Below are 57,671 nucleotides of genomic sequence, written 5' to 3'. Positions count from 1 at the left end.
CGTGGGCTCGCCGAGGAGCCGGATCGGCTGCGACTGCTCTCCGCGTTATGCCCCGTGTCGCCGGGGCACAACGCAGCCGTGTGGAGTGAGCACGATTGGCAGCGCATCGTGGAGCGCTTGCAGAAGGACGTCGGCCCGGTCGCCGTCGGCCCGATCGCGCGCCTGCGCCGACACTTGCCCGGCGCCGACCAAGCCGTACAGGCGCTCGTCCAGGGCGCGCCGCCCGTGCCCGCGCTCGCGCGGCCGCTGCCCCTCGGATCGAGCGGCGTCCTCGTGCTGCGGTACCTCGACAAACGGCGCGATTTCGCGGCGTTCTTGCGCTTCGCCGACTGCGTGCCGTGCTGCTTCAACAGCACGAGCTCCATGTATGCGTACGGGCGTGATGTGAGCACCCAGCGCATGGTGCTCTCGCTCTGGAAGGACCCGCTCTCCTTCTGCTTTCAGGTCGTGCGCGCGCCCCGCGCGGGCGTCGCGGAGGCGCAGGGGTTCGTGTTTGGCGGCTTCGGGCTCTGCGAGGATGGGCCCGCGGTCCTCTTGAACGGACTCTATTTGCGAAGACAGATGCCGTGGTTGCGCTTCGCGATCGTCGAGGCCATCGAGCAAGCGCTCTGCCGGCCGCTCGGGATTCGCCTCGTCGCGATTGCCACGCGGTACGGCGGCTTGGGCCCGCTGCCGCCCGACTATACGACGCAGCCACGACGCGTCGTACACCGGCTGCGGGCGCTCTGCGAGCCGAACGGCGTCCTCATGACGCGCGTGTACGACGACCTTTCGTCGCGGATCAACGGCGACGTCACCTCGCTTTACGGCATCTACTGGAGAAAAATCGCGTGACCTCGGGAGATCCCGGTTTCTCAGGCAGGCAGCGCGTACACGCCGACGTCGCCGTGCTCGGTGCCGACCACGAGCGTCTTGCCGCGGAAGGCGCAGAAGGCGCGCTCGCCATGGACGCTCCGGCGGCCGAAGATCGGGCCCGTCCATGCGGCGATCGTGCCCTCGCGATCGCAGACGACGACACCAAGCGCGTGGCTCTTCGTCTTCGCGGTCACGGCGAGCCAGCGGCCGTCGTGGCTCACGGCCACGCTGCGCAAGGGGCCGTCGGAGAACTTCGGATCGGTCTTCGCGCCCCCGATGCCGTTCTCGAGCGCGTTGAGCCGCTCGCAGTTGCCGGCCGCGTCCCAGCGGAAGATGCGGCACCTCGCGAGCGCGTAGACCTCGCTCCCGTGGACGACGAGCTCCGAGGGCCACGTGTAGCCCTTGAGCTTCTTCGGGACCGGGAGCGTGCGCAAAACCGCGCCGCTTGCGTCGCGCTCGACAAGCGTCGCGTCGGTGCCGACGAAGAAGCGGCCCGCGCCGTCGCTGCCGAGGCAAGCGGAGCCCGGGAGGTCACCGAGCGCCGTGATCACGCCGGTCGTCACGTCGAGCACGCGCAGACCGGTGGAGCCGTGGACGGCGAGCCGATCCCCGTCGATCCACGCGACGGTCGCGGCAGGCTCGATCCGCCGCACTTCGCGGCCCTCGGCGAGATCGAGGATCACCACCGGGAAGCCGTCATGGCCGCAGCGCACCGCCGCCCAGCGGCCTCCGGGCGAGATCCGGAGCCCATCGAGGACGGGCTCGACGGTCGGCGTGACCGGGATGGGCGCGCCGCCGTCGACGCGGACACCGTCTTCATGGAGGGTGACGACACGCTCGCCGGCGAGCGCGAGGCCGAGCAGCGCCACGGGCCCGTCGCCGATCGGGCGCCCCGTGCGCAGGTCGACGAGGAAGAGGCCGAAGCGCGATCCGATCGCCAGGTGGTCGTCGAGGAGCGCCCAGATCCCCGAGCCGCGCAGCGTATGCTGGGGCGGCACCACGGGCAGCTCCTCCGGCTCGAGGCGCTCCGCGTCGAAGAGCGTGTTCTTGCCGACATAGCGGCCGAGGATGAAGCGACCGTCGACGCTCGCGAGCATCGGGTTACGCGCGCGCCAGGCGTCCGCGCGTCGCCAGACCTGAAACGCCTCGGGCACCGGGATCTCCGTGCCGTCGCGGCCGCGGCGTTGCGTGGCGCCGGGTTGCTCGACGTCATGACCGAGGTGGAGCGTGCCACGTCCGACGCGGAGCACATGGCCGGGGCTCTGGCCGCCATCGATCGGGGTGAAGGCACCGCCCTCGCGCGCGTACCAGCCGTCGTAGAGCAGGACATCGCCGGTCGCTGGATCGACCTGCGGCGGGAGGCCTCCGCTGTTGCCGATGCGGAGCGTGTCGACGAGGGTGTTCGTGCTCGTGTCGTGCGTCTCGATCACCTCACCGCCGTCGCGGTACACGATGAGGCGCAGCCGCTCGGGCGTGATGGGATCGAAGAAGAACCACGCGCCGGGCGCCTCGATCTTCGACGCGCTTCCGCCGGGTCGGACGACGTGGATCGTGCTCCCCACGGCGAAGGCGACGACGCCGGCATCCGACACCGCCGCCTTCCCGAGCCGGGCGTCCCCGAAGCGGTAGCCGATGCGCGCCGGGGTGTGGTCGAGGACCTCGGTGAAGGTGCGCCCGTCATGCGAGAAGACGCGGACCCGGAGCGCGTCCTTGTCGTCGCGCTCGTTCTCGCCATCGGGCGGGAGGGCATCGAAGACCGCGACGTACTGGCCGCGAGGCGCGACCACGATGGTCTCGTCGACTGCCGCCGGTCGACCGGAAAGCGGCGGAGACAGATCGGATACACGAGACAGAACGGGCCAATTTGTCGACTTTGCCATGATCTCTCCAGCAGAGCGCGGTTTCATACACAGGCTCACGCGCGTGGTCCCAGTCGCAAGCACGATTTTCACGCTGCCGTTTGGAGAGACGCCTTACGCGTACTCCGTCGTCAAACGCGCTGACGTGAACATCCCGATGATCTCCGCCCCATCCCCCGACACGGTGACGCACGTGGCCTCGTCCCCGAGCAACCCACGCTCCCGCGCGAGCGTTCGCACGGCGACCGTTGCATTCTGGAGCTGTAGCCCCACCGCCCCACCGCCAATCCGCACCGGCATCCCCCGCTTCAGCTCGATCACGTACGCCCGCCGCTGCACCCGCCGCGGGTTCGACATGTCGACGGCCAGGAAATCGCCACAAAAGGCGCGCTGGTTCGCGCGGAAGAGCCAGAGCTCGGTACGGCGGGAGAGAAGCTCGCGGGCGAATGCATGCTCGTCCGCCTTGAACGCGAATGCATGAAACGCGAAGGCCGCCTCGGCCTGGGAAGGTTTCGTGATTTTCTGAACGAGCTCGCAGAAGAGGTCACGCCGCGCGACGGCGCGGCGGGTGAGCTTGATGGCAAGCGGAAGACAGGGCGCCATGAGGTCCTCGGGGGGCGAAGGTCGAACGCAGGCCGGCTCGCTCGCGCAATGTGAGCGCGGGACGAACGGCGACGAAGCGCGCCGGCATGAGCAACGCGGGCGGCGGGGGGACCCGCCCGGCGAGAGAACCGCGTTGCTACCGGAAGACCTTCATGGCGCCACCTGAATGTGAAAACCCTACACCAGGCGGTGGATCGAGTCAACGCCCGGGTCGCATGACGAGCGGCCCATCACGACAGCCATTGCTCGTAATCTCCAATGGAATGGATGTCGTAGGTGCACTCCTCGGACTCGATGAGCGCGCCGTGCAGCCGATTGCGACGGATCACCGTCCCCTCCCCCGCGTGCAGCAGCACCGACCGCTCGTGGCCGGTCACGAACCGCAGGATGCCGGACTGGATGAAGCAGAGCGCGTCGCCGTCGTGCACGTGGGTCACCGAGAGCTCGCCGCGTGGCTCGATGAACCGCTGCACCTTCGGCTTCTCCCGGCTATGCTCGATGTTTCGGTGGATCGCCGGGGCCAGCAGTTTCCAGTGGGCGCTGCTGTCGGACCAGGCGACCTGATCGAGGTAGTCCTGCTTCGCGATCCCGGCGAGGAGCTTGCCCTCCTCGAAGCCGCGCACGATGTCCGGGATGATCCCCTCCCCGAACATCTCCACGGCCGGCAGGATCATCCTGTCGAAGACCATCCGGCTGCGATGCTGATTGATATGGGCGTGCTCCTGGAAGTAACGGACATCGACGCCCGGGCCGAAGACCTTGCGCAGCGTGTCGGCCATGCGGCGGCACATCTCGATGAAGGTGGTCTCGGCCTGGAAGAGAGCCCCGATGTAGCGGAAAAACCGGCCGTGATTGCGGCACACATAATTGTAATAGTTGTTCAGGAGGAGCGACGACGTCAGGTAAAACTGCCAGTAGGTGTGCGGCGTCGAGGCGAGGCCGACGCTCTCCATGGTGCCCTCGTAGAGCGAGCTGTGCCGGGTCCGATGGACACCATAGCCGAGCTCGTCGATGAGGATCTTGAACATCTCCGACTGGAGCGGCCCGTAGCTGCCGCCCACGTTCCGCCCCATCGCGGACGATTCGAGGAGAAAATCGCTCGCGAGCTGGACGAGGCACGTCCGGGCCGCATGCTGCGGGTACTCCGAGGTGAGGATGGCAGTGGCCATCGAGCCATCGGACCGCCGCCGCTCCTCGGCGATGAAGCTCTCGAAATACTCGCTCATGGAGGAGAGCGTCCAGCGGCCGGAGGTCGAGATCGCGTCATCGAGGAAGCCGAACAGATACGACTCCAGCCACGGGCGCACGATGGCGCCGAGGACCTGCGCGCGCCGCCCGTAGAATTCGTCCATATCGGCGCGCTTCGACGCGAGGTCGCGTCGCGGGAGCAGGACGAAGTCGCTCTCGTAAATGGTGAGCAGCGTGCGACACGCGGTCAGGCTGGCGGAGGTGAGCAGCTCCTCACGGGCGAGCGGCTTCTGGAAGTTCAGGTCCTTGAACACGTGCGGCCGCAGCGGGCGCCGGTACGGGTTGTCCTCGATGCGCCAGGTCTCGATGTCGGCGTAGAGGTCGCTCTCGCCGTACGCCTGCAGGCACCGAGCGAAAAAATCGTAATCGTCGACGGCCGGGTTCCTCGAGCGCTCGTCCGAGAGGGAGCGTTTCTTGTGCTGCATCGTCATTCCGTGGGGGATCGGTGGTGGATCAGGCGAGCGAGAAGCGGATGCTCGTGTCGTCGTGCTTGCACGTGACGGTCACGACCTGGTTGCGCTCGACGTCGAGCGGCGTCTCGAAGCACTGGACGGCCTGCATCCAGTGGCTCTGGTGGTTTGTCGGGGCGTTCGTCAGCACGACCCCGCCGCCGAGATCGAGCTCGAACCAGAACGCGATGCCGTGGACGCGGCCGCGCTGCTTCGTCGTGACGGATACGGTGCATGTGCGCGGATCCAGGGGGCCTCGCTCGAAGTCGAATTCGAACGCCTCCGCGGCAGGGCTCAGGAAGGCATGCGGGTGCGCGCGCAGGCGCACCGGAAAATATGTCTTCGTCGAGACCTGATTGAACAGGCTCACGTCGAAGCCGCCCACCTCGAAGGCGAAGTTGTTGCGGTGGACGGCGTCGCTCTCGAGGAGCTGGAAGCAGACCTTCGCCCGCCCCGGGATGACCTTCGCCTCCGGTCGCAGGAGTTTTTCCCGCGCGTGGCGGACGATGGGCAAGATCCCTTCGCCGAGCAGACCGCAATCGAAGGTCTCGGTCACCAGCAAATCGGCCCGCCGGGGGATGTCCCGGCCGGCAACGAGGTCGGTCGACACCCTGGGGATGACCGAGATTTGATGGTCGAGCTTGTTCTCCGCGATGATCCGCCGCGCCAATCGCGCGATCGCCACGACCGACTCGCAGGTGAACACGGCCCCGGCCCCCGCGCGGGCCGCCATCATGGCGAGCAGCCCCGTCCCGGAGCCCACGTCGAGCACCGTGCACGGCGAGCCTCCAATGGCGATCTCGAGCGCGCGCTCGAAAGCCTGGTTTCGCTCGTGATCGTTCAGCATCGCGAAATACCAGCGTGGAACGAGCTTGCGCAGGAGCCCGTTCATCGTCAGAACGATGGCCTCGTTGTCGGCGTCGAGCGTCGAGGCCTCCTCGAATCGCTCGAGGGCCCGCTCCAGTTGAAAGCTCGCGGCGAGGCGATGGCCCTCCTCGACGAGGGCGCGTGCGCGCGCCCGATCGGCCACCACGCGTAGCTTCGCGCGGGGGGCTCGCCGGTGCTCCGGGCTCGATTGCAGACCCGTATCGGACGCGGGCGTAGGGTCCTCTGCGCTCATTCCGTCATACAACTTCACGAGGTGTCTCCTTAGGGCGGTGTGCCGAGAGCCCCCTCACAGCATTTCGTATGCCAGACACGATTCGCGGCTTTCAGGGCTGCCCGCGCCGCCATCGCCCGCGCCGCCACCCCGCGCGCCTGCCGAGCCCGAGCATTCCATCGTTTTGCGTGGCCTTGCAGGAACTTGCTCGATCATGCAAGCAGGCGGGGTTCGTTCGGCCGATCATGGATCGACAAACGTGCCGGATCGTGGCCCGAACGGGGAGCGGGGCCCGGTGGCACGACGCTTGAGTACGCGGGCGCCGAGGGGCCAGACTCCAACGAGAAAACAAGGAGATCACGATGCTCGAGGCCCATCCGAATGCCGACCCGAGCGGCCGGCCCACCGTCCTCCTCGTGAGCAGCGGGTATCACCTTTACCGCGAATATCTCTTGCGGATGATCTCGCAGGCCGCGCGGGTGGTTCTCTTCCTCGACCGGGAGCCCTCCTGGGAACGGTCGTACATCACCGATTCCAAGATTGTCGACACGCTCGACGCGGAGGCCATGATCACCGCCGCCCGCGCGGTCGCGGCCATGGTCCCGATCGACGGCGTCATCTGCTGGGACGAGATCCGCATGGTGCACGCGGCCCGCGTCGCCGAGGCGCTCGGCGTGCCGGGCACCGACCCGGTCGCGGTCGCCCGGTGCCGCGACAAACACCAGACCCGCAGCGCATTGGCCGCGGCCTCCGTGCCGCAAGCGATCTCCAAGCTGGTTTCCTCCGTCGAGGAGGCGACCGCGACGGCCTTTCGGATTGGGTATCCGGTCGTGGTCAAGCCGCGCGCGCTCGGCGCGAGCATCGGCGTGAGCCGCGTCGAGGGCCCGGACGAACTCGCCGCGGCCTATCACCATGCCCGGACGTCGACCGAGGACGGCGTACCCCATGACGATGCGAGCGTGCTCGTCGAGGAATACCTCGAAGGGCCGGAGATCAGCGTGGACGCCGCGTGGGTGAACGGCCGGCCGATCCCGCTCTTCGTGGCGCGCAAGATCCTCGGCTTCCCTCCGCATTTCGAGGAAATCGGGCATGTCGTGAACGCGGCCGATCCGCTGCTCCTCGACCCGGCCTTGCTCGGTGTGCTCGACGCGGCACACCGGGCCGTCGGCTTCCGGACCGGGATTACGCATACCGAGCTCCGCCTGACCGACGCCGGCCCCAAGGTGATCGAAATCAACGCCCGCCTGGGCGACGACCTCATTCCCTACGTCGGCTGGGTCGCGTCCGGCATCGACCCGGGGCAGGTCGCGGTGGACGTGGCTTGTGGCCGCCCGCCGCGCGCCATGCCGATCCGGCTGCGGGTCGCGTCCGTGCATTTCCTCTATCCGGCAGAGGACACGGTCGTAGGCGCCGTGGACATGGACAAGGCCGCGCTGCCGGCCTCCGTGAACGTCGCAGCCGCCCTCGCGGCGCCCGGGCAGCGCCTCGAATTGCCGCCGGCCGGGCACGTCACCAGCCGATACGCGTACGTCGTTACGGCCGGAAAAACAACGGCGGAGTGCGCCGCCGGCGCCGAGGTAGCCGCGCGCGCGATCAAGCTGCGCCCGGAGGAGTCCCCGAAAGCCGCGGGAGGCAGGCAATAGCAATCGCACGAATACGCAGGCCAAGGACACCTGCCTCGCCCCCCGCACTTGCCCTGCTCCGCTGCGGCATTCGCGATGGCCCGGTTCAGCGCTGGGCCACCGCGCGTCGCCGCGTCCTCTCCCCCCTGCCCTTCGACCCCCACCGGCGCTCCGAGCGCCCCCGAGGAGGATTGAATGCCTCTCGCCGCTGGCCTCCAAACCTTCATCGACCGATACAACCGGGCCATGCCCCCCGATTTCTACACGCGCCCCCTCGCGGAGCAGCGTGCCCTCTATCTCGGGCTCACCCTCGAGTTCCCGTACGAGCTGCCGCCGGACGTGATCATCACCGACGACGTGGTCGCCCACGGGCGGCGGCGCCTGTCGATTCGCGTGTATCGCCCGCGCTCCCCGGTGGGACGCGGCCTGCTCGTCTACATTCGCGGCGGCGGGTTCGTCGTCGGCTCGCTGGAGACGCACAACACCGTCGTCGCCGAGCTCGCCTGCCGATCGGGGCTCGTCACCATTGCGCCCGATTTTCGCCTGGCACCCGAGCACCCCTTCCCGGCGGCCCTCGAGGACTGCTACGGCGCCCTTTGCGGCATCGTCGTCGAGGCCGCGCGGCTCGGCATCGATCCCGACCGGATCGTCATTGCCGGCGACAGCTCGGGCGCGAACATGGCCGTCGCCGTGGCCTTGATGGCCCGCGACCGTGGCGGCCCCAAACTGTGCGGCCAGGCCCTCATCAGCCCGGTCCTCGACCTCACCCGCTGGCGCCGCGGCGCCGACGTCCAGTTGCTCACGGGCCGCGAAAATGAGTACTACACGGCCTGCTACGCGCCCGATCCCTGGCAGGTCGCGCATCCGTACGTGTCCCCGCTTCTTCGCGGGACCTTCGACGGCCTGCCGCCTGCATATCTGATGGGCGCGGAGCTCGATTCGCTACGCGTGGACGCGGAAGCCTACGCCCGCTGCCTCCGCGAGCACCGCATCGACGTCGACCTCGTGATCGAACCCGGCCTCGTGCATTCCGCCGTCCGCGCGCGAGGGCTCTGTCCGCAGGTCGAGGACGCGTGGGCCAGATACTGCAGCCGGGCGGCCCGGCTCGCCTGCGTGAAGGAGAACCATGCCTCGAAGTAACCCGAATGGGCCGGCCGTGATCGTCGACCCCTATTCCTCGGGCGCCCTCTTTGCGCCTGCATTCGCGGCGGCCGGCGTCCCGGTCGTGGCGGTCGTCTCCAGCCCCTCGCCGCCGGCCGCTTACGCCGCCTCCTACAGACCGGAGCATTTCGAGACGATCCTCACCGCGACCGAGGACCTCGAGCCCTTGGTGGAGCGTCTGCGTGCCTTGCGCCCCCGGTGCGTGCTGCCGGGCTCCGAATCGGGCGTGGAACTCGCGGACGCGCTCGCGCCCCGGGTGGTCCCGGACGTGGCCAACGACCCCGAGAAGGCGAGCGCGCGCCGCCACAAAGGCGACATGGCCGCGGCCGTGGCCCGGGCCGGCTTGCCCATCATCCGCCAGCTCTGCACGAGCGACGCCGACGAGGTCGAGGCATGGCTCTGCCGCTCGAACCTCGCCGGCCGGGACCTCGTGATCAAGCCGCCGAAGAGCGCCAGCAGGGACGACGTGACCCGCGTCCCTCGCGGCGAAGACTGGCGGGAGGTGTTTCATTCGATGCTCGGTCGTCCGAACCGCCTCGGCATCGTCAATGATCGGCTCGTCGTGCAGGAACACGTGAACGGCACCGAATACGTGGTGGACACGTTCACCTACGAGGGCAAACACACCGTCACCGACGTGTGCCGCTACCACAAGGTGGACAACGGCCCGCACATGGCGGTGCACGAGCGCATGGAATGGTTGTCCCCTAAAACCCCGGGGATCGAGCGCTTGATCGGCTACACGCGTGGCGTCCTCGACGCGGTCGGGATCCGGTTCGGCGCGGCGCATGTGGAGCTGATGCTCACCCGCGAGGGACCGCGGCTCATCGAGATCGGCGCGCGCCCGCACGGCGGCGGCCAGCCGAGGTTTTGCCGCGTCGCGACCGGCGACAGCCAGGTGGACCGGACCGTGCGATATTTCGCCCGACTCGGGCACGTCCGCGAAGGCTTCGGCCTGCAATCGCACGTCCTCGTGGTGTTCCTGATCGTCCGGACGCCGGGGATCGTGCGGAATGCGGAGATCTTCGCCGACGTCGAGGCGCTTCCGAGCCATTATTTCTCGGTGATCCGCTTCCGGAACGGCGATCGATTGCAGCCCACGAGGGATCTCTTCGGCAGCCTGGACCCCGGCTTCGTGGTCCTCGCGCACGCGGACCGCGCCCAGGTGCTGTCCGATTATCACAAGATCCGCGACAAAGAGCGGCAGCTGGAGCTCGACGATTCACGAGGAGCGCCATCATGAGCACGGAAAAGGCCGCCGCGGCCGCGGAGCCTCGGGCGCTCCATCCCGCCCTTCCGCGCCACTTCCTGGCGTTCGCACCCTCGGCCGAATTTCACGTGCTCGAGCGCAGCGGCTCGTTCGGGCACGTCGAGGTGCCCCGGATCCTGCGGGACTTCTGGGCCCGCACGTCGGCTCTCCGCCTTGCCTGATCGCGCAAGGCTCGGCACCCCTCTCCCCGTCCCTCCCCCAACACCAGCCGAACCGTAGCATCACGGGATCGGCGCTGATCCGCGTTTTTTTCTGCGATGGTAAACGCGCTGCGGCCGCCGGGGCGCTCGGCGGCGCGCGCGTGGCCTCACGGTTGCACCTTCGGCGCGAGGCGTGGGGGTAAAGGTATGAATGATCGAACGAGCGGCGATCACAACGAGGTCTACCGGCGCGTTCCGGACGAAGACCGCGCCCGGTGTGACCTCGTGATGAAGGGCGGCATCACCAGCGGCGTGGTGTATCCATCAGCGGTCCTCCGTCTCGCCAAGAAGCGTCGTTTTCGTTGCATTGGCGGCGCCTCGGCCGGCGCCATCGCGGCCGCGGCCGCCGCTGCGGCCGAGTATGGCCGAGCCGATGGTGGTGGCTTCGCTCGGTTCGAGCGCATGCAAGAGGACCTCGACCGGCAGGGTTTTTTGATGGGCCTTTTCCAGCCGACACCGCAGGCTCGCCCCATCTTCGAAATGCTCCTCCTCACGAAACGGCTGCGTGATCAAAAACGGCAGAACGGAGAGGAAAGACGCTCGCCCCACCCCGCTCGGCGCCTGTTCACCGAGGTGCGCAAGTCGGGTATCGATTCCGTCTGCGCGGCCTGCCCCGGCCAAGGCTACACGCGGGGTCGGCGGTGCGGCGCTCGCATGGGCGCCCTCGTCTCCCTCGCGGTCGTGGTCCCGTCCGCGGCGCTCTTCACGATGGCGGTCGCGAACGAGCTCTCGTGGCTCCCCCTGCTCCTCGGGTTGTCCCTCTGCGGGGTCTTCCTCGTCTCTTTCGCCTATCTCGGTGGAATCGTGGGGACGCTCCTCGCGTGCCTCCGGCACGTCCACGACGACGAGGGCACGAGCCTGTTCGGCTTATGCACGGGCTCGATCGACGACGGCTCGCGCCATGACCAGGTCCCCCTCACCGAATGGATGCACGAGGGCCTCCAGGAGATGGCCGGCCTGCCCTACGATCGCCCCCTCACCGTGGGAATGCTTCATGCGAGAGGCATTCATTTCAAGGTGGTCACCTCCGACCTCAACGTCCGGCAGCCGCGCGCGGTGCCCGAGGAGGAGCTCGACGGCACGCTCAAGAAAGACCGCTCGTTCGTCTTCGAGGAAAACGAGATGCGGCGCCTCTTCCCCGAAAGCGTGGTCCGCTTCCTGGTGAGCGTCGCGCCTCCGCACGAGAGCGCCGCGCTCCCGCCGGGCTATCACGTCTTCCCGATGGACGAGCACATGCCCGTGCTCGTGGCGATGCGGATGAGCCTCAGTTTTCCTGTGCTGCTTTGCGCGGTGCCGCTGTATACCGTCGAGGAATCGGGGGAGCTCCGGCGCCACTGGTTCAGCGACGGTGGTATTGGGATCAACTTCCCGATCCACTTCTTCGATAGCTGGTTCCCCCGCTTTCCGACCTTCGGAATCAACCTGCGGGAGAAGGCGCCGCGTGCGAAGGAGGGCTACCACGCGCCGGGGGACGACGTCTCCTTGCCCGAGCCGCGCGACGGACACTCGTCGAGCCCCACGTTCCGCGAGATCACCGACATGAAGGATTTTTTATGGGCGGTCTTCGAGCTGGCGCAGAGCTTTCGGGACGATAGCCAGGCCGCGCTGCCCGGCTACCGCGAGCGAGTCGCCCAGGTCTACCTCGAAAAACACGAAGGAGGGCTCAACCTGGACATGAACGTCGAGACCATCGACAAGCTCGTCGAAAAAGGCGACACCGCGGCGCGGCTCTTCCTCGAACGATTCGACTTCCCGCAGCATCGATGGGTACGCACGGTGCTTTTGATGTCCCGCATGGAAATCGAGCTGGGGCGCCTCTGCAAGAGTTTTACCACGAACGGCCTGAGGCAGGCGCTCCACGATCTCCTCGAACAGGAGCAAGAAGCCTATCGCAGCGACAAACCCTGGTACGGCTCCGTGAGCCCCGCCGAGGACGAATGGTTTCACCACGCCAAGGCGCGGATGGACGCGCTCGTCGATCTGATGGCCCGATGGTCCGAGCTTCAGGAGACGTGGCAAAAGCACCACCCGACCGACGAGTTCTTCTTCGCCGAGCGCAAGCTCAGCCCGGCGGGGAAGCTGCGGTTCACGCCCGAGGTGTGAGTTTCCGCGACGATCTGCCCGTACGAACAAGGAGACATCATGCGTGAATTGGAATCCATTGCTCCGGCGACGCGTGTGCGATCGCTCCTGCTGATCACGCCGATCCTGCAGGGATTCGTGCCTTCGCTCCCCGCGCTCCGGTACGTCGATCGCCTCCAGGTGGTCCTCGACGGGTCCTCGGACGGCAAGGACACGGGGCCGAGCGTGCTCGACCTCATCGATTCCGTGCATTTCGGCCAGTGGTCCATCATCGACGGCGGCCGGCGGCTCCTGTTCGTCTCGATGTTCGTGGGCGAGCTCGAGCCGTACCTCAAAGACTTCTCGGTCCGCATGGCCTGGGGCCTCGACCTCATCTGGATGCATTGTGAGGGATACCCTGGAGCCGCGCAGTTCGAGCCGTTCGTCGCGTGGGTGAAGCAGCACATGGTGCAGGCCGACCGGTTTTACGAGGCGAACCCGGGCGTCACCGTCGTCGACATCCGGTGGTGGAAGGCGCTCCACGCGCAATTCGAAGAATTTCGGCGCAAGGCTCGCTGCGGCGGCGACATCGTCTCGCTGTTCGCCGAGCTCGAGCGTGGGATCGCACGGCTCTCCGGCATCGACGAGGTAGCGGAGAGCCGCTTCCTCCGGTCGATCGCGGGCAGCGTTCGCGCGAACATCCAGGACCTCAAGGACCAGAGGCTCTTCGCTCCGGCCGAGATCGAGCCCATCGAGCGTAATTTCGAACAAGTCATGGCGACATTGCAGGGGGAGAAATCATGAGCACGAACAAAGCTTCCATGATCGAGTTCGAGGACGTGCAGGGCCACCTCCTGCTCTCCTACGGCAAAACATTCAACATGCGCCACGCGCGCTTCCTGTTCCTGCATTTCGAGGACGTCCCTGCCGGGCGCCGCTTCATCGCCACGAAGATCCCGGAAGTCACGACGGCCCGCACCAGGCCGCCGGGGCCGCCTTCCACGCTGAACCTCGCGTTCACGTTCGACGGGCTCGCGGCGCTGGGGCTCTCCGCCGAGGAGCTCGAGAGCTTCCCGGAGGAATTTCGCGAGGGAATGGTGCAGCGCGCGGCGTTCCTCGGCGACGTCGGCGAGGACGCGCCCGAGCGCTGGGATCTCCTGCCCCCCGGCGCGCCGGCCTTGCACGCGATGGCAATCGTCTATGCGCGCAGCGATGCCGAGGCGGATGCGCGCGCAAGCGAACTGCGCACCGAGGCCGAAACGGCTCGGGTGCGCGTCCTCCACGTGCAGACGGCGGCGTCGCTCGAGGGAGGGCGGGAGCATTTCGGGTTCGCCGACGGCGGCAGCAATCCCAGTATCGTCGGCGACGGGACGGACGCACCACCGGGGCGCGCGCTCGAACCCGGCGCGTTCCTGCTCGATCACCCCGACGATTTCGGCGCCGTCGCCGCTCGGCCGAACCCGAGGGCGCTGCGCCGCAATGGCACGTACCTCGCGCTCCGCAAGTTGCGCCAGGACGTCCCCGGATTCCGCCGCTTCGTCGCGAAAAACGCGGCCATTCTCGGAATGGACGAGGAGCTCGTCGCCGCGAAGCTCATGGGCCGGTGGCGGAGCGGCGTGCCGCTCGTGCTCGCCCCCGACAAGGACGAACCCGACATGCCAGTCGAGCGGCGCGACAATTTCGGCTATCAAGAGCAGGATCCGCAGGGGCTCCGCTGCCCGTTCGGCGCCCACATCCGTCGCGTGAATCCGCGTGACGCCCTGCCCGTTGCGAGGCGCACCGCCGTCCGCTCGCACCGGCTCATCCGCCGCGGGATGGCGTACGGCCCGCCGCTGCCGGAAGGAAAGGACGAGGACCACGTGGATCGCGGGCTCATGTTCATCGCCTACTCTGCCTCGCTCTCGCTTCAGTTCGAGATCGTGCAGCAATGGCTGAACAACGGAAACGTCAGCGGCGAGCCCAGCACCGTCCACGATCCCGTCGCCGGCTCTCCCTTCCCGCAGGGGACGTATACCGTGCCCGCAGCCGGCCCGAACGGTGAGCTCGCCTCGGTCCACACCCTCTGCGGGCTACCGAGCTTCGTCCGGGTGCGCGGAGGCGCGTATTTCTTCGTGCCGGGCATCGAAGCGCTCCGGTACATCACGAACGAGGAGAAACCCCAGCCTGATGCAATCGAAAAGTTCCTGCAGAAGTACGCGCTCGCGCAAAACGACGAGGACAAGAGGGACTGCGTCGAGGCCTGTCTCCTGGATCCGGTGACCGCGCGGAGGCCCTTCTGCGACACCGCGGAGAACTGGGCTGCGCTGCGAAAGGAGCAGCCCATTTTCGAGACCCCGCACGGCGTGCTCGTGTCGCGGTTCCGGGACGTGCAGGAGGTCCTCGCCAAACCCGAGGTCTTCTCGGCCCAGGAATACGGGGCTCGCATGGCGGCCACCGTGGGCCCGTTTTTCCTGGGCTTCGACGGCGAACGCCACAAGCGCGAGGCATCCCTCGCGCGCCTCGTCGTCCGGCCTCGGGACCTGCCGAGGCTTCTCGAGCGGGCACGCTTCGTCACGCCCGTCGTCCTCGGTCTCCTCGAGAGACGCGCGAACGGCGCGCCGGACCTTCTTCCGCAGGTCGTCATCGCCTCGGTGGTGCGTACCGCCGGTGAATACTTCGGCGTGCCCGGACCTTCCGACGAGGACCTTTTCCGTTGGCTGAGCGTGGCGTCGGCCTACATCTTTTTCCCACTGCCCAGCGACGAGCGTGCAGCCTCCGGCGCTGCGGCCGGCATTGCATACCAGCATTACCTCGAAGAGCTCCTGCGCGCGCGGGAGCTCTCGATCGCGAGTGGAAAACTCGCGGGGGACGACGTGCTCGGCCGGCTCCTCGCGCTCTCCACCACGCACGGGCTCGACCGCATGACCATCCGTCAAATCCTGGGCGGGATCGTTTCCGGGACGATGGTCCCGACCGCGATGACCCTCCTGCATGCCCTCACGTACCTCCAAGGCGCGCCCGAGGCCTGCAAGAAGGCGCGCGAGGCCGCGAAGAAGCGGGACATGGACCGGCTGACGGACATCCTGCTCGAAGCCGCTCGCTTCGACCCCTATCCGTCGCTGCTCTACAGGACCGCGCTCACCGATTACGAGCTCGCTGCGGGCACACCCCGCGCGACCCGTATTGCGAAGGGCAGCCGGGTCATCCTCTCGCTCGCCTCGGCAATGGCCGACGACGAGGCGCTCGAAGAGCCCGACGTGTTCCAGCCGGGCCGCCCGGACGAACACTCGCTGCTCTTCGGCTACGGCTCACACGCCTGCATCGGTCGATTTCTAGCGGGTCCGCTGATGGCCGAGATCGCAGCCCCGCTGCTCCTATCGAGGCTCTGACCACCTCTACGCGGCGCGCGTGCTCCCCGAAAGGGCGGCCGAAGCGAGGAGCGCGCGCGCCTCGATCACGAACCCGACCATTCCCATGGCCTCGAATGCGGCCACCGCCGCGTCCGCTTCCTCGCGCGCCGTCGCGGTCGCCCCTTCGTCCCGAAAAACCCTGGCCGCGCAGAGGTGGGCGAGCGCCTCCTCGCGCGGGGATTTTTTCTGGCGCGCCGTCTCGAGAGCCGCATCGATATGCTCGCGCGCCGCGTCTCCGCGCGCCGTGAGCGCGAGCGCCCGGTGCGCCGTCGAAAGACCGATGCGATCCCCCGCCTCCGCCCGCGCGAGCGCGGCGCGCGCGGAGGCCGCTGCCTCCTCGGTCTGCCCCGCAAGCGCGAGCGCTTCGGCCAGCGCGCCGTAGCTCCACGAGACGCTGAGCCGCGTCCCTGTGGCCTCGATCCATTGCACCGCTTCCCGCAGGAGCGCGAGCCCCTCCTCTCGCTTGCCGAGCGAGAACAGCGAAAGCCCCTCGGCGGTCTTGCTCATGGTCGCGACGTAAGGTGCGCCCAGAACCGCGGCGAGCTGCCGCGCGCGCTCCGCCGTCGCGGAGCACGCGTCGAACGCGCCCTGCCACCCTTCGACCATCGCGCGCTGCACGAGCACCGAGCCCTCGAGCGAGCGGCGCCCGAGCTCGGCCGCGATGGCGAGCGCGGTATCGAGGTGGGCGTGCGCCTCCGCGAATTCGCCGCGGTCGCCGTGAATCATGCCCAGGTATCCGTAGCCGTACGCGCACCCCGCGGTCCGCCCGCCCCAGGGGGATTGCTCCTTCATCGAAATGCCCTGGTGGATGTACGCGAGGGCCTCGTCGTAGGCGCCTGCCGCGGCGTAATTCTGGCCCAGGTTCAGCACGAGCTGGTAATGCAGCTTGTGGTCGCCGAGCGCGCGCGCCTCGTCGAGCGCGCGCTCCGAGACCCGGATGGCCCCCGCATGATCACCGAGCGCGTAGGCGATCCAGCCTGCCCAGTAATCGCAACGCACGACCCCGTTCGCATCCCCGATCCGTGCCGCGATCTCCCGGGCCTCCGCGAGCACCTCGATCTGCCGCGGCGACGGCTCGTACAGGCACGCCTCGGCCCAGCGCACCGTGACCTTCACGCGGCGCCTCGACACGTCCTCCGTCTGGGGAAGTTGTTCCATCAGGGCGAGCGCGTCGCCGTAGCGCCGCCGCGCATCGTCGAGCGCGTACGCGCGCGCGGCCTTCGCCGCGGCCTCCTCGGCATATTGCGCCGCCTTTTCGATGTGGCCACTCCGCTGATAATGGTACGCGAGCGCCTCGACGTGCTCTCCTCGCTGGTCGCCCGGAAAAACCTCCTCCAGCGCTCGCCCCACGCGCGCATGCACGTCCCTCCGCTCGTCCTCGGGGATCTCGGCATAAGCGCGCTCGCGGAGTTTTTCGTGCAGGAACCGGAGCCGGCCCCCGCCTCCGTCCTCGAGCACGTACGCGCGCCGCAGGCTGCCGAGCGCATCCATCAATGTCGACTCGGGCAGATCCGCGGCGCGGCGCAGGACCTCCTCGTCCACCTCGCGTCCGAGCGTCGCCGATAAATGGGCGAGCCAGCGGCTCGGCGCGTCGAGGCCGGCGAGGTGCCGCTCGATGAGGCCCGCGAGCGAGCGCGGCAACCCGAGCGCGGCACGCACGGCGCTCGGATCCTGGCCCTTCGCGGCGACACGGAAGATACCGCCCGCGTCCCGGTACAAGAGCCCTTCGGACAGAGCCGTGCGCAAATATTCGGCCAGGAAAAACGGGTTTCCGTCGGAGGCCTCGGCCACGAAATCGAGGAAAACCTGGGGCAAATCCGGCAATGCGAGCATGTCGCGCGCGACCTGCCGCGTGCTCGCCGCGTCGAGGGCGCTGAGCTCGACGCGGCTCGCTCGGGGCGCGGCGAGCAGGCCCGCGAGCGTGTCGCTCACCTCGTCCGTGCGGTACGTCCCCACCACGAGCATGCGCTGGCCCGCGAGCGGACGAAACACGAGGTCCCGCAGAAATCGCAGGGAGAGCTCGTCCGCCCATTGCAGATCGTCGATCGCCAGAAGCAACGGCTCGGTCTCGGCGAACGCGAGCAGCGTCTCGGTCAAGCCCGCGACGACCCGCTGCCGGGCCGTCGCCGAAGGCAGCGCGGACAGGGGCTCGGCCGCCGGCGCCTCCGGCGCGAGCATGGCGAGAGCAGGCTCGTAGGCCGCGAGCATGGACGCGCGATCGCCGAGGATGCGCGCCGCCGCCTCGGGACCTGCGCGGCGGCAATGGTCGGCGATGACGAGGAGCAGCGGGCGTAACGGATGGAGCGGCGCTGCGCCGGCCCCGTGCGCGCCGAGTGCGACGCATTCGCCGGTCACCACCGTGAACCCCGCTCGCATGGCGAGACCGGCGAGCTGGGCGACGAGGCGTGTCTTGCCAATGCCGCTCTCGCCGCCGATGAACACGCACTGCCCCTCCCCGCGCCGCGCTGCGCCGAGGTGCCGTTGCAGCTTCAAGACGACGTCGTGCCGGCCGATGAAGCTCGGTCGATACAGATAAGGCTCCCCCCAGCACCGCGGCGTGGGCTCGGCCGGCGCGAAGGCAGCGAGCGCGGCCGCCACGTCCTCGGCATAACCCATTCGATCCTGTGGTCGTTTGGCGAGCAGATCGAGGACCAGCCGATCGAGTGCCGCGGGAATGCCGGACACGCTTGCCGACGGCGGCGCGGGCGCCTCGCTGAGGTGCTTTCCGATCACGTCGCGGGGCGTGTGCCCCTCGAAGGGCGGCCGACCGGTCAGGCATTCGTAGACGATGCAGCCGAGCGCATAAAGGTCACTTCGCGCGTCCACCAGATCGCCGCGGATCTGCTCGGGCGACATATAAGGCGGGCTGCCCGTCACCACGCCCATTTCGAGCGCGTCGCGCCCGCTCGTCCCGGAAAACCTCGCGGCGATACCGAAATCCACGAGAACGGGCGTGCCGTCGTCCCGAAGGAAAATGTTCTCCGGCTTGAGGTCGCGGTGGACGAACTCGGCGCCGTGCAGGCACGACAGCGCCTCGCAGAGGCGGCGCATGACGCTGCAGATCGTCGTGAGCTCCTCGGGCGAGAGGGGCTCGCCGGGGCGCCGCGCCTCGATGAGCGCGCGCAACGTGCGTCCGCGGAGCAGCTCCATGGCATACCACGGCCGCCCGTCGTCGACGCCCTGGGCGAGGATCTGGACGATGCTGGGATGCCGGAGGCGTCCGAGAGCGTGGATTTCGCGTCGAATGCTGGCGATCTCCTGCCCAAAGGCGGCCTCGACGGTCTTGATGGCGACCTCTTGCCCCGTGTCCCGGTGCTCGCCCCAGTAGACGATCCCCATTCCCCCGCGCCCAAGGATGCCTCGGACATGGTAGGGGCCGAGCGTCGCGGGCTCGTCCTGCCCTCTGGACATGTCTGCAGTATAGGCCGCGCCCCTTGGTGGTATAACCCGCGCCGGTCCGAGGACACGCAAGGCGTCCGGACACCCGAGGAGCGGCGCGAGCAGCCGCTCGGTTCAGCGCGGCAAGGGAATCCCCACGATGACGCCCGCGCTGAACGTACCGGTATACGCGCGATCGGTCTGCGCAATGAGGTGAGCGTGAATCGGGAGGGACAAACCGATGCTCGGTTCGGGGGCCGGTGGAGACGGACAAGTGGATGTCCCCATCGAACCAGAGGCGTTCGTCATTGCCCGCGCGTCGCGGCGAACGGGCGGCCGCGTCTGACGCTTCTTGCCTGACCACGCAAGGCAATGGCGAGCGAGCGGCCCCGATGAAATGGCGATCTACGCGCGGATCCGGCGAAAGAAGGGGGCGCGTGTCGTGGCACGGTCGATGCTCAAGGGAAAACCGACGAGGAGTCCAACCATGTGTGCTCGGCATCCCTCCCCCGCCCTCGCTGCCCGATCCGGCTCCCCCGTCGAGGCACGACAAAATCCGCCTTGCATGCGGGCGCCGTGTGACGAGTTCATCTCGCTCGCCTCCCACGAGCTCTTGACCCCGGTCACCGCGCTCCGGCTTCAGGCGCAGAACATTCGTCGCCTCCTCTCGCAGCACCCCGAGGAGGTCCCGGCGCGCATTCCGAGCATGGTGGAGACCTTCGACCGCCAGCTCGGGCGCCTGGCGCTCCTCTGCGACGAGCTCCTGCACGCCACGCAAATCGTGGCGAGCGAGCTCCCGATCGCCTGCGAGGACGTCGATCTGGGCGCGCTCGTCGGCGACATCGTCGACCGTGTGGCGCAGCGCCCGGACGCCCGCGCGCTCGTCACGATCCGCGTCTCCGGCACGCCTCGCGGACAATGGGACCGCATGCTGGTCGAGCAGCTCGTCCTGCACCTCGTCCGCAATGCGCTCGTGTATGGCGAAGGCAGGCCCGTGGCCATCGAGGTCGCGGAGGTGGAGGGCGGAGCCCGGCTCGTCGTGAAGGATCACGGGATCGGAATCGCCGAGGAGGACCAAGCGCGCATTTTCGAGCGCTTCGAACGAGCCGTCTCGCCTTCGCGCTTCGGCGGCCTCGGCCTCGGTCTTTACATCGCGCGCGCGGCCGCGGAGGCGCACGGCGGGTCGATCCGCGTCGAGAGCGAGCCCGGACAAGGCGCGACGTTCATCGTCGAGCTCCCGACCAAGCGCAGCGCGACGCGGCGGGCGCTCGAGAACGCCCCCCACGCCGCGCGCTCGCCCGGGTTCACTCGTCCGGCTCGTCGTCGCTTCCGCCCTCGTCGGACGGGGGCGATTGCGAGGGCGGCTCGGCCGTCCCGAACCCGAGCTTTTTGATGCCGAGCACCTTCATGCGGTGCACCAGGGTCCGGAGTGGCATTTCGAGCTTGCGCGCCGCCTCCGTCTGGTTCCACTGCGACGCGCGGAGCGCCTCCACGATGGCCTGCGCCTCGTAACTTTGCATTCGTGCGCGGAGCCCGCCTGCGTCGTTCGCCGGGGCGGGCTCCGCGGACGCGACGATCACCTCCTTCGCCGCGTGCGAGCCGATCCGCCCCTGCGCGCGCACGCGCTCGGGCAGGTCGTGCACCGAGATCGAATCCCCCTCCGCGATGACCACGGCCCGCTCGATCGCATTGCGCAGCTCCCTCACGTTGCCCGACCACGGATAACTCCGCAAAAGGGCGAGCGCGTCGGGCTGGATGCGCTGGATCCGGCGCTCGTTCGCCTGGTTGGCGAGCTGCAAGAAGCGCATCGCGAGCGGCTCGATTTCCTCCACGCGCTCCCGGAGCGGCGGAATGTCCAGCGTCATCGTGTTCAGGCGGAACAGGAGATCCAATCGAAAGCTGCCGGACGCGGCCATCGCTTCGAGATCCCGGTGCGTCGCCGCGATGAGCCGTACGTCGACGTCGATTTCCTTCGTCGAGCCCACCCGCGCCACGCGCCTCGTTTCGAGCACGCGCAGGAGCGCCGCCTGCGCCGCGAGCGGCAGCTCGCCGACCTCGTCGAGGAACACCGAGCCGCCCTCGGCAGCCTCGAAGATGCCTTTTTGCTGCTGGACCGCCCCCGTGAACGCGCCGCGCTCGTACCCGAACAGCGTGCTCTCGACGAGCTGCTGCGGAATGGCGCCGCAGTTCACGCATACCATCGGACGAGCATGCCGGGCGCTCTGTTCGTGCAGGGCTCGCGCGATCACCTCCTTGCCCGTGCCCGTCTCCCCCTGCAAAAGCACCGGGATCGACGAGCGAGCGAGCCGCGCGACCGTCATGAAGACCTGGCGCATGGCCGCGCTCTCCACCACGGGCTGCTCGCTCGCATTGGGTTGTCCCGACGGACTTCCCCACGTCCACGGGCCGCCCGGCATCGATTGCACGGGCCGCCCGGGCGCCGCGCGTTGCAGGGCTGCGCGGCAGGCTTCGAGGAGCTTTTCCGCGGACGTCGCGATCTCCGGCGAAGCGGCCACGCCCACGAGCAGCGTCGGGCCGCCCTCCTTGGGCTCGCTGATCTTTTGCGCGATGTCGCAGGCGACGCCGAGCGTCGCTTCCGGCAGGAGGACGGCCACGGCGTCGAGGCTGTAAACGCCCACCTTGTCGATGGGCCGGAGCTCCGCTTGCACGCGCGAGAGCCACCGGCTCACGTGCACGCTCTCGCGGCCGCCGGCCTGAACCATCAAAATCGCGGCGTTGCGCCCGAAGAAACGCGCCCGCACGACCTCGTCTTCGAGCGTGCTCCGGAGCCGCTCGTAACTCAGGAGCCCGGGAAGCAGGCTCGCTTCCGGCGCGCGCTCGCCGATCGTGATGATCACGCGCCCCAGCATCACCTCGTCGCCGATCCGCGCGACGCCCTCCGTCACCCGCTCGCCCTGCACCCACGTGCCATTCAGCGAGCCGAGATCCTCGACGCGTACGCCCCCGCTTTCGAGCAGCGTGAAACAAGCGTGCTGGCGCGACAAACTATCGTCGTCGATTTGCACGTCGGACGGAGACGTCCGACCGATGACTTGCCGGACGCCAGGCCGGAGCTCGACGAGCTCGGTGCCGTCGCGATGATAAACGAGCAGGGTCGGCCATTTGCGCGTCTGCCTCATGGCGGCGCCGACCTCGCGTCCGCCCGGCGGGAGAGGCATGGTCTCGGTGATCTGCGCTGCGCGTGAACCCATGTTGATCCCCTACAATCTTGTCCGATCCACGCGCGCGGGTCGATGGGCGAAGTAAGGACACCGAGCCGGCCGACGTGACCGCGCGAAATTCGTGGCAACCTCCGGATGCCGAACGACCCTCCCAGCACCATAGGGCCGCAAGGCCGTCGCGCTTCCTCGCCGCGGACACCATGGGCGCTCCACGCAAGGAGAACCAATCGAGCGAACGATTCTCGATCCTCCGCCACCTCGGCGCCGGCGGTTTCGGCGTCGTCTACGAGGCGATCGACCTCCGGTACGGCGCGCGGGTGGCCCTCAAGGTCCTCTACCAGGACGACGCGGCGGCGCTGCTCCGCTTCAAGCAGGAATTCCGCGTCCTCGCGGACATCACGCACCCGAACCTCGTGATGCTCCACGAGCTCATCTACGACGAGGGCCGCTGGGCGCTCTCGATGGAGTTCGTCGAGGGCGAACATTTGCTGAGCGGCTTCGTGCCCGGCTGCACGGGTGACCTCTCCGCGTCGATCGTGCGGCGCAAGCCTCCTCGCGACATCGAGGATCGGGTCGCCACGCGCGCGGCCGTGCGTCCGCTCGACGCCGCGCGGCTCCGGTTCGTGTTCTCCCGCTTTGTGCGTGGCGTCCGCGCGCTTCATGCCGCCGACGTATTGCATCTGGATCTGAAACCCTCGAATGTGCTCCTCACGAAGGCCGACAGGGTCGTGATCCTCGACTTCGGGCTCGCACGGGAGCTCTCGCCTTTGCCGTCCGGCGAGCTTTCGGCTCTGCACGAGGGCATCGTCGGCACGCCTGCGTACATGGCGCCCGAGCAGATCCTGGGCGAGCCGGGCCGTCGCGAAAGTGATTGGTACAGCGTCGGCGTGATGCTTTACGAGGCGCTCGCGGGGCACCTCCCGTTCGAGGGCAGCGTGGAGGACGTCCTTTACGCAAAACTCTCGACCCGTCCGATTCCTCCGTCGATCCTTGCCGAGCACGTGCCCGAGGATCTCGAAGAGCTTTGCCTTGCGCTCCTCCGGGGCGATCCGAGGATGCGACCGTCGGACGAGGAGATCGCTGCCCGGCTCGAGGTGACGGAGGCGCCCGCCGAGGTCGCACATCCACGGCTCGTCGAGATCCGGCAACGGCACGCGCTCGTCGGACGCGAGCGCGAAATGGCGTCGCTCTTCGAGGCATTCCGGGAGAGCTCGGCCGATCGCGCGGTGCTCGTTCGGCTCTCGGGCGCGTCCGGCGTGGGAAAAAGCGCGCTCGCATCGACGTTCCTCGCGGCGCTCCACCGCTGGGAAGGAGCCATCGTCCTTCGTGGCCGCTGTCATGATCGCGAATCGGTGCCGTACAAGGCGCTCGATAGCCTCGTGGACGCGCTCGCGCGGTACGTGAAAAACCTCCCGCCGGAGGAAACGCGGTCCCTGGTTCCGCCGAATCTGCAGGACCTCGAGCGAATCTTCCCGGTGCTCGGGCTCATCGACCCCGCCCCGCAGGCGGAGGACCGAGCGGAAGCCATCGACCCGCCCAGGGCGCGAATTCGTGCATTTCAGGCGCTCAAAGACCTCCTCCGGCGCCTCGCCGCGCGCGGCCCGCTCGTGCTCTGCATCGACGACTTGCAATGGGGCGACGTCGACAGCGCCGAGCTCCTCTTCGAGCTGCTTTCACCGCCCGACGCGCCTGCGATGCTCATGCTCGCCTGTCACCGCAGCGACGAGGTCGAGCGGAGTGCATTCGTGGCGCGTTTCGGGCAGCTCGTCGCCGCGGCGGGAGGCCGGATTCGGCTCCACGACGTGGACCTCGGGCCGCTCACGCACGAGCAGGCGATCGCGCTCGCCATGGATCGCCTCGGGCCCTCGGCGGACGAGGCGACGGCGCGGGCTGTCGTGCGGGAATCGGAGGGCAATCCCTTCTCCATCGAGGAGCTCGCGCGGCACGTCCTCGCGGCTGGGCCACGCGCCGTGCCGCGGGTCGATCTGCGCGAGGCGATGCGGGAGAGGCTCAGCGCGGCACCCGCGCCCTCGAGGCGGCTCCTCGAAATCGTGGCGGTCGCCGGGCGCCCGCTCGAACAGGATATCGCATTCGCGGCGGCCGAGCTCGCCGACGAAGCGCTCGCTTACCTGACGCCTCTGCGTTCGGCAGGACTGCTGAGGGTATGCAGCGTGCATGAGCGCCCTGGCTGCGAGGTCTCCCATGATCGTCTCCGCGACGCGATCCTCGCCATGCTCGACGCCTCTGCGCTCGCCGCGCTGCACGAGCGCTTGGCATCCGTGCTGGAGACGTCGCCCGAGGTCGAACCGGAGGAGCTCGCGATGCATTTCCAGAGTGCTGGAGAGAGGTTCAAGGCGGCGCATTATGCGATCGCCGCGGCCGACCGGGCGAACGAGGCGCTGGCCTTCGCCCATGCGGCCGAGCTTTACGCGCTCGCACTCGACTGGGGGCGCGGAACGCCCGCGGATACCCCGGAGACGACGCACGAAATCAAGGTCCGTCGGGCCCACGCGCTGGCGCACGCGGGCCGTTGCCGGGAAGCAGCCGAGCTTTACCTCGAATGCGCCGACGGAGCGCCTCCCCGCGAGGCGCTCGATTTGCGACGTCGCGCAATCGAGCAACTTTTCGTAGGCGGGCACCTGGACGAGGGCAACCGCGTCCTCTCGACGTTCCTGCCCGGGCTCGGTCTGCGTCCGCCCAAGACGACCGCCAGCGTCGCCATGATGGCCCTCCGTGGAATCCTTCGAATTCGGCGTCGTGGCTACGATTTCCAGCCTCACGACGCTATCGACGTCGATCCGGCTGTGCTCGCCCGGATCGACGTTTGCATGGCGGTCAGCATGGCCCTGACGGACGTCGATCCGCTGCGATCGTGCGCGTTTTTGATACGCGGCCTCGGTCTCGCGCTCGACGCCGGCGAACCCGCGCGGATCGCCCAGGCGCTTGGCACGTATGCGCAATTGTCGCTCCTGCAAGGCGGGCCGTCCGCGGTGGCCGAGGGGGCGCGCCTCCTCGCGCGGGCAGCGGAAATCGCGAGCGGCTGCGCCGATCCCGATGTCATGGAGACCGTTTCCATGTACGGCGCGGCGACCACCATGATCGAGGGGCGCTGGCGAGCGGCGCTCGATCGTTACGACGCCATCGGCCGTCATCTCCGCAGCCGCAGGCTCGATCTCGCGATGTACCATAACATGGCGCACGTCGTCGCCGTCATCGCCCTCGACGCGATGGGGCGTCTCCAGGAGCTCGCGGAACGCACTGCGGCCTGGCATCGCGAGGCCACGTCGCTCGGCAATCTTTTCGCGGCCATCAGCGCGTCCAGCGCATCCGCCGTCACGCGAATCGCCGCCGACGATGTCGAGGAGGCGCGCCGCCGTGTGCGCGAGGGCGTCGCGTCCTGGACCCGCGGGGGCATGCACGTGCAGCACATGTACGCGCTCCGGATCGAGGCCTATGCGGACCTCTACGAGGGCCACGCCCCCATGGCGCGCAGGCGCGTCCTGCAAGCGTGGGGCGCCATTGTCCGGTCGCAACAGCTCCGCGTGCAGCCGTCCCGGATCGACATGCTGTTTCTCCGCGCGCGCACCGCGATTGCCATGGCCGCGGAGGCGCCACCCCGCCGCCGCGCGCGGCTCGCGCGGGAAGCCGAACGAATCGCGTCGCGGCTTGAAGGCGAGATTCGCGCCGACGCCCCCCCTTCCGCGGCCTTGCTCCGGGCCGCCGTGGCGCGGCTCCGCGGGCATGAAGACGAGGCCCTCGCCCACCTCGACGCCGCCATTCGTGGCTTCGACGAGGCCGAAATGGCGCTGCACGCGGCCTGCGCGCGCCGCCGCAAGGGCGAGCTCTCCGGCGGGGACTCCGGGCGCGCGCTCGTGACCGTCGCCGATACGGTCATGGAGCAACTCGGCGTGCGGCGGCCCGATCGCTGGGCCGCGATCTTCGCGCCCGGCCTCGGGATCGAAGCGCCGGAATGATGGGGAGCGACAGCAATGGCATGGGGCACCGCGACCAGGATCGGGATCGGGATGGTGTGCTTCGCGCTCGTAGGAGCCCTCTTCGGGGCGGCGCCTCGTGATCCCGCGGTTTTCGGCGGCTGCGAGTCCAAACCTCCGGTCGCTCCTCCCTACCCGACGGAGCCGGGATATCGATCCGCCGACGCGGAAATGCATTCGCTCGGGGCCGCCCTCGCGGATATCGACGGCGACGGGTTCAAGGACCTCGTCGTCGCCAATGGGAACGACCTTTCGTGGCGTCCCGTGACCGTGTATCGCAACGACGGTCGGGGCGGCTTCCCGAGCGAGCCGAGCTGGTCTTCGGAGGACGAGGATTACCACACCGGAATCGCCGTGGGGGACATCGATCTCGACGGATTCGTCGACGTCGCGGTCACGGTGGGCCCCTGGAGAGACGCGGCCACGTCGGGGTACGCCAAGGTCTACTTCAATCGCGGCGGCACGCTCGAGCGGACGCCCAGCTTTTACACGGCCGACGAATTTTCGAGCGTCGGCGCCGCGCTCGGCGATTATGACGGCGACGGTGACCTCGATCTCGCCGTCGCCGTCGCCTTCGAGGGCAAGGTCCAGCCCGGGCGCGTACGGATCTATGCAAACGACGGAGGCACGCTGTCGGAGGCGCCTGCATGGAGATCCGACGCCAGCATGCACGCCCTCACCCCGAAATTCGCAGACATCGACGGCGACGGATTCCTCGATCTCCTCGTCGCCGCGCGGGGGCTGCCGGTGTATCGGGGAACCCTCGACGAGGGCGGCAACGTGAAACTCGAGACGTCGGAGTCCTGGAAAGCTCGCGTCGAGCGCGGCATTCCGCTCTTCGTCGATGTTGGGAAGATCGGCGGTCGTCGGGGGATCGTCACGTTCTACAACGACCATTACAAGGACTTCGTCCCGCCCGACGAGCTCGCGCAGGCGCGCCCGCCGACCGTGCCCCGCGCGTATGTGGGCAACCTCTACCCGAGCCCGCCCCCACCCGAGAGTTGCGCGGGCGGCATCGGCAGCGATTCGCGCCTGATGGCCTACTGGCCTTTTTCCAGCGCCGATCCCATCTGGACCTCGGACACCTCGGGCTGGGGCGCGGGCGTCCGCCTCGCCGACGTGAACGGCGACGGCGCGCTCGACCTGCTCGCGAGCCGCTGGGGCCCACAGTTTTACGGGTATGGCGCGCCGCTCGTCATCTTCCTCGGAACGTCGCGCGCCTTCGACACGACCCCCGCGTGGTCCTCCAGCACGTGCGGCGTCGGCGAGGCGATTGCTGTGGCGGATCTCGATCGGAGCGCCCTCGTCGAGACCGTCGAGTCCTTCATGATCGAAAAACCGCAGGCCGGGTTGACGCTCTCGGCCCAGCTCGTCGAGGACATCCTCGAAGTACGCCGCGACGGCGCTCTCCTCGGCCGCGGCGCATACGTGGTGGTCCCCGGCGACAACTGGATTTCCTTCGCGCGACGCCTTTCGCCCGGGGAGCAGATCCGCGTCCGCTACACGCATTCGCCGGCGCCGGACATCACCCTCGCGAGCACGATGGGTTCCAATTACGTATTTTACCATCACGCGCGCTGACGGTTCGCTTCTTCGACGGCACAAGGGGAGGCACACATGCTGCTCGCGTTCATCATGAGCCTGGCGCAGGATCCGGACATCCAGGAGGCTTACCGGCGGGATCCGGTCGCGGTCGTATCCCGGCGGGGGGACCTGTCCGCGGAGGAGAAGGAGATCCTGCTGTCGAGCGATCGGCGTCGCATCGCCCGAGCATTATCGGCCGAGATAAGTCGAACGAGACCGTCCGCGGCGTTTGTCGGGCCGACGCCATTGCCCTGGGTCTACGGCCGACAAACGGTGACCGGCTTTTTCTGGGAGGCCCGGGACGGCGAGCTGCTCCTCACCGTGTTCGCGACCAGGCTCGAGGGCGCGTTCACGCAATGTGAGCTGCGTCATGGGGATACGCACATTCGAGGGGAAATCGGGCAAGTGGAGACCACGCCTGGCGGAGAAAAGGTCACCCTGCGCTTCGCCCTCCCTCCGGACGCGCACCAGGGCGTGTACTGGGTCTTCGCGAATCCCCGGCGAGAAGACAAGGGCGCGAGCGCCCCGCCGCTGCCCCTGGAGAACCTCCAGCTCGGCTTCGAGATCGGCGGCGTGTGGAAGGGGGGCAAGCGGTGATCGTCGCGCCCGACGTGATGCTCGACCTCGTCGCGACGCTCCTCCCGGAGGCCCTGCTCACGGACGCCGCCCGGATCGCGCTCCAGGCCGTCACGCGAGGGCTGCCGAGGGTCGCGTCCGGCATCGCCCTCGAATGTCGTCTCGAGGAAAACCCGCGGGTCGATTTTCTGATGTATCTGCTCGCGCGTTCGGGCGGACCTCGGGCCCTCCTGCGTTGCGCTCCCGCGCTCGATGCGCGGGCGTGGCGCGGTGTGCTCGATTTTTGCGTGGAATGGGACGATCCCGCGTCGCGGCTCCACACCGAGGTCCCAGCGTTGTGGCTCGAATTCGACGTGAACGGGGACTCCGTCGCCGCCCCCCAACCGCTCCCGTTCCCCTGCATCGAGCGGCACATCTGCGACGGAGAGCCGCCGGAGGAGCAGGACGAACGAGGGCGCGCTGTTTGTCTCGACCTCCTCGACCGCGCGACCTCGCTCCTGCTCGGGCGCCCGCTCCCGTGCGCGACGTTCGACACCGCGGCGCATCTCGTCGAACGATTGCCCCGCCGAGGCCGCGTTCTCCACGTCGCGCCGCTCGCGTCGCGCGGCATCGACGCGCTCCGCCTCGTCGCCACGATCCCCCGGGACGAGCTCCCGGCTCATCTCGATCGAATCGAATGGCCTGGACCGCGTCCGCGGCTCGAACCCCTCCTCGCCGCCATGGTCCCCGCGAACATGCGGATCGGCTTTCACCTGGACATCGGAGGCCGCGTCCTACCGACGCTCGGCATCGAACTGCATCATCCCCCCGGCGATCCTCGCTGGCGCCCGATCCTCGACGAGCTCGTCACCCGGGGAGTGTGTACGCCGGACAAACGCGACGCCCTCCTCCGGTTCCCGCCCTACGCGCGGCTCGCCCTGCCCGAGCATCGCGGCACGAGCCCCGTATCGACCACGATCGGGATCAAGCTCGTCCTCGCGCCGGACGAGCCCTTGGCGGCCAAGGCCTACCTCGGGTTCGTCCCGCTGCACCCCCTCCTCGGCTGAGGCTTCAATCGAGGCCACGCGCGATCTTCCGCGCCCGCTCCGCGAGCCCCTGCACGACCGAATGGAAGCTCCGCAGCTTGCGGAGCTTCCCTTGCCCGAATCGCTCTTCGAGAGCGCGCGCGAGCCGCGGGACCCGCGCCGTTCCTCCGGTGCAACAAACCACGTCGATCGCCCCGAAGCCGAGACCAGCCTCTTCGAGCGTTCGATCCAGCGCCCGCAAGATCGCGTCGATCGAGCGTTCGGCGCCGGCCTCGAACTCGTCGCGGGTGATCCATTCGTGGATGCTCATCGTCGGGTATTCGTACGCGAACTGCGTCCTCGTCACCTCCGAGAGCGCGCACTTGCTGTGTTCGATGGCCTCGAACACCTGGAACGCGAGTGAATCCTCGACCAGGCAGAGGAGTTGATCCATTCGCCGCTGGTCGTCGTCCCCGAGCGACCACGCTTGCACGTCGCGCAGGAACGCGAGCATGTCCCGGTGCTGCAGCACGGCCATGTCTGCCGGCGAGCAGAGTTTTTCCATGATCCCCCGCGGCATCGTGAGCAGGTTCTTGCCGAGCGGGACCTGGTAGGTGACCTCCGCGCCGAAATGGCGCGCGATCTTGTGGCGCATCAAGCTCCCGTCGAGCGCGTCGCCGGCCACGGACACGCCTCCGAGCGAGAGCACGTCCGAGGCCGCAAAACCCTCTGGCCGCATCCGCACGACCGTGTAATCCGAGGTCCCGCCGCCGAAATCGGCCACGAGGACGGTCATGGGCCGCTCGAGCTCGAGCTCGAAATCGTGGGCGGCGGCGACGGGCTCGGGGCAAAAGGCGACCTCGGAGAAACCCGCGCTCTGCGCCGCGCGTTCGAGCCGATTCTGGGCGAGCCGGTCTTCCTCGGGATCGAGCGAGAACATGGCCGGCCTCCCCAGCACGACGCGCGTGACGTCGGCGTCGAAATGGCGGTTCGCGCGGTCACGCATCAGCCGCAAGAAGCGGCTGATCAGATCCTCGATGGTGACGACGCGCTGGTTGATTTGCGTGCCGGAGAAACCGCGATCGGGGAGAAATTTCTTGATCGAGCGGATGAGCCGTCCTTGCATACCGCTCGCGACGAAGTCGCGGATGGCCACCGCGCCGCAGGAGAACTCGTTCTTGCCGAAAAAGAGCAGGCTGCGCAGGATGGTCGGATCGGACGCAGCGTCGTCGAGGGGGATCGGGGGGCACGTGGACGTGGCGTTCGCCGCCGCCAGCAGCGAATTGGTGGTGCCGAAATCGATGGCATAGACCTCGGGCTTGAATCGTGACGACATGGGTTGACCCTCCGGGGGATGCCTGACGCGCCCCGGGATATGGCCCCCCACGAGCCACTTTACAAGCTAGAAAATTCATGAGAAAATCCGTGGAGGCTCTCCGGATGAGCGGAAATTCTCACGAGCTCGACCGCTACGTGGCCCTCTGCACGCCGGAGGGTCGGCTGAACCCCGAGGCGAAGGGTTGGTCGCGAAGGCCCCTGCATCGATGCAACCTGCGCGGCCCCTGGGGGCGAAGGAAGCGCTGGGATTACTGGGGCGTCACCTGGGAGGGCGGCGTCCTGTCGCTGACGTACGCGGACTTCGACTACCTCGGCATGGCGAGCGCGCTCCTCCTCGATCTGGAGACCGGCCGCGAGCTCGAAAAGGTCGTCCCCGTCCCGCTCGCGCTCGGTTTCTCGCAGCCCGACACGGTCGGCGGCGCCGATATCGTGTTCGAGCGGCTCGGGCTCCGACTGGAATTCCGGGAGGAGAGCCGAGGCACGCGCCTCGTCACCAAGTTCCAGAGCCACGGGCGCTTGGTGGAGGCCGACGTGCTCGTGGCTCGGCCGCCCGGGCACGAGACGCTCAATGTCGTCGTGCCGTGGAGCGAGAGGTTGTTCCAGTTCACCTCGAAGCAAAACACGCTCCCCGCGACCGGGATCGTCCGGGTGGACGGCGTCGAGCAGGTGATCGGCCCAGAAAAGCAGGCCTTCGGCTGCCTCGATTTCGGTCGCGGCGTCTGGCCCACGCATACCGTCTGGAACTGGGCGTCAGCGTCGGGGGGCGTCGATGGGAAGGTCGTCGGGTTGCAGTTCGGCGGCAAGTGGACCGATGGGACGGGGGCGACCGAAAATGGAATTTGTATCGACGGGCGGCTCCACAAGATCGGCGAAGACGTCCGGTTCGACTACGACCGCCGCGATTTTCGCAGACCGTGGCGGATCCTCACGGAAACCTCCGATCGGGTGCGACTCGACTTCCATCCGGCGCACGAGAAACGGACGAAGGTGCCGCTCGTCGTGGCCGGCGCGGATCTCCATCTGTGCTTCGGTCGTTTCTCCGGCGAGGTGAAGGGCGACGGGGGCGAGCGCGTGATCGTCGACGGTCTCTTCGGCTGGGCCGAGGAGATGCGCGCTCGCTGGTAGGTCACCCGCCAATCGCCGTCTGATACGACACGACCAAAAGCTCGTTCGTCTCCCCGACCTTCGGCACCACGAACGGCACGAATCGGGTTTTCTCCCAGACAGCCCACACCATCGACGGATCGTCCAGCGACCGATCGAAATGGAAATCGATTCGCGAAGGCAACTTGCCATCCTCGGTCACGGACACGATCTCCGCCGCCATGGCCCCGACCGGGACGCGGTCTCCCACGCGCAGAGGGGCCTTCTCCGTATCCCGGAACACGGTCGCCGTCGGATCACGGAAAAAGCCGTCCGAGAGCGTCACCGACAGCGTGCGATCGTCCACGCGGCCGACCTTCAGCGTCCCGCCGACGGACGTCGAGAGCACGCGGAGCTCCGAGGGCAACGGCGCATTCTCGTTGATCCAAGCCGCCATCACCGTATTCACGACCACGCTGTCGGGCGCGCTCACCACCACGAGCGTCCGTTCCTCGGCCCCGTCCATTTTGGGCATGCTCGCAATCGCCCGCTCGGTGAATCCGTGCAGCATCGATCCCGTCGACCACGCCCGCAGCGGCAGCAGCAAGGGCGCGAGCACGAGGTGGAAGATCACGAGAACCGCGGCCACCGCGCTCGCGTACACGCGCGCGGCCCGCCCGAGGTGCTCCCGCGAGGCCGTGAGCATCGATGCGACGAGCCCCGCTCCCCCGATCCCCGCGAAGAGCAAGAGCCGATCGCCCGGCCAAACCGCGCAGGTCGGCAGCAGGGAGAGCACCATCCCCAGCGCGAAGAACGCGGCATTGCGATCGCGGCGCAGCACCGCGAAGAGCCCGCCCCCCACGACGAGCAGCACGAGCAGGCAAATCGACACGAGGCTCCGGGTCTCGTTCGGCGGCCAGAGCATCCACACGTCGGCGGGCGGCGCGGCCATCTGCCCGGCGAGGAGCACTGGCAGACGTGCACCCACCGCGCGGATGAACTCCCCCGTTTGTCGCAGCGGATCGATGTAAAATGCGCCGCCGGCCGCGCCATAACCGCCGAGCTTGTATGCGACGAACCAGACCAGCGCAGCCCCGGCGTGCGGGAGGAGCGCGGCCACGCGGGCGCGCAGCGGCGCGCGATCGAGGAAGAGGGCGTAGGCGAAGAGATACGCGAGCGCGCCGATCCCGCTCTCCCCGGAGAACATCGCCCCGAGCAGCGCGAGCGGCGCAAGGAAGACGCCCGGCTTCCAGCCGTCCCTGCGGGCACGATCATGCGCGACGAGCGCGATCACGCCGAACAGCGTCGAGAGGATCGCGTGCCTGTTGGCGATCCAGGTGATGACCATCGAATGGGCGTCGTCGACCGCGAAGATGAACGCGGCGAGCCCTGCGGCGACCGTGGCGCCGAGCAGCCTTCGATAGAGGTGCGCTGCGAAGAACGCCGTCGCCGCGAATACGAGGACGCTCTCGGCGTGCATGAACCAGTGCGCGTTCGGCCAGACGCGGTAATCGAGCGCGTGCCACAGCGACGCGAGGGGGCGAAGGAACGCGAGCTTCGATCCGTCGACGGTCCACCAGGGCCACATGCCGTTATCCCGGAGGTAACGGAGCGCGGCGGGATCGTCGTCGAGGAAGCGGAAGAGATCCCAGTCGCCGCGGGGCCCGCCGGGACGCGTGAACGTCGGATGATACGCCATCCGATGCGCGTGATCGTCCATGATCGCCCCGGCCCCGAGCGTGGGCAGGAGCAGGAGGATCGCGAGGAGCGCGACGAGCAGCGGAGCACGCCTGCCTGTGAGCCATCCCTTGACGCGGGCCAGCATGGCCACCGTGTATAGGGGATCGGATGCGCGCGGACCAGAGGTACGGCGGCACGGCTGCCTTGATGCTCGCCATCGCCGTCGGCACCGCGTTTTATGCGATCATCCCGGCGCTCGTCGGGTACGTCGGGCCGTGGGAGACGCTCACGAAGACGCGCTTCGCCACGGCGGTGGCCTTCGAGAGGGCGTTCGGGGCGCGCTGGATCGTGCACCTCATCATCGCCGCGGCACTGCTCTCCCTGGTAAAAGTATTCAATGGCAATTTCGTGGCCGCGAGCCGCATGCTTTTCGCCCTCGGGCGCCGCGGGGTCGTGACGCCACGCTTCGCCGAGGTTCATCCGACAAACCTCACGCCGTCCGTGGCGGTGCTCGCCGTGGGGATCTGGACGGCGGCGGGTGCGCTGCTCGGCGAGGCCATTCTCGTGCCCGTGACGGAAGTCGGATCGCTGGCGTCGGCGGTGGGCTGGATGAGCGCGTGCGCGGCTTATTTTCGTTTGCAGCCGGCGGCGTCGCAACGGCTCCTCGCGCTCGCGGGCATGCTGGTCTCGGCGGCCCTGGTGCTCATGAAGCTCTTACCCTTCGTCCCCGGCTCGTTCACGTGGCAGGAGCTCGTGGCGCTCGTCGCGTGGCTCGTCGCCGGGCTCGTCGCGGCCTTCCGCGCCCGCGGGGCCGGCTTGCAGGGCAGCATGTCTCGAACGGAGGCGTGAGGACTCTTTTCGCCTCGTCGAAAACCCGTATCATCCCCGCCACGATGTCGATGACGAAAGCCACGCTCCTCGCCGAGATCGAGCCTCTCACCAACAATGGGCGCATCGGCCGCGTCATCGACGTCGGACGCAAGGCGGCCCAGGGGGACGCGGATGCTCGAAGGACGCTCGCCGAGCTTCACGGGAGCCCCGAGATTTACGAGCGTGTCCTCGCGCTCTGGTCCGTGTTCGGGAGCCGCGAGGGGACGTGGATTCTCAAGGGGCTCTCCGACGCCTCGCGCACCGTCCGCCGCCGGGCGAGCCGCATGGTGGCCGTGTTCTGCGACGATACGCAGGCTGCGCGCGCCCTCGACACGATCGTCGAGAAGCGGATCCTCTGCCGCACCATCGCCGCGCTCGTGCGAAAAAGGCGCACGGCGATCGTCGACACGTTTCTCGCGGCCCGCATGAAAGAGGGCCAAGAGCGGCTCGTCATCGACCTTCTGCCGTTCGGCACCGAGGCATTCGTCGCCGGCTTCATGAAACACCTCGTCGAGGGAGGCGGCCCCATTGCTTGGTGGCGCCTGTGTTCGCGGCATGCGAGCTTCGCTGCGGCCTGGTTCCTCGCGGATCTGCAGCGCAGCGACACCGTCCATCCCCGGCAGCGTCATCGCCTTTATGACGAGCTCCCGGGCCTCGCGAAGCGCGCGCCGGATGGCACGCTGAAGCTCATGCAGGCGCTCTTCGACCGCGGCGAGCAGCCGAACCTGTTCGCACGGGCGCTCGGCCACCTCGTCCGCGCCCGCCCGCGCGAGACCTTCGATCTCCTGAAGGCGCGCCACGAGAGCGGAAGGCCCACGCACGCGCCGGGCGCGTTCGGCGTCGTCCGCTTCGACAAGGTCGCGAGATATCTCGGCCCCGAGCGGCTCGACTACCTCATCCGGAACGCCTGGAGCACGCTCGGCGACGGCAAACAGGGCATTCGCTGGTTCCTCCGGCTCGCGACGGACGAGCAGAAGGCCATCCTCCGCGCGTTCGTCCAGGGAGGTCGAGGCGGTTTCGGCGCGTTCCTGTTCCGGTATTTCAAGGCGGAGTCGGCCGAAGAGGAGAACGTCCGCGAGCGAGCGTTCGATCGCTGGTCGCGCGCGGCGCAAGGGACGGATGGCACGATTCCCGCGCACGTCCTCGATTGGCTCCCGCGGGATTTGCGAGAGCGCGAGGCGAGGCGCCACCTCGAACGGTGCCCGGCGCTGACCTCGAAGCCCGAACAGCGCATCGTCTACGCGGGCCTCTTGTCCTTCGCCGAGGCGAAGCAGGTGCTCGCCCCGTGGCTCGGACACCCGGAGGGAGAAGAGCGAGCGCGGGCACAATCGATTCTCCTTTCGAGCGTACGCCACGACAAACCCGCGCTCGGCGACGCGATCGCCAACATCAAGGCGCGCAAGTTCGAGCAGGATCCGGTCCGGAAGAGCATGATCGAAGCGCTGGGCGCGCTTCGCGTGGCCACGTTCGGCCCCGAGCACCTCGAAGCCGTCGGCGCGGTCGTGCAGGACGCCCTCGACGCTGCGGATCTCTCCTCGGCCACCGCGTCCGCCGTCGAGCGCCTCGTCGTGCGCCTGTTCCGCGTCGACGGGGCCTGGGGCGCGCAATGGATCACGCGGCTCTTGGCCGTGCGTGGCTCCGTCTCCACATGGGGGCTCGGGGACGGGCTCACCAAAAAGGACGCCGAGCGCCTCTCCCCTGCCCTCGCCCAGCTTGCCGCGGGCTGGGCCACGCAGGAGCGCGCGGGCTCCGTCATTGCGCTCGCGCAGAGCCTCGGTGTGCGGCTCGGCGCCGTGACTCCGCTGCTCGACGCATTGGAGCGGCTCGCGCGCGAGCTTCCGTTCGCGGGCGTCGCCGCCGCGGCCCTGGGATTGCTCGACACGCACGAAAGGCGCCGCTTCACGCGCCTCGTCCCCGAGCTCCTCCGCGAAGACGAGAGTTTTGTCCTCCTTCCTTTGGTCGCCCGGTATGTCAGCCTTCGCAGGCAGGATCTCCTGAGCCCCGCGCTCCTCTCGGCGCAGCCGATGAAGGGCCGCAACGCCACGGGTCGCACGAGCTGGATCATTCAATTCGAGGTCGGTCACGGGCGGTGGACGGCGCTCCAGCAGCGCACGTATGCGGATGCGCTCGTGTCGGTCTTGAAGGACGAGACGCGCGACGTCCCGACGCTCCGGTTCGCCATCACCACGCTCGTGCGCCTCGCGTTCGCGGACGCGACGTCGATCCTGCCGTTCGCCTCGGATCCTCGCCAGCCTGTACGCGAAATGGCCATCCGCGGGCTCCCGTGGCTCGACGCGCGCCAGGGCGTGCCGGTGCTCATCGAGGCGCTCGGCGACGATCGGGCGCGCTGGGCGATTTATGCGCTTCGGAAGGTCTTTTCGGAGCTCGAGCGCGCCGAGGTCCTCGCGGAGCTCCGCGCGGTCCCGACGACCAAGGTCACCGTCGCGAAAGAGGTCGTCCGGCTGCTCGGCGAAATCGGCGGCGACGACGCCTACGAGGATCTCCTGCGCCTCGACAAACCCGGGACGCACCGAGACGTGCGGATTGCGCTTCTCCGGGCGCTGTGGGATCACCTTGAAAAAAAACAGACCTGGGCCGTTTTCGAGAAGGCCGTGCACGACCCTGACTGGATCGTGGCGTCAAAGCTCGCGGATATTCCGCTCGGCAGGCTCTCGACCGCGGCGGAGGAGCGGGTCGTCGGGCTGCTTTCCACGATCCTCGGGCGCGCGGAGCCGGAGGCGCGGATCGATCTACTGAAGCGCGCGGCCTACTTGCCGCTGCGTGATTCGAATCGCTCGCTCTTCAAGCGCTTGCTCGCGCACCTCGGCGCTGCTTCGCACGACGAGGCGGCGCACGCGCTCGCGGCGGTCCTGCAGCGGATGTCGGCCTCGGAGGTGAAAACCGTCTCGTGGCGATTGAAGGAGCTCTTGCCGCGAGGTCAGCACCTCCTCGCGTTCCTGCCCGTGATCTCGTCGCGCCTCGGTCCGTATGCGTCGCACATGCACGTGCAGGTCGCGACCGAGTTCGTCGCGGCGCTCGCGGAAAACCCCTGGACGACGCCGTATCATCTCTCCCTCGGTTCGCGCCTCTGGGACGCGAAGGAGCTCAGCGCCGCGCTGCTCGCGCTTTCGAAAAAGGATTGGCTCTACCACGAGGCGCTGGAGGCCGCGATCGACGCGGTGCGCACCTCCGTGCATCCGGGCCGCGTCGAGGAGGCGCTGCGGGGGCAATCCGACTGGAGGCTCCGCCGGATCGCGCTCGCCGCGCTCGTTCAGGCCGCGTCCCCCAAGAATGGTTGGACGGAGGAGCGCCGCGCGCGGCTCGCCCATTACCAGAAAGACCCCGCGCCCGGCGTCGCGGGGCCCGCGCGATTCGTGTTTCCGCCTTGAGGCATTCTCAGGGGCGCTTTTTCTTTCGAGGCGGCGGCGGGGGCAAGAAATACCACTCCGCAAGCACGTCGCGCAATCGACCGTCCTCGGGCAGATCCGTGGCGCCGCCGCTGTCGAGGGCTCGGGTCAATAATCTGGGAGGAGCCTCGCTGGGGCTTTGCCCCAGGCCCCACCAGGGGTTGTCCACCCCTGGACCCGGACCAGCGCAAGCGCTGGACCCGGGGTCGATGAACTGCGCTCCCGCGCAGTTCATCGAACAGGCCAGGTCAAGACGAACGAAGATCCTGCCAACCAAGACGGCAGCGCTGACGGTTCAACGGGCCACGCGCCCGTCGCCAGCGTGCAACGCTCCTTCGCGGTCTTGCCAGCGGCCTGTGGGAAGAACTGCGCATCGCGCAGTTCTTCCCCAAATGGTCCAGGGCTGGCCCTGGTTCGGGTCGAGGGGCGAACAGCCCCCGCGGGGCCCGGGGCAGCGCCCCGGCGCGACGCCCTGCGCGATGGTCAACCATACCGCGTCGGGCGAGAGTACGAGCGGCCGGTGCTGTGCGAACGCGAGGTGGACAGCGCCGAGGAGCGCGTGGGTCGGACCGTGGTCGACCACGGGAAGGTCCGGATCGGCCAAGCTTGGCATCTCGGGCCCGACGGGCCATGGTGTCGGCATGCGGATCCTCGTTCTCGGCGGTACGGCATTTCTCGGTCGAACGATCGTGACGGAGGCGCTCGGGCGTGATCACCACGTGACCACGTTCAACCGCGGCCGAAGTTTTTCCGATCCCCCCGGCGTGGAGGTGATTCGCGGCGACCGGACCGAGCGGGCCGATCTCGAACGACTGCGGGCCGGGCGCTGGGACGCGGTGGTGGATACGAGCGGGTACGTACCGCGTGTGGTCAATCAGGCTGCCGCCGTGCTGCGCGAGGTCGCCCCGGTGTATGCGTTTGCCTCGACAGCATCCGTCTACGTCGATCGGCCGCGGCTCCCTGTCGACGAAACGAGCCGTGTGTACGATTGCGCGCCGGATGCTGGCCCCGATGACGGCGATTATGGAACGCTCAAGGCCGGGTGCGAGCGGGCCGTCGTCGAGCATTATGGGGAGGCTGCGTTGCTCTTGCGGCTGGGCGTGATCGTGGGGCCGTACGAGGACGTCGGTCGGCTCCCTTGGTGGCTTTCGCGGATCGCCCGCGGCGGTGAGGTGCTCGCGCCGGGAGCGCCCGACGTGCCTATGCAGCTCGTCGATGCTCGTGATGTCGCGAGATTGACCGTGGACCTCCTGGAACGCGGCGAAGGCGGCGCGCTCAATGTCGCCGGGCCTTCTGGCCATCCGACGTTCGGGTCTCTCCTTTCGGAATGCGCGAAGGTCACGGAGAGCGCGGCGCGCCTCGTGTGGGTCGACGACGATTTCCTCCTCGCGCACGACGTCAAGCCGTGGAGCGAGCTCCCGATCTGGGCGCCGATGGACGCAGAGTGCAGCGCCGCGTGGCAAATGGCCGTCCCGCGCGCCGAACAGCTCGGGCTTCGTTGTCGCCCGATGATCGAGACGATCGCGGACACGTGGGCGCTGATGCGCACGGGCTGGCAAGCGCGGCCTCGGCCCGAGCTGCCCAAGCTCGGCATCGACGAAGACAAGGAGCAACGAATTCTGGCCGCGTGGCGGGCGCGGGCCGGGGCCACGTGAACATTCGAAGCAGGATGGTTCACGCGTGATTCTTCAGGACCGAATTCGCCGAAGGGCGTCGATCGCGCCATAACGCGGGCCCTCGGCCGTGTCACGCGTCAGCTCTTCGAGGCGACCAAGCGCCGGCGCCGCCAGGCTTCCCATGCGCCCGAGCGCGAAGGTGGCCCAGTAACGAACGAAGGGGTTTTCGTCGGAAAGACAGCCGATGACGGCATCGAGCGCCGGGAGCGCGGATTTTTCGAATTGGCCGAGCGTTTCGAGCGCGCGCCGGCGCACGTCCCCGCTCGGATCCGTGAGCGCGCGGGTGAGGGCCGGGACCGCGACGTCCTCGTCGTAGGCCCCGAGCTGTTCGGCGGCGATCGCTCGCTCTTCCTCGCTCCCGTTCTTCAGCAAATCGATCCACCCCTCGGGATCGTCCGGCTCTCCTTCGATGGTCTCGACCACGATGCCGGAGGCATCGACACGCACGACGGCGAGGGATTCGTCGTCCTCCCCGATGGCTTCGAGTTTGCCCATGAGGGACAAACCGCGAGGCGCGAAGACCTCGGCCAAAATGCGCCGGAGCCATTCGACCTGCACTTCCCAGTCGAATGCCTGCTCGTTCACGAGCCCGCCGCCGAGGGGCGTGAGGCGCCAGGTCGAGGCGTGCCCCGGTTTGACGCCGGGCAGGGCCGCGATGGCGTCGACCGCGGCCCGGAGATCGGGGACGAGCGCGGGGTCGGGCGGCGGGTCGATCGCGAGGGAGCCTTCGAGGCCGGATTCGTAACTCACGCCTTCCACTACCCTGGCCTCGGGCCAAAAGAAAGACCTCCCCGCGACGCACGTCGGTGGACCCGCGGCAGGCGGTTGCAAACGTTCCCGTCTTGCGCAATGCTCGCCCCCGTGAGCCCCCTCCTCGTACGCCCCGAACTCCCCGCCGACATCGCCGCCGTGCGCAACGTGAACGAATGCGCGTTCGGTCGTCCCGAGGAGGCGTCGCTCGTCGACGCGCTTCGCCGATCCGGGGCCATCACGCTTTCGCTCGTCGCGGAGCAAGACGGACACGTCGTTGGCCACGTCCTGTTTTCGCCCGTCGAGATCGACCGAGATGGCAGCCGCGAGATCGCGCAGGGGCTCGCTCCGATGGCCGTGCTGCCCGCATGGCACCGGAAGGGCATTGGCAGCGTGCTCATTCGCGAGGGGCTCGAACGGCTGCGGGGGGCCGGGCACGGCGCGGTCGTCGTGCTCGGCCATCCCGCGTATTACCCGCGCTTCGGATTCGAGCCCGCCGCGCGATTCGGGTTGCGCTGGGAGGTGCCGGGGCACGACGAGGCCTTCATGGCGCTCGAGCTGCGCCCGGGTTGTCTCGGCACGCGACCCGGCGTGGTCCGCTACCGGCCCGAGTTCGGCGCCGTTTGAGGATCGATTCGTAGGGCCTCGCGCGGGGGCCGTTTCGCTGGGGCGTTGCCCCAGGCCCCACCAGGGGCTATCCGCCCCTGGACCCGGACCAGCCAGGGGCTGGACCCAGGGTCGATGAACTGCGCGATGCGCAGTTCATCGAACAGGCCGAGGAACGACCCCTGCCCATCGAGACAGCCGCGCTGCCCTTTCGGCTGGCAACGGGCCGGTGGAAGCCCGAATGCTGTCATCGGCGAAATCTCGCTCTGTGGGCGGCCGCGCGGAGGCTGAGGACGCCCAGGGAGGTGCACGTGCTCGTGCCCGGAGAGGCTGAGGACGCCCAGGGAGGAGCACGTGCTCGTGCCCGGCGAGGGTGAGGACGCCCAGGGAGGTGCACGTGCTCGTGCCCGGAGAGGCTGAGGACGCCCAGGGAGGAGCACGTGCTCGTGCCCGGAGAGGCTGAGGACGCCCAGGGAGGAGCACGTGCTCGTGCCCGGAGAGGGAGAGGACGCCCGGGGAGGAGCACGTGCTCGTGCCCGGAGAGGGTGAGGACGCGCCAGGGGAAGGGCTACGACGACGTGGTTTGCAGAGACGTGGACGCGGTGGCGGGCTGCTCGAGGCGGAGGCAGCGCTGCCGCCTCGACTGGCAACGCCGCTTCAGGTCTTGCCCGGGCCCGTCCGAGAAGCCGCGCATCGCGCGGTTTCTCGGCTTTCGGTCCAGGCCGTGCCTGGTCCGGGGTGCAGGGGGCGGACAGCCCCCTGCTCTCTTTCCTCTTCCTCCGCGGCCTCCCGCCCTCGCGAGGGTCAGGCTTTGGTGTGCTCGCCGCCGCCGATCATCCAGGGGACGCCGAAGCGGTCGGTCACCATGCCGAATGCCTCGCTCCAGAACGTCTTCTGGAGCGGCATCATCACCTTGCCGCCGTCGGCCAGGGCGTCGAAGACCCGCTGCGCTTCGGCCTTTGTGGGGAAGCCGAGCGAAACGGAAAAACCTTTGAAGCCCTCGTGGGGGTACTTCGGCACGGTGTCGGATGCGAGCAGCCGGCGGGGGCCGATGAGGAGGCTCGCGTGCATGATGCGCCCGGCGCCGCCCTCGGGACACGGGGCCGGCCCCTCGTCGAACTTCATCAGGGCCTCGAGCTTGCCGCCGAACGTGCGCTCGTAGAAGCGCATCGCCTCGGCGCAGTTGCCATCGAAGAAGAGGTAGGTGTCGAGCTCGTTCATCGGTGCCTCCATGAGGGTTCTGGGGCATGGACTGCCGGGGCGGCGAAGACTCATCGGTCACCCGCAGATTTTTTTCGGCGGCCGTTCGGACAGGTCGTGGACGGCGCGCGGGGCCTTGAAGCGCGGCGCGGGCACCCCCATCATCGCGCTCGTGCAACGCATGCAACTCGTCGAGCTCGAGGATCTCCCCTGGATGCCCGCTGCCATCCGTGACGGCGGCACGGATCTGCTCGATTTGGCCTTCGATCGCCTGGGGTTTTACCGCGAGGTCGTGCCGAAGCTCGAGGCGCTGCTCGATCGGACCCGATGCACGCAGGTGGTCGACGTGTGCTCGGGCGGCGGCGGCGGCGCGCTCTACGCGATCCGCGCGCTGCGTGACGCGGGGCGCGAGGACGTGCGGTTCGTCCTGACGGACCGGTACCCGAACGAGGCTGGCCGTGCGCGTGTCGCGGAGAGGAACGACGCCAAGCTCGTCTACCGCGAAGATCCCGTCGACGCCCTTGCGGTCCCGCCCGAGCTCGACGGCGTGCGCACGATGTGGGGCGCGCTGCACCATTTCCCGCCCGAGGCCGTCACGGCGCTCGTCGCCTCGATCGTGCGCGACCAAAAGCCGCTCGGTTTTTTCGACGTCGCGGCCTCGAAGACGATCCGAGGGCTGCCGACCGTGCTTGCGCCGGTGGCGATGGGGATCAACATCGCGACGTTGTTCGTCGGCTCGTTCGTCCTGGTCCCCTTCGTGCGCCCGCTGCGGGCGTCGCGCTGGGCGCTGACGTACCTCGTCCCGCTGATCCCGACGCTCGTGGCGTGGGACGGCACGGTCTCTGCGATTCGCGCCTACGCGCCCGACGAGCTGCTCGCGATTGCGCGCTCCGTGCCCGGCGGCGATGCCTATGACTGGGACGCGGGTGTCGCCGGTTCGGCGCTGTACTTCACGGGATGCCCGCGCGCGTCGTGACGCGCGGGCGGTTCTGGAGGGGTCTCATTTGGCGGCCTTGATCTCGATGACCCGGGGGCTTCGCGGGGCGTAACAGATGAGCTCGGGGTGCTCGTCCTTCATGTTCGCCTTGACGTGGGCGATGACGGCCTCGCCTTGCTCCTTGCTCTTCACCGTGACGCCGAGACGCCGGCCGTCTTCGTAATACTCGACGAGCCCGAGGTCGGCGACGGCCGGGAACGTGGAGAGCGCCTTCGCGGTCGTGGGATAGGTGTATTTCGCGTCGTTTTTCCAGGACACCTCGTACAGGTACACGAACGGCGTCGTGCAATGGTCCTCTGGGTCGGCGCTCTGCGTCTCGCGCAGCCGGGACACGCCGCTGTACGAGACCCAGATCGTCTCCTTTTCATCCATGGCGATCGTGGAAAACCGCATGGGCCGGGGGAAATTCGCGATCGTCGTCCATTTGCCCTCGTCGTAGCGGACGATCGACCGGCCCGCGATGCCGTGGAGCTTGCCGCTCGGCGAGACGAAGAGGTCCCGGATCGGTTTGTCGAGGGCCGGCAGGGTCTCGAATTTCCCGCCGTTGTAATGGAGCACCGGCGTGGATTCGACCCAGAGGTCGTCCCCCTTGCCCCGGAGCATCTTGGGGAAGTAGCCGAGCTCCTTCACCATGCTGCCGAGCTCGATGATGCGTGATTTGCCGGGTTGGTCCCAGACCTCCGCGGCCGGGCTCTTTTCTCGCTCGCAGAGGTTTCCGAGCGTCACGAGCGTGCCGGCCTCGGTCCCGGCGATGGCGCGGGGCGGGAGCGCGAGCGCCGCGTTGTTGCCCCAGGCCTTTCGCACTTCGTCTTCCTTGCAACCGCCCTTCTCGGCGTCGAGCGGTTTGATCACCCACGTCGGCCCTCGGACGGTCTCGATCCGGTGGCCCCCTTCCCCGTCGTACCCCGCCACGAGTGTCGTCTTGCCGAGACGGGTCGTGCCATTGATCCACCCGAGCCCGCCGCCCGGGCCAAACCTGCGCTCCACGCCCTTTCCGGTGAGCGGAAAGAGCGTGGGCATCAGGGCGCGGCCATTGTTCGTCGTGTACAGGACGTCGACGCCGTCCGGCCAGTAGCCGTGGACGGAGGAGAGGCGATTGCCGCCGAGGGATTCGTTGCCGTCCGGGATGCTCCCGATCCATTCGACGCGCTCTTCGACGATGCGGCCGACGCGCAGGCCCTCGGTGACGAGGAGCGCGCCCTCGATGGCGAAGAGGTCCACGGACAGCATCCTCGTGGCCTCGAATGGCTCGGGGGCGAGCGTGGGAATCGTCGGTTTCGGCGGCTCGCGCTCGGTCGACACGGCGCTTGCGCTCGGGGCCACGGGCGCGGTGCTCGGCGTGCTCGTCGCCTCTTTTTCGGGCGTCGGGGTCGACTTGGAGCAGGAGAGCGCGAGCGCGGAGAGGGCGGCAAGCGAGAGGATACGAGATCGAAAGATCATGGTTTTTCCTGGCAAAAAGTGTTGATGGCGTCGACGATCGGGTCCTCTCGCTTGACCGCCTTGCCGAGGTCGGCCTGCGCGGCGTTGAGGGCGGCGAGGTCCTTCGCGTCCGCTGCCGTCGCCATCGCGCGGGCGGCTTTCGCGACGATGACGGCCAACCCCCGATAATCGGCGCTGAACTGGACGAGCTCGGGTACGGTGAGCCGGACGCCTCCCACTTGCTGCGCCACGCGATCCATCACGTCGGCCATCCTGCGGAGCTCGCGCGCACCGGTCGGATCGGCGTCGTCCGAGCGCGGCGCCTTGTTGAGGTCCGCCACGCCGGCGTTGATGACCTCGATGAGCGCATTGCATTCGTCGACCTTCGTGCGGTGCTTGGCGCGAAGGGCGACGCGATCGGCTGGCTTCGCCGCGACGAGCGCGCAGCCGAGGTCGCTCTTGGCTTCGCACGCCTTCTGGATGAGCGCGGTGGACGCGGCCTCGTCGCGCGGGCCGCCGCGACCCTCGGCGCGGAAGAGGCCGAGCTCGAGGCACGCGCTCTCTTGCTGGCTGTCACACGCGCGGCGAAAGAGCTCGGCCGCGCGCGCGTCGTCCCGCGCCGTCCCCTTCCCCTCGGCATACGCGATGCCCGCCTGCTCGCAGCCAATCGGCGCGCCCGCCTCGCAGCTCTCCAGGAAGAGCACGAACGCGCGCGTCGGATCCGGCGCGGCCGTCGTTCCTTTCTGAATGAGCTTGCCGAGCACCGCGCAGGCATCAGGCAGGCGCGCGTCACACGCCGCGGAGACGACCGCGTAGCCGCCCCGTTTGTCCATCGTGATGCCCTCGCCGTGCACCATGACGAGCCCGAACGCGGTGCAGGCGTGCGCGTTGCCGGCGGCGCATGCGCGCCGGTAGAGCGAGGCTGCTTTCTGCGCATCCTTGGACACGCCCGCGCCCTTTTCGTACGCCGCTGCGAGGTGAATGCACGCCGAGGGATCGGCGTCGCAACCGCGCCGCGCGGCGGCGGCCCCTTCGTCGGGATCCCGCGCGCCGCCCACGCCGTCGATGAGGAGGGTGCCGAGCGTACCGCAGCCGTGGGGGCTGCCCTCCTCGCAGCTCCGCTGCGCGAGGGCGCGGGCGTGGGGCGCGTCGATGGGGACGCCGAGGCCGTACGTATAGGCCATGCTCAGCCCATTGCATCCGTCGGCAAACCCCGCCATGCAGGCGCGTTGGAAGAGCGCCGCGGCGCGCGCCTGGTCCCGCCACACGCCGCGTCCGAGGACGAGCGCCTTGCCGAGCGAAAGACACGCGCGCGGATCCCCAGCGGCGCAGCCCTTCTCGCTCCCTTGTGCTGCCTTGACGAAGAGCTCTTGGGCGCGCTCGGGATCCGGCGTGACGGCGAGGCCGGAGAGGAGCGCGACGCCGAGCACGTCGCAACTCTCGCCGTCGCCCTCGTCGCAGGCCCGCGCGAGCAGCGGGGCCCCGCGCTGCTCGTCGATGTCGACGCCGAGGCCGCGGAGGAACATCCGCCCGAGATCGCCGCAGCCCGCAGGATCGCCGCCGTCGCAGGCGCGGCGCGCGAGGGTCACGGCTTGCGCGGGGTCGGCGGCGAGCGCCCCGGGAAAACCGTACAGCATGAGGTGAGAGAGCTTCTGGCAGCCGCGCGCGCGCCCCCCGCTACACGCCTTGCCGAACGCCTCCGACGCGGCGAGGGCCCGCGAAGGCCCGCGGTCGCGATCCTGCAGCGCGAGGTCACCGAGGCGCTCGCAGCAGGCCGCGTTTCCGCCGTCGCATGCTGCCCGGCAAGCGCCCTCGGTGGTGGCCTCGCAGGCGCCTGCGGCGGTGCTCGTGGCCGTTTTGGGCGCCGGCTCCTGGGACGCACTTCCTCCGCACGCAGCAGGCGCGAGGAGAGCGAGGCCAAGGAGGAGCGAAGCGGCCGATCGAGGCATACCCCTCATCGGACCGCTCTCCGCGCCCGGCTGTCAAGCGACGAACGTAAGCGTCGTGCTCCATCAGCCTGACGCCTCGTCGTCGCGGACCGCCTTTGCCGGCGTCGCCTCCTCGATCCGCTGCCGAACGAACGCCGTGTACGAAAGCCCCAGCGGCAACTCGAAATCGATGTGGATCCGGCGCCGCGTCGTGACCACGGGGCTTCCGTCACGCCCGTCGCGGCCGACGTGCTCCACGTCGCGGTAATAAAGCCCCACGCCGCGTTTTTGCCACGCCGGCAGATTGTTGAACTGGATCCCGTTCTGGAACAAGAGCTCGTTCCGATCCGCTATCGACTGCCCTTCGAGTTGCCGTGTCGCCGCGCGATCCGTGAGCCCCTGCGATCGGAGCAGCCAGTAGCAATGCCCGCCGAGCGCATTCCGATGCGCGTCCTCGTGCCGCCAGCGGAAGTAATCGACCACGTCCTGCTCGGTGGGGAGCTGCGAGATGCGCGCGTCGAAGACCGCGTGATCGTCGAGGAGCCGGGCGAACCTGGCGCTCGCCTCCCCGGCCAGGATCGACTCGTACTTGCGCAGCTTGCGGCCGAACACGTCCGTGTCGCGGCGAAACAGGAGGGAGATCTCGTCGCTTTGCGTGTAGCCGTAGACCACCGGGAATCCGCAGTCCATGAGGTGCTTGGTCGTCTCGACCATCATGTCGCGGACGCGGACGTCGAACGGCGCCTCGAACGGCTTGCGCTCGCGGACGAGCTTGGTGAAGCCGCGGCCGTCGAGGCGCGCGACCATGTAGATCCCCGGAAGGACCTGGTGATCGTGCGCGGTCTCGTAGATCCGCATCTTCGCTTCGAGATCGTCGAACTTCATGGCGCGGCCAAGGTAGCAGTCGCAGGGCCACGTCGCGAAAGATCCTGCATGCGACCGCGGCGAGGTCGTGTTACGTGACCCGTGTTCCATGTGGGATCCGAAGCAATACAGCCTGTTCCGCGAAGCGCGACGCAGACCGTTCTTCGATTTGCTCGCCCAGGTGAACGCATTGGCCCCCGCGCGGGTCGTCGATCTCGGTTGCGGCACGGGCGACCTGACGCTCGCCCTGGCCGAGCGCTGGCCCGAAGCCGAGATCCTCGGCGTGGACAGCTCCGCGGCCATGCTCGCCGACGCGCAGACGAAACACGCGTCCTCGCGCGTCCGGTTCCTCCAGGCTGACCTCGCGCGTGTCCCCTTGCCCGGGCCCGCCTCCGTGCTCTTCTCGAATGCGGCCATCCATTGGCTCGACGACCACGCCGCCCTGCTCGCGCACCTCGCGGGCCTGCTCTCCCCGGGCGGGACGCTGGCCTTTCAGATCCCCGCGAATTTCGAGGCGCCTTCGCATCGGTGCGTGGAAGAGGTCCGCGCCCTGCCCCGCTTCGCAAGCGCGCTCCGTGACGTGCGCCGAGGGCACGCCGAGCCCCTGGCTTTTTATCTGGATCACCTCGTCGGCCTCGGGTTCACGGTCGAGGCGTGGGATACGACGTACCTGCACGTGTTGCCCGGCGAGAACGCGGTCTTGCAATGGTTGCTCGGCACCACGCTGCGCCCCATCGTGACCGCGCTCGGGCCCGAGGAAGGTGCCGCCTTCCTCGATACGCTCCGTCCGCTCCTGCAATCGGACTACCCTGCCCGGCCTTACGGCACGCCGTTTCCGTTCACGCGAAGGTTCGTCGTGGCGACGCGCGTTTCGTCTGCTTGACGGGGCGGCGGGGCTCGCATCTACTCGGCAGGATGAGACACAAGAAAGCTCCGCGGCTCGCAGCCGCGTTCGTGGTCACGATCTCCGCGGGGTGCGGCGGAGCGGCGCAGGAGCCCGCCAAGCCGGACCCGAACGACGACATCTATGTGCCGAACCTCGGGAGCGTGAAGGAAGGTTTTTCGCGCAACGAAGACGGGACCTGCTCGATCACACACGCCGCGAATCCGCCTTGGGTCGAGCAGGTGGATTGCGAGACCCAGAAGCCGATCAAAAAACCTTAGGATACATCCACGCCGTGCAGCATACGCTCCCGCTTCGGGCCCGGATCACGGGTGGCCTCCTCTGCGCCGGGGCGCTGGCGCTCACGGTACACTGGGTCGCGACCGGAACCGGTCCCTACGCGGTGTTCCTCGCAGCCAAGCTCGGCGAAAATCCCGCGCAGCATCCGCTTGCGGCCGCCGGCCTCACGTTCATCGTGACCGAGGTTCCGGCGCTCGTCCTGATGTTCGTCCTCGCCGCGTACATGCTGCGCCGCGAAGGGCGTGAACCGCGCGAAATGGTCGACGCCGCGCGCGCCGAGATCCGCGCCGCCATGGATGACAACCACGCGGACCCCGAGAGCCTGCGTGCGGCGAGGAATTTCGGCATTGCGGCCGGCGGCGGCGTGGCCGGGGCCGTGATCCGCGCGGGCTGGCTCGAAGATTGGTTCGGCGATCCCGACGCGCTCGCCCCGGCCATCGTCGTGGCTGCGCTGTTCGGGCTCGTTGCGGGGCTCGTGCATGGCCGCACGGCGCTCGCGCGCCTCGGCTTTTGTATCGCGCTCGTGGCCGTCTCGCTCGGCTCGCTCCCGGCGGTCGCGTGGTACCTCGAACGCCGGCCCGCGCCGTTGACGATCGAGCTTTTGCTGCCGATCTTCGTGGGAGGTCTGCCGGGCGCGCTCCTGTTCTGGGGCGTCACGTTCCTCGTCCGGCGCGCGCGCTAGGACATCGGTCGGTTTGCAACCGCTCGATGTCCTAGCTCTTTTGTCCCGAGGGGGACGCCTCGCGTCCCCCTCTCGTCCGGGCAAAGCCCGGCCGATTCACCCCCCGAGGGAAGATCGCTTCGCGATCTTCCGAGCATCGAACCGGTCGATGCTCTAGGTCGAGCTCCGCACGTCCCCGTCGTTCGTGATCTCGAGAAGCCGCGCTTCGAGCTCGTGAACGAGATCGGCCTCGTCCTTTTCGTCGCTACTTCTTCTTGGCCTTGCCATGGCCACGATGCTTGTTGGGATCGTGTCCCTTGCCGGTGTCGTGGCAGCGGCCGTCGGACCAGCGGTGCCCCGGGGGGCAATCATCGTCGCTGGCGCGACTGGCATAGGGACGTGGGGTGCTCGGACGGGACGCGCTCGGACGCGAGGACGTCGATCGGTACGTGGTCGTGCGGGACCGGTTCCTGTCCCAACGATCGTCATCGCGCGCGTATGCACCGCCACGCACCGTAGCGACGCAGCCGGTGGTCATTGAAGTGACCAGAAGACAACCGAGGAGGAGAATGGCTCGCATCCCTCTTCAATAGCATCTTGCCGGGCCCGGGCAAAAGCATGCGGCACGTTCGTTTTGTGCTGCAACCAAACGTGATGTCGGGGACGGGTCTCGCCCATCAAGGCATCGAACCGATCGGCACGTCGAACGTGCCCATATCGACGTCGAGGAAATAGAGGTCGTTGAGGGATATGGCCCTGCCCTTGAACGAGCCCTGGATGTGATTGCACTCCAGGCTGTCCACCGTCACCTCGAAGGCGTCGTCAGCGCAATACGAATTTCCCATTCCGATGCCACTGCTGAAGCACGCTCCGTACACGGAATGCGGGAAGCTCACCGGGGTGATCGTCAAAGGCGGATCGATGTTCGCCCCGAGCTGGAGACTCAGCTCCACCTCCCAATCCGCATTCTCGGCGTGGAGCTGCAGCATTCCGTCGGCCTCCCAGTACGCGGAGAGCGTGCTGTCGTTCGGGTTGCTGTACGTCCCCGAGACCATGGCCGTCGTGTTATCGAACGAGGTCGTGCGCACGCCGTGAAACGAGAGCAACCCCAGGGAGGGGCCACACGAGGCACCACCTCCGTCGCCGCTGCCGGAGCTCGCGCTCGACGAACTCGAAGCGGCACCACCCCCGGCGCCGCCCTCGCCGCCCTCGAAGCCGCCACCGCTGGAAAAGACGTTTCTCCCCGTGTCACTGGAGCAGGCGGGGAGGGTCAGGAAACACAGAAGAGCCATGCGGAGAATGTTCATGGCGCGCCTCGACACCGAGGCGTGCCTTTTGTTCCAACGAACCCTGCGCCAACTTTGCGATCAAGCCGAGGACAAGCTCACGGCAATCTTCCACCCCGTTCCAGGATCATTGACGCGCGGCGCGACGACAGCATAACCTGCCCGCACCTTACCCATGAGCCAGCACGAACGAAACGACGAGATTGTGGAGTCGGTTGATCAGATGATCCGGATATGGAGCATCTTCGCCGGCAAGTTCCCCGACGCGAAGGTCGAGGCGTTGCCCGGGATCACGGTCACCCTCTCGGGCACGCCGATGACCTTCGTCAACCTGATTCATCTCTCCTCGCCCGTGCGTGACCGGGACGACCTCGCGAAGCGGTGCCGCATGGCCATCGAGTACGGCAAGGCGAGCGGGGCGCCCTGGCTCTTCTCGGCGTGTGACCCGTGGCTCGGGGATCCCAAGGATGCAGAGGAGGTACTTTCGGGGCTGGGTCTCACAAGGCAGCTCGGCACGAAAGGAATGGTGACCGACGTGCTCCTTCCTCCGCAGAGGCCCCTCCCTGCCGAGCTCGAGATCCGGCGTGTGCGCGACCAGGAGACGCGAAATGCGCTCTCCGATCTGAATATGATCTCGTACGGAATGCCGATCGAGCTTGGCCGCGAGGCCATCGCGCGAGACTTCTACTGGGATGATGACTTTTACGGGCACGTCGGCTTCGTGAACGGAGAGCCCGTCAGTTGCACGCTGACGTCGCCCGTCGATGGGCGTCTGTACGTCGCGTGGGTGGCGACGCACCCCGAGCACCGTCGAAAGGGGTATGGCGACGCCGTGATGCGCCGCTCGCTGGCGGAGGCACAAGCCGCGACGGGCCTGCATCGCACGGTGCTGCACGCGACGGACATGGGATATCCGGTCTACGAGGCGATGGGGTATCACTCGGTCGTGGGCTTCTCCTGGTTCGCGCTCGCGTGACGCACGCGGGGCGCGTGTCACGTTCCCTCGCGATACGCCTCCACGAACCACGTCCCCTCCACCCCGCGCACGAAAAAGAGCTCGTCGAATCCCTCCTCCCGCGAGGGTAGCTCCATCCTCGACCGCATTCCGAGCACGGCCACGTCCGGCACGCGCTCGTGGGGCGGGCGCTTCGCATTGCGATCGAGGCAGACGTCCTTCCGGCTCTCGAAAAAATACCCGTGCACGAAAAATCCCGCTTCGAGCGCGGATTGGATGTACCTCGCTCGTTCGGCGCGGGAGACGTTGGTCTTGTCGACGACGAAGCTCGTGCCGCCTTGCAGGCAAGCGTCGACGAGCAGCCGCTCGCGGGCCGCCGTGCGGAGCATGTCGCCGTTGATGCGGATGTGCGTGTCGACGAACCGCGCCCGGAAGAACGTCGACTTTCCGGCCCCGGGTAGCCCAATGAAGACGACACATACGGGCACGCGGTCGCCCCACCGCTTGCGTCGTTCGGCTCGTTCGCTCTCCGTTCTCATGAGGGATTCTTGTGTCATGAGGGCGCGATGACGACCTGCGTTCGGGCCGTCGCGGTATCGCCGGTCGGGTCCGTCAGGACGAGATCGATGTCGAGTGGAAGGCCCCGGACGGTCTCGACCGCGATGCCTCGGTCCACCTGGAACCGGATCCCGTACATCTCGCAATGGTCGCCTGCTTTGCGGAGCGTGACCTGCGAGGAGAACGGAGGCAGCTTGTATTCGAGATCGGGATAGAACCCGCTCACCTTGAGCTTCGAGCCCATCTGGCGGAGGCCCGTCACGCGGAGCGCGAGCCACACGTGGTGGCCTCCTTGCGGGCCCTGCTCGATCGGCACCACCTCGCTCTCCGTGAGCGTGGCGAACGCCATTTGCCCCTGCCCGACCACGATGGCCGGATCCCCCGACGACGCCGTCTTGCACGCATCGTCCGCCGAATGGATCCACGCCGGATCGTAGGCCGCGAGGGACGACGGGTCGAGGAAGGGATCGACGCACGCGCCTCGCACACAGGTCGAATTCGCCGCGCACGAGACCAAGGCGCACGCCTCGTCCAGGGAGACGGGCAAGAGCAGCGATTGCCCGCCGAGCACGCGCGTCCTTGCCTCGCGCGTCACGACGGGGGTGTCCTCGCCAATACGTTTTGCCGTGAGGGACAGCTCGATCGTGGCGCCGTCCTCCGCCGTCGGAACCCGAAGCTCCGCCGGGAGGAGCAAACTCCCCGCGCCATACGAAAGATGCTCGCTTTGCAGGGCGACGCCGTCGACCTTCAGGGTCCGATCGAGCTCATAAAAATCGAAACCAACGGCCATGTTGGTCGTGAGGCCGACCACCACCTCCGTGCTCGATTCCTCATCGGCACAACCAGCGAGGGAAAGGACGAGCAGCACGAAACACGAAAGGGGGGTCGGCCGCACGGTCATGGGATCACCGCGACGAACGCGAATCGCGCTTGCGGCGCCGCGAGAGGAAGCCGGCCGTGGCCGCGGCGAACAACGCGAACGGCCCGATGACGGTGGCCTTGTCGCCCGGGCTGTAGGAGCAGACGCCCGCGGCAATGTTGCCATTGATGCCGTCGGGGCCGATGCTCACGCTTGCCTCGGCCTTCACCTCGATGCCTTGCGCGGCGAGCGCCTGCAGGCAGGCCGGCACCTGCGAGCCGGAGATGATGTACTCGCCGTCGCAGAAGAGCGCTCCGTCGCCGCTGCAGGAGGCCTCGCAGTTCGCACGGAACTCCTGCTCGCACTGCTCGAACTCGACGTCCTGGCAGCTGTACTGGCAGTTCATGTTGGCGTCGGCCGTGCACGAGCCACCGCAGCACTCGATACAGTGCTGATAGCAGCCGCCGTCCACCGTCACGCATTTGGCGTCGCACTCGTTGTCGCAGTTCGCGTCCCACGTCGCGGCGCACTGCGCCGGGTCGGGTTTGGCCGCGCACTCGGTGTCGCGCCTCGTCGTGCATTCTTCGAAGCAGTTGTGGGAGCAGATGACGTTGACGCCGTTGTCGCAGTCGGACTTGCACTGCACGGTGCAGTCGTCCGTGCAGGTTGCGTCCGCCGAGAACGTGCATTGGTTGCCGCAGACCTGAACGAGCTTCGTGGCGCACGCCGTCTTGTAGATGCCGAGCTCGCTGCACCCGGCCGTGCACTGGGCCGTGACGCGCACCTCGCAGTTCGAAAGCCCCTCGAAACGGATGTTGCCGCACTGGTCGACGCCCGCGCTCGCGGGGAGCGCCGTCGTGAGGCCGATGGCAAGGCCCAAGAGCCCGAGGATACCGCTTTTACGCATGGAAGGTCTCCTTTGCCGAGGAAGGCAAGTACATGAGCTTAAGCAAGGCCCCTGCCATGGGGAAGCTTTCTTTGCGCGCCCGGCGATTCGAGGTGACACCCCATCTCTCGGACCACGCCGCTCGTCCGCTGTGTAAACGTCGGAGGGGGTGCTTCACGTGAACGCGCGGCGACAGCCGGCCTGGCGTGGGCAATGGGCTTACCAGCCAAGCCATGGCGTGGCGCGTCAATACACGTATTCGTCACAGTGCACGTCCTCGTCGAGGCCGTCGTAGGGGACGTCCACGTATTCGACCGTATCGGCGCGACGTCCTTCGAGCACGTAGACGCTCTCGATCGTCGTGAAGAGGGGAGGTCTGCCTGGCATCCGATTGCAGGTGCCCGGCACGCGGATGACGCGCCGCTCGACGACCCTGAGCTGCGGCCGGAGCACGAGGAGTTTTCCATCGGCGGTGGTGGCGAGTGGATAGACCTCGCGGTCGTTCCGCGAGCGGACGACGAGCACGTGGTTTGCGTCGTCCGTCGTGGCCTCGGCGGCCCCGGTGTGAAGACCATCAGCGAAGGCGCGGCAAGGCGCGGTGAGCTTACGGCCTCCGCCGCGCTCGAGCTCGATCGTCTCCAGCGGCGTGGGATTGACATTGCGATACCCGGAGAAGCATCGATCGAGGTCGGGCGCGATGAGGGGCTCGTCCTCGACGGAGAGGGCCGTGGCGCCATGCGCGCGCAGCGTCGCCGCGAGGGCGCGCCCGCGGCTCTCGAGATTCGTCTTCGAGATCTCGCCTGCGATCTCCGCGCGCCGTGCCTCGGACGTGTAGCCGGCGCAGGCCGGGAGGAGGACGGCGACAGGGAGCAGCATCGCAAGGACGTGGGCGCGCATGGCGGCGGGGAGGATGACCCAGCCGGGGGCGGGAACCAAGTTCCTCGGCGTCAGGCGCTTGTCGCAGCCGCGGAGTTGGCGTACGGGGCGCGGATGGCTTCTCCGAAAGATTCCGACCGTCCCGAGCGGGCCGCGGCGGCGACGCGGCGAGTCGCGGCCTGGTTGCAAAAACACGCATCCGAAGAGGCGCTTCGCCCACCGGTCCGTGATGCCTCCGTGCAGGCGCTCGCGAAGGCCCTCGGCAAGCCGCTCCCGCCCGAGCTCGTGGCGATGTGGAAGGTCCATGATGGCCTGCCGATTTTCGAGTATGCCGGCCTGGGCGCAGCCGCGTCGAGGAAGATGCGCGCCGGGCTCGAATCCCTGCGCAAGAAGGGGACGTTCGACGACCACGAGGTCTTCGAGCAAAGTCGCCCGCGCGTAAAACCGGTGAAGTGGCACGAGGCCTGGATTCCCATCGCCGAGGACGGCTGCGGCAATCTCTACTGCATCGACCTCGCGCCGGGCCGCGCAGGCCGCGTCGGGCAGGTCATCAAGTGGGAGGTCGCGGGCGGGCCCTTCACGACCGGCAGCGCCGACCTCGCCACGCTGCTCGAGCGGTACGCGGATGCGCTCGAAAGCGGCCGCTTCGAGTATCTCGCCGATTCGGGCATCTACGACGGTCCTTACCTCGATCTCCTCGGCGATTGATGACCCGCGCGACGCGTGCCGAAGATCCGAAGGCGCGTGCTCCCCTCCGCGCGGGCCCCGCGCTCGCTCCTGCCGTGTTTCGCGAGCTCCGTCGCACGATGGAGCTCGCCTGCTTCAAATGGGACGTGCAGGTCGGCGACACCACCGCCCTCGCGCCCTTCCCGCTCTTCCTCGACGAGGCCACCTGGGCGCATCTCGGAGGCCTCGCCGAGCGCCTGACGCGTGAGACGCTCGCGGCCGAGCGGGAGATCCTCGACCGTCCGGCCCTCCAGCGCCGCATTTGGTTGCCCCCCGCGCTCCAGCGCCTCTTCCGCCGCGCCGCGGCCGCACGCCCCACCCCGTCCGCGGCGCGGGTGATGCGCTTCGATTTTCATTTCACCACGGAAGGATGGCGCATCTCCGAGGTCAACAGCGACGTGCCGGGTGGCTTCACCGAGGCGACGCACTTCACGGCCCTCGTGGCCGGGTGTTTCCCCGGGACCCGCGCGGCCGGCGACCCGACGAAACGCCTCGTCGACGCGCTGCTCGGCCGAGCCCGTGACGAAGGCGCGATTGCGCTCCTCTCCGCGCCCGGGTTCATGGAGGATCATCAGGTCGTCACGCACCTCGCGAAGCAGCTCCGGGATCGTGGCGCCGCGGCGTTTTGCGCCTCGCCGGCGCACGTCCGCTTCCACGACGGGCGGGCGCACCTGATTTCGGCGGAGTATCACGGGCCGCTCGGGGCCCTCGTACGGTTTTACCAGGCGGAATGGCTTCCGCGCCTGCCGCGCGCCGTCGATTGGGAGCCGCTCTTCGTCGGCGGCCGGACCCCGGTCTCCAATCCGGGGACCGCGGCGCTCAGCGAAAGCAAGCGGCTCCCGCTCGTCTGGGACGAGCTCGGCGCGCGCCTCGATACGTGGCGGCGCCTGCTCCCCGAGACCCGTGATCCCAGGGACGCGCCCTGGCTCCGGGACGACGGATGGATCCTCAAATCGGCTTATTGCAACACCGGCGACACGGTATCGATGCGTCCGCACATGACGGCTCTCGAATGGGCAAACCTCGCCCTCCGTGTCTCCCTCGCGCCGTCCGGCTGGGTGGCGCAGCGAAAGTTCGTCACGGTCCCGCTCGAAACGCCGCTCGGACCGATGCTCCCGTGCATCGGCGTCTACACCGTCGACGGTCGCGCGGCGGGTGCGTATGGCCGGGTGACGGAAAAACCTTTCATCGACGCCGGGGCGACGGACGTCGCCGTGCTCATCGCGGAGGAGAGGCCATGAAACGAGAAGAGGTGCACCGGCTGTGGGCGCCCGACGACGCCACGTGGAGCGCGTGGGTCAAGCCCGTCCTCTTCGCGTATCTCGTCGAGGATCCGGAGCCGAAGGCCCTGCCCTCCCCGCCCTCGTGGATCGAGGCGCGTATCGTCGCGCCGATCCATGCGCATGCGCAGGCCGCGCCGGGCGGGGAGCATACCTATCGCAGCGCGCCGCGACGGCAGGACACCGCCGTGATCCTGGACCTGCCGGGAGCCGCGGGGGTGCGCGTCGGCGCGGCGCTCGGCCGGCACGGATTCCGCCCCGTGCCTTTGTACAATGCCATTCCCGCGCCCGAGGGCGTCATCGCTTACGCCGAGACGATGCAAAGTCTCGTGGACGCGGCGTCGAGCCTCTCGGGGCTCGCGCAAGACGCGCCGCCGGCGTTCCTGCTCGACCAGCGGCGGATGGGGAAAGGCGTACTGCTCGAACCGGGCAAATACGACAATCGCTCGTTCGTCTTCCCGAATGATTTCCCCTCGGTGAAGACGCTCGCCCGCGCGGGCATCCGGAGGGCCGCGCTCGTCCAGCGCGAGGCGGATCACCCAGCCGCCGATCTCGCGCCGATCCTTCGTTCGTGGCAGGAGCAGGGAATCGAGATCCTGCACGTGCGCACCGACGTGAACGGCCCAGCCGAGGTGCTCCGTGTCGCGCGCCCCGGGTTATTCGAATCGGTCGGTCAGTGGTTCGATCGGATGGGGCTCAGGCGCCGGCGCGACGGCACGTTCGGCGGCGTGATTCCCGAGCGGAGCAGCGGCGGCTAGAAGGCTCACGAGACGCTGCGCTGGGGCGTTGCCCCAGGCCCCACCAGGGGTTGTCCACCCCTGGACCCGGACCAGCGCAAGCGCTGGACCCGGGGTCGATGAACTGCGCGATGCGCAGTTCATCGAACAGGCCAGGTCAAGACCGCAAGCGACCCTGCCGACCAAGACAGCGACGTTGACGTTTCGACCGGCAACGCTGGCCGTGCGTGAGACCAAGCTCGACGGTCTTGCCACCGGCCCGTGGAAGAACTGCGCATCGCGCAGTTCTTCCAACGACAGTCCCGGGCTTGCCC

At 68.4% G+C, this 57,671-nt stretch carries 46 protein-coding genes (1 of these 46 running past the window's edge); 26 read left to right on the top strand and 20 right to left on the bottom strand.

Going from position 1 to position 57,671, the window contains the following annotated elements:
- Positions 1-834, top strand: partial view of a hypothetical protein gene (locus tag KEG38_RS46835; RefSeq protein WP_272427379.1) — the 3' portion only. The gene continues 2,190 nt to the left of window position 1, outside the view; the window shows 834 of its 3,024 coding nt (coding positions 2,191-3,024); its start codon lies beyond the left edge, outside the window; its stop codon occupies positions 832-834.
- 20 nt (positions 835-854) lie between these two features.
- Here KEG38_RS46835 and KEG38_RS46830 read toward each other — a convergent pair whose 3' ends face one another.
- From KEG38_RS46830 to KEG38_RS46815, 4 genes are all read right to left on the bottom strand, one after another.
- The gene (locus KEG38_RS46830) at positions 855-2,642 is read right to left on the bottom strand and encodes a WD40 repeat domain-containing protein (RefSeq protein ID WP_272427378.1); all 1,788 of its coding nucleotides are present in this window, start codon (positions 2,640-2,642) and stop codon (positions 855-857) included.
- Positions 2,643-2,828: 186 nt separating this feature from the next.
- The gene (locus tag KEG38_RS46825) at positions 2,829-3,317 is read right to left on the bottom strand and encodes a hypothetical protein (RefSeq protein WP_272427377.1); all 489 of its coding nucleotides are present in this window, start codon (positions 3,315-3,317) and stop codon (positions 2,829-2,831) included.
- A gap of 230 nt (positions 3,318-3,547) precedes the next feature.
- Positions 3,548-4,990 (bottom strand): iron-containing redox enzyme family protein, encoded by a 1,443-nt coding sequence (locus KEG38_RS46820; protein ID WP_272427376.1) that lies wholly within the window; start codon positions 4,988-4,990, stop codon positions 3,548-3,550.
- Positions 4,991-5,018: 28 nt separating this feature from the next.
- Positions 5,019-6,152 (bottom strand): 50S ribosomal protein L11 methyltransferase, encoded by a 1,134-nt coding sequence (locus KEG38_RS46815; RefSeq protein ID WP_272427375.1) that lies wholly within the window; start codon positions 6,150-6,152, stop codon positions 5,019-5,021.
- 323 nt (positions 6,153-6,475) lie between these two features.
- Here KEG38_RS46815 and KEG38_RS46810 point away from each other — a divergent pair, with 323 nt between their 5' ends.
- The 7 genes from KEG38_RS46810 (at position 6,476) to KEG38_RS46780 (ending at position 15,795) form a co-directional block, all read left to right on the top strand.
- The gene (locus KEG38_RS46810) at positions 6,476-7,756 is read left to right on the top strand and encodes an ATP-grasp domain-containing protein (protein ID WP_272427373.1); all 1,281 of its coding nucleotides are present in this window, start codon (positions 6,476-6,478) and stop codon (positions 7,754-7,756) included.
- A 174-nt stretch (positions 7,757-7,930) separates the two neighbouring features.
- A complete protein-coding gene (locus KEG38_RS46805; RefSeq protein WP_272427371.1) occupies positions 7,931-8,875 on the top strand; it encodes an alpha/beta hydrolase in 945 nt (314 codons plus the stop codon).
- On the top strand, positions 8,862-10,139 hold the full coding sequence (locus KEG38_RS46800) for an ATP-grasp domain-containing protein (RefSeq protein WP_272427369.1): 1,278 nt from the start codon (positions 8,862-8,864) through the stop codon (positions 10,137-10,139). Before KEG38_RS46805 ends, KEG38_RS46800 begins: the two co-directional genes overlap by 14 nt.
- Positions 10,136-10,327 (top strand): hypothetical protein, encoded by a 192-nt coding sequence (locus tag KEG38_RS46795; protein ID WP_272427367.1) that lies wholly within the window; start codon positions 10,136-10,138, stop codon positions 10,325-10,327. Before KEG38_RS46800 ends, KEG38_RS46795 begins: the two co-directional genes overlap by 4 nt.
- A 186-nt stretch (positions 10,328-10,513) precedes the next feature.
- Positions 10,514-12,469: a patatin-like phospholipase family protein gene (locus KEG38_RS46790; RefSeq protein ID WP_272427365.1), complete on the top strand. Its 1,956-nt coding sequence runs from the start codon at positions 10,514-10,516 to the stop codon at positions 12,467-12,469.
- 39 nt (positions 12,470-12,508) lie between these two features.
- Entirely contained in the window at positions 12,509-13,231 is a 723-nt protein-coding gene (locus KEG38_RS46785) for a hypothetical protein (protein ID WP_272427364.1), read from the top strand.
- Entirely contained in the window at positions 13,228-15,795 is a 2,568-nt protein-coding gene (locus KEG38_RS46780; protein WP_272427362.1) for a cytochrome P450, read from the top strand. The genes KEG38_RS46785 and KEG38_RS46780 overlap by 4 nt, the downstream gene beginning before the upstream one ends.
- A gap of 6 nt (positions 15,796-15,801) precedes the next feature.
- On the opposite strand, the gene KEG38_RS46775 is transcribed toward KEG38_RS46780, so the two are convergent.
- A complete protein-coding gene (locus KEG38_RS46775) occupies positions 15,802-19,227 on the bottom strand; it encodes a serine/threonine-protein kinase (protein ID WP_272427361.1) in 3,426 nt (1,141 codons plus the stop codon).
- A 532-nt stretch (positions 19,228-19,759) separates the two neighbouring features.
- On the opposite strand from KEG38_RS46775, the gene KEG38_RS46770 reads away from it, so the two are divergent.
- The gene (locus KEG38_RS46770; protein WP_272427360.1) at positions 19,760-20,587 is read left to right on the top strand and encodes a sensor histidine kinase; all 828 of its coding nucleotides are present in this window, start codon (positions 19,760-19,762) and stop codon (positions 20,585-20,587) included.
- Here KEG38_RS46770 and KEG38_RS46765 read toward each other — a convergent pair.
- Positions 20,499-22,406: a sigma 54-interacting transcriptional regulator gene (locus tag KEG38_RS46765; protein ID WP_272427358.1), complete on the bottom strand. Its 1,908-nt coding sequence runs from the start codon at positions 22,404-22,406 to the stop codon at positions 20,499-20,501. The two genes, KEG38_RS46770 and KEG38_RS46765, sit on opposite strands and share 89 nt — an antisense overlap.
- 170 nt (positions 22,407-22,576) lie before the next feature.
- On the opposite strand from KEG38_RS46765, the gene KEG38_RS46760 reads away from it, so the two are divergent.
- Genes KEG38_RS46760 through KEG38_RS46745 form a run of 4 tightly spaced genes read left to right on the top strand, consistent with a single transcriptional unit; the run spans position 22,577 to position 29,574 of the window.
- Positions 22,577-26,350, top strand: coding sequence for a serine/threonine-protein kinase (locus KEG38_RS46760; protein WP_272427356.1), 3,774 nt, complete (start codon positions 22,577-22,579; stop codon positions 26,348-26,350).
- Between the two features lie 15 nt (positions 26,351-26,365).
- Entirely contained in the window at positions 26,366-27,949 is a 1,584-nt protein-coding gene (locus KEG38_RS46755; RefSeq protein WP_272427354.1) for an FG-GAP repeat domain-containing protein, read from the top strand.
- Between the two features lie 36 nt (positions 27,950-27,985).
- The gene (locus KEG38_RS46750; protein WP_272427353.1) at positions 27,986-28,549 is read left to right on the top strand and encodes a hypothetical protein; all 564 of its coding nucleotides are present in this window, start codon (positions 27,986-27,988) and stop codon (positions 28,547-28,549) included.
- A complete protein-coding gene (locus KEG38_RS46745) occupies positions 28,546-29,574 on the top strand; it encodes a hypothetical protein (RefSeq protein ID WP_272427352.1) in 1,029 nt (342 codons plus the stop codon). Before KEG38_RS46750 ends, KEG38_RS46745 begins: the two co-directional genes overlap by 4 nt.
- A 4-nt stretch (positions 29,575-29,578) precedes the next feature.
- Here KEG38_RS46745 and KEG38_RS46740 read toward each other — a convergent pair whose 3' ends face one another.
- Positions 29,579-30,868, bottom strand: coding sequence for an Hsp70 family protein (locus KEG38_RS46740; protein WP_272427351.1), 1,290 nt, complete (start codon positions 30,866-30,868; stop codon positions 29,579-29,581).
- 104 nt (positions 30,869-30,972) lie between these two features.
- On the opposite strand from KEG38_RS46740, the gene KEG38_RS46735 reads away from it, so the two are divergent.
- Positions 30,973-31,995, top strand: a complete 1,023-nt coding sequence (locus KEG38_RS46735; RefSeq protein ID WP_272427350.1) for a DUF2804 domain-containing protein — start codon at positions 30,973-30,975, stop codon at positions 31,993-31,995.
- A 1-nt stretch (position 31,996) separates the two neighbouring features.
- Here KEG38_RS46735 and KEG38_RS46730 read toward each other — a convergent pair whose 3' ends face one another.
- Complete coding sequence (locus KEG38_RS46730) at positions 31,997-33,778, bottom strand: hypothetical protein (RefSeq protein WP_272427348.1); 1,782 nt, start codon at positions 33,776-33,778, stop codon at positions 31,997-31,999.
- A gap of 23 nt (positions 33,779-33,801) precedes the next feature.
- On the opposite strand from KEG38_RS46730, the gene KEG38_RS46725 reads away from it, so the two are divergent.
- Both KEG38_RS46725 and KEG38_RS46720 read left to right on the top strand, forming a co-directional pair.
- The gene (locus KEG38_RS46725) at positions 33,802-34,482 is read left to right on the top strand and encodes an APC family permease (protein ID WP_272427347.1); all 681 of its coding nucleotides are present in this window, start codon (positions 33,802-33,804) and stop codon (positions 34,480-34,482) included.
- Positions 34,483-34,526: 44 nt separating this feature from the next.
- Positions 34,527-37,892 (top strand): HEAT repeat domain-containing protein, encoded by a 3,366-nt coding sequence (locus KEG38_RS46720; RefSeq protein WP_272427345.1) that lies wholly within the window; start codon positions 34,527-34,529, stop codon positions 37,890-37,892.
- 7 nt (positions 37,893-37,899) lie between these two features.
- Here the strand turns inward: KEG38_RS46720 and KEG38_RS46715 are convergent, their stop codons facing one another.
- Both KEG38_RS46715 and KEG38_RS46710 read right to left on the bottom strand, forming a co-directional pair.
- Positions 37,900-38,022 carry a hypothetical protein gene (locus tag KEG38_RS46715; protein WP_272427343.1) on the bottom strand — a complete coding sequence of 41 codons (123 nt, stop codon included), beginning with the start codon at positions 38,020-38,022 and terminating at the stop codon, positions 37,900-37,902.
- Between the two features lie 183 nt (positions 38,023-38,205).
- Entirely contained in the window at positions 38,206-38,523 is a 318-nt protein-coding gene (locus tag KEG38_RS46710; RefSeq protein WP_272427393.1) for a DUF4419 domain-containing protein, read from the bottom strand.
- Between the two features lie 28 nt (positions 38,524-38,551).
- Here KEG38_RS46710 and KEG38_RS46705 point away from each other — a divergent pair, with 28 nt between their 5' ends.
- A complete protein-coding gene (locus tag KEG38_RS46705) occupies positions 38,552-39,565 on the top strand; it encodes an NAD-dependent epimerase/dehydratase family protein (RefSeq protein ID WP_272427342.1) in 1,014 nt (337 codons plus the stop codon).
- Between the two features lie 33 nt (positions 39,566-39,598).
- On the opposite strand, the gene KEG38_RS46700 is transcribed toward KEG38_RS46705, so the two are convergent.
- Complete coding sequence (locus KEG38_RS46700) at positions 39,599-40,336, bottom strand: HEAT repeat domain-containing protein (RefSeq protein WP_272427340.1); 738 nt, start codon at positions 40,334-40,336, stop codon at positions 39,599-39,601.
- Positions 40,337-40,447: 111 nt separating this feature from the next.
- Between KEG38_RS46700 and KEG38_RS46695 the strand changes: the two genes are divergently transcribed.
- Complete coding sequence (locus KEG38_RS46695; protein ID WP_272427339.1) at positions 40,448-40,963, top strand: GNAT family N-acetyltransferase; 516 nt, start codon at positions 40,448-40,450, stop codon at positions 40,961-40,963.
- 783 nt (positions 40,964-41,746) lie between these two features.
- Here the strand turns inward: KEG38_RS46695 and KEG38_RS46690 are convergent.
- Positions 41,747-42,163, bottom strand: a complete 417-nt coding sequence (locus KEG38_RS46690; RefSeq protein WP_272427337.1) for a VOC family protein — start codon at positions 42,161-42,163, stop codon at positions 41,747-41,749.
- Between the two features lie 151 nt (positions 42,164-42,314).
- On the opposite strand from KEG38_RS46690, the gene KEG38_RS46685 reads away from it, so the two are divergent.
- The gene (locus KEG38_RS46685) at positions 42,315-43,118 is read left to right on the top strand and encodes a class I SAM-dependent methyltransferase (RefSeq protein WP_272427336.1); all 804 of its coding nucleotides are present in this window, start codon (positions 42,315-42,317) and stop codon (positions 43,116-43,118) included.
- A gap of 24 nt (positions 43,119-43,142) precedes the next feature.
- On the opposite strand, the gene KEG38_RS46680 is transcribed toward KEG38_RS46685, so the two are convergent.
- From KEG38_RS46680 to KEG38_RS46670, 3 genes are all read right to left on the bottom strand, one after another.
- On the bottom strand, positions 43,143-44,579 hold the full coding sequence (locus KEG38_RS46680; RefSeq protein WP_272427334.1) for a hypothetical protein: 1,437 nt from the start codon (positions 44,577-44,579) through the stop codon (positions 43,143-43,145).
- Positions 44,576-46,507 (bottom strand): tetratricopeptide repeat protein, encoded by a 1,932-nt coding sequence (locus tag KEG38_RS46675; protein ID WP_272427333.1) that lies wholly within the window; start codon positions 46,505-46,507, stop codon positions 44,576-44,578. The genes KEG38_RS46680 and KEG38_RS46675 overlap by 4 nt, the downstream gene beginning before the upstream one ends.
- A 63-nt stretch (positions 46,508-46,570) precedes the next feature.
- Positions 46,571-47,371 carry a tRNA(His) guanylyltransferase Thg1 family protein gene (locus KEG38_RS46670; RefSeq protein ID WP_272427332.1) on the bottom strand — a complete coding sequence of 267 codons (801 nt, stop codon included), beginning with the start codon at positions 47,369-47,371 and terminating at the stop codon, positions 46,571-46,573.
- Positions 47,372-47,459: 88 nt separating this feature from the next.
- Here KEG38_RS46670 and KEG38_RS46665 point away from each other — a divergent pair, with 88 nt between their 5' ends.
- Genes KEG38_RS46665 through KEG38_RS46655 form a run of 3 tightly spaced genes read left to right on the top strand, consistent with a single transcriptional unit; the run spans position 47,460 to position 49,215 of the window.
- A complete protein-coding gene (locus KEG38_RS46665) occupies positions 47,460-48,233 on the top strand; it encodes a methyltransferase domain-containing protein (protein WP_272427330.1) in 774 nt (257 codons plus the stop codon).
- 32 nt (positions 48,234-48,265) lie between these two features.
- Entirely contained in the window at positions 48,266-48,514 is a 249-nt protein-coding gene (locus KEG38_RS46660; RefSeq protein ID WP_272427329.1) for a hypothetical protein, read from the top strand.
- A gap of 14 nt (positions 48,515-48,528) precedes the next feature.
- Positions 48,529-49,215 (top strand): hypothetical protein, encoded by a 687-nt coding sequence (locus tag KEG38_RS46655; protein WP_272427328.1) that lies wholly within the window; start codon positions 48,529-48,531, stop codon positions 49,213-49,215.
- A 656-nt stretch (positions 49,216-49,871) separates the two neighbouring features.
- Here the strand turns inward: KEG38_RS46655 and KEG38_RS46650 are convergent.
- Complete coding sequence (locus KEG38_RS46650) at positions 49,872-50,501, bottom strand: hypothetical protein (protein WP_272427326.1); 630 nt, start codon at positions 50,499-50,501, stop codon at positions 49,872-49,874.
- A gap of 154 nt (positions 50,502-50,655) precedes the next feature.
- Here KEG38_RS46650 and KEG38_RS46645 point away from each other — a divergent pair, with 154 nt between their 5' ends.
- A complete protein-coding gene (locus KEG38_RS46645) occupies positions 50,656-51,456 on the top strand; it encodes a GNAT family N-acetyltransferase (RefSeq protein ID WP_272427324.1) in 801 nt (266 codons plus the stop codon).
- A gap of 17 nt (positions 51,457-51,473) precedes the next feature.
- On the opposite strand, the gene KEG38_RS46640 is transcribed toward KEG38_RS46645, so the two are convergent.
- The 4 genes from KEG38_RS46640 to KEG38_RS46625 all read right to left on the bottom strand — a co-directional run bounded on the left by KEG38_RS46640 (position 51,474) and on the right by KEG38_RS46625 (position 54,635).
- The gene (locus KEG38_RS46640) at positions 51,474-51,974 is read right to left on the bottom strand and encodes an AAA family ATPase (RefSeq protein ID WP_272427323.1); all 501 of its coding nucleotides are present in this window, start codon (positions 51,972-51,974) and stop codon (positions 51,474-51,476) included.
- 14 nt (positions 51,975-51,988) lie between these two features.
- Complete coding sequence (locus KEG38_RS46635; protein ID WP_272427321.1) at positions 51,989-52,894, bottom strand: hypothetical protein; 906 nt, start codon at positions 52,892-52,894, stop codon at positions 51,989-51,991.
- Positions 52,895-52,898: 4 nt separating this feature from the next.
- Entirely contained in the window at positions 52,899-53,759 is an 861-nt protein-coding gene (locus KEG38_RS46630; protein ID WP_272427320.1) for a hypothetical protein, read from the bottom strand.
- A gap of 225 nt (positions 53,760-53,984) precedes the next feature.
- Positions 53,985-54,635: a hypothetical protein gene (locus KEG38_RS46625; RefSeq protein ID WP_272427319.1), complete on the bottom strand. Its 651-nt coding sequence runs from the start codon at positions 54,633-54,635 to the stop codon at positions 53,985-53,987.
- 93 nt (positions 54,636-54,728) lie between these two features.
- Here KEG38_RS46625 and KEG38_RS46620 point away from each other — a divergent pair, with 93 nt between their 5' ends.
- From KEG38_RS46620 to KEG38_RS46610, 3 genes are read left to right on the top strand one after another with little or no spacing between them, the layout of a single operon-like run.
- Positions 54,729-55,322, top strand: a complete 594-nt coding sequence (locus KEG38_RS46620) for an SMI1/KNR4 family protein (RefSeq protein ID WP_272427318.1) — start codon at positions 54,729-54,731, stop codon at positions 55,320-55,322.
- On the top strand, positions 55,322-56,581 hold the full coding sequence (locus KEG38_RS46615) for a glutathionylspermidine synthase family protein (RefSeq protein WP_272427317.1): 1,260 nt from the start codon (positions 55,322-55,324) through the stop codon (positions 56,579-56,581). Before KEG38_RS46620 ends, KEG38_RS46615 begins: the two co-directional genes overlap by 1 nt.
- The gene (locus KEG38_RS46610) at positions 56,578-57,378 is read left to right on the top strand and encodes a hypothetical protein (RefSeq protein WP_272427316.1); all 801 of its coding nucleotides are present in this window, start codon (positions 56,578-56,580) and stop codon (positions 57,376-57,378) included. The genes KEG38_RS46615 and KEG38_RS46610 overlap by 4 nt, the downstream gene beginning before the upstream one ends.
- Positions 57,379-57,671: the final 293 nt, after the last annotated feature.

The sequence above is a fragment of the Polyangium jinanense genome (genome assembly GCF_028435265.1).
In the GTDB taxonomy this organism is placed as follows: domain Bacteria; phylum Myxococcota_A; class Polyangia; order Polyangiales; family Polyangiaceae; genus Polyangium; species Polyangium jinanense.
Note: the sequence above shows the minus strand (reverse complement) of the source record. Positions and strands in the feature narration are given on the sequence as shown.

Excerpts from the sequence above, each read along its gene's own strand:
- KEG38_RS46615 (WP_272427317.1), top strand. The coding sequence starts at position 55,322 with ATGACCCGCGCGACGCGTGCCGAAGATCCGAAGGCGCGTGCTCCCCTC.
- KEG38_RS46800 (WP_272427369.1), top strand. The coding sequence starts at position 8,862 with ATGCCTCGAAGTAACCCGAATGGGCCGGCCGTGATCGTCGACCCCTAT.
- KEG38_RS46810 (WP_272427373.1), top strand. The coding sequence starts at position 6,476 with ATGCTCGAGGCCCATCCGAATGCCGACCCGAGCGGCCGGCCCACCGTC.
- KEG38_RS46710 (WP_272427393.1), bottom strand. The coding sequence starts at position 38,523 with ATGCCAAGCTTGGCCGATCCGGACCTTCCCGTGGTCGACCACGGTCCG.
- KEG38_RS46795 (WP_272427367.1), top strand. The coding sequence starts at position 10,136 with ATGAGCACGGAAAAGGCCGCCGCGGCCGCGGAGCCTCGGGCGCTCCAT.
- KEG38_RS46675 (WP_272427333.1), bottom strand. The coding sequence starts at position 46,507 with ATGCCTCGATCGGCCGCTTCGCTCCTCCTTGGCCTCGCTCTCCTCGCG.
- KEG38_RS46680 (WP_272427334.1), bottom strand. The coding sequence starts at position 44,579 with ATGATCTTTCGATCTCGTATCCTCTCGCTTGCCGCCCTCTCCGCGCTC.
- KEG38_RS46635 (WP_272427321.1), bottom strand. The coding sequence starts at position 52,894 with ATGACCGTGCGGCCGACCCCCCTTTCGTGTTTCGTGCTGCTCGTCCTT.
- KEG38_RS46665 (WP_272427330.1), top strand. The coding sequence starts at position 47,460 with ATGTGGGATCCGAAGCAATACAGCCTGTTCCGCGAAGCGCGACGCAGA.
- KEG38_RS46825 (WP_272427377.1), bottom strand. The coding sequence starts at position 3,317 with ATGGCGCCCTGTCTTCCGCTTGCCATCAAGCTCACCCGCCGCGCCGTC.
- KEG38_RS46765 (WP_272427358.1), bottom strand. The coding sequence starts at position 22,406 with ATGGGTTCACGCGCAGCGCAGATCACCGAGACCATGCCTCTCCCGCCG.
- KEG38_RS46670 (WP_272427332.1), bottom strand. The coding sequence starts at position 47,371 with ATGAAGTTCGACGATCTCGAAGCGAAGATGCGGATCTACGAGACCGCG.
- KEG38_RS46725 (WP_272427347.1), top strand. The coding sequence starts at position 33,802 with ATGCGCGCGGACCAGAGGTACGGCGGCACGGCTGCCTTGATGCTCGCC.
- KEG38_RS46755 (WP_272427354.1), top strand. The coding sequence starts at position 26,366 with ATGGCATGGGGCACCGCGACCAGGATCGGGATCGGGATGGTGTGCTTC.
- KEG38_RS46790 (WP_272427365.1), top strand. The coding sequence starts at position 10,514 with ATGAATGATCGAACGAGCGGCGATCACAACGAGGTCTACCGGCGCGTT.
- KEG38_RS46785 (WP_272427364.1), top strand. The coding sequence starts at position 12,509 with ATGCGTGAATTGGAATCCATTGCTCCGGCGACGCGTGTGCGATCGCTC.
- KEG38_RS46645 (WP_272427324.1), top strand. The coding sequence starts at position 50,656 with ATGAGCCAGCACGAACGAAACGACGAGATTGTGGAGTCGGTTGATCAG.
- KEG38_RS46750 (WP_272427353.1), top strand. The coding sequence starts at position 27,986 with ATGCTGCTCGCGTTCATCATGAGCCTGGCGCAGGATCCGGACATCCAG.
- KEG38_RS46625 (WP_272427319.1), bottom strand. The coding sequence starts at position 54,635 with ATGCGCGCCCACGTCCTTGCGATGCTGCTCCCTGTCGCCGTCCTCCTC.
- KEG38_RS46760 (WP_272427356.1), top strand. The coding sequence starts at position 22,577 with ATGGGCGCTCCACGCAAGGAGAACCAATCGAGCGAACGATTCTCGATC.
- KEG38_RS46705 (WP_272427342.1), top strand. The coding sequence starts at position 38,552 with ATGCGGATCCTCGTTCTCGGCGGTACGGCATTTCTCGGTCGAACGATC.
- KEG38_RS46630 (WP_272427320.1), bottom strand. The coding sequence starts at position 53,759 with ATGCGTAAAAGCGGTATCCTCGGGCTCTTGGGCCTTGCCATCGGCCTC.
- KEG38_RS46780 (WP_272427362.1), top strand. The coding sequence starts at position 13,228 with ATGAGCACGAACAAAGCTTCCATGATCGAGTTCGAGGACGTGCAGGGC.
- KEG38_RS46690 (WP_272427337.1), bottom strand. The coding sequence starts at position 42,163 with ATGAACGAGCTCGACACCTACCTCTTCTTCGATGGCAACTGCGCCGAG.
- KEG38_RS46620 (WP_272427318.1), top strand. The coding sequence starts at position 54,729 with ATGGCTTCTCCGAAAGATTCCGACCGTCCCGAGCGGGCCGCGGCGGCG.
- KEG38_RS46735 (WP_272427350.1), top strand. The coding sequence starts at position 30,973 with ATGAGCGGAAATTCTCACGAGCTCGACCGCTACGTGGCCCTCTGCACG.
- KEG38_RS46720 (WP_272427345.1), top strand. The coding sequence starts at position 34,527 with ATGTCGATGACGAAAGCCACGCTCCTCGCCGAGATCGAGCCTCTCACC.
- KEG38_RS46660 (WP_272427329.1), top strand. The coding sequence starts at position 48,266 with ATGAGACACAAGAAAGCTCCGCGGCTCGCAGCCGCGTTCGTGGTCACG.
- KEG38_RS46740 (WP_272427351.1), bottom strand. The coding sequence starts at position 30,868 with ATGTCGTCACGATTCAAGCCCGAGGTCTATGCCATCGATTTCGGCACC.
- KEG38_RS46650 (WP_272427326.1), bottom strand. The coding sequence starts at position 50,501 with ATGAACATTCTCCGCATGGCTCTTCTGTGTTTCCTGACCCTCCCCGCC.
- KEG38_RS46730 (WP_272427348.1), bottom strand. The coding sequence starts at position 33,778 with ATGCTGGCCCGCGTCAAGGGATGGCTCACAGGCAGGCGTGCTCCGCTG.
- KEG38_RS46805 (WP_272427371.1), top strand. The coding sequence starts at position 7,931 with ATGCCTCTCGCCGCTGGCCTCCAAACCTTCATCGACCGATACAACCGG.
- KEG38_RS46775 (WP_272427361.1), bottom strand. The coding sequence starts at position 19,227 with ATGTCCAGAGGGCAGGACGAGCCCGCGACGCTCGGCCCCTACCATGTC.
- KEG38_RS46610 (WP_272427316.1), top strand. The coding sequence starts at position 56,578 with ATGAAACGAGAAGAGGTGCACCGGCTGTGGGCGCCCGACGACGCCACG.
- KEG38_RS46820 (WP_272427376.1), bottom strand. The coding sequence starts at position 4,990 with ATGCAGCACAAGAAACGCTCCCTCTCGGACGAGCGCTCGAGGAACCCG.
- KEG38_RS46770 (WP_272427360.1), top strand. The coding sequence starts at position 19,760 with ATGCGGGCGCCGTGTGACGAGTTCATCTCGCTCGCCTCCCACGAGCTC.
- KEG38_RS46640 (WP_272427323.1), bottom strand. The coding sequence starts at position 51,974 with ATGAGAACGGAGAGCGAACGAGCCGAACGACGCAAGCGGTGGGGCGAC.